The 47,865-nt window shown below is 69.4% G+C and carries 30 protein-coding genes (1 of these 30 running past the window's edge); 11 read left to right on the top strand and 19 right to left on the bottom strand.

The window, feature by feature from the left end; translation table 11 throughout:
- Nucleotides 1–159: 159 nt before the first annotated feature.
- The 8 genes from pdxR to ACTWP6_RS16305 all read left to right on the top strand — a co-directional run bounded on the left by pdxR (nt 160) and on the right by ACTWP6_RS16305 (nt 16,031).
- Nucleotides 160–1,584, top strand: a complete 1,425-nt coding sequence (gene pdxR, locus ACTWP6_RS16340; RefSeq protein WP_443188238.1) for a MocR-like pyridoxine biosynthesis transcription factor PdxR — start codon at nt 160–162, stop codon at nt 1,582–1,584.
- Nucleotides 1,585–1,690: 106 nt separating this feature from the next.
- Nucleotides 1,691–2,092, top strand: a complete 402-nt coding sequence (locus ACTWP6_RS16335) for a GtrA family protein (protein WP_260757849.1) — start codon at nt 1,691–1,693, stop codon at nt 2,090–2,092.
- A 61-nt stretch (nt 2,093–2,153) separates the two neighbouring features.
- Nucleotides 2,154–3,536: an FAD-binding protein gene (locus tag ACTWP6_RS16330; RefSeq protein WP_443188237.1), complete on the top strand. Its 1,383-nt coding sequence runs from the start codon at nt 2,154–2,156 to the stop codon at nt 3,534–3,536.
- Nucleotides 3,537–4,319, top strand: coding sequence for a decaprenylphospho-beta-D-erythro-pentofuranosid-2-ulose 2-reductase (locus ACTWP6_RS16325; RefSeq protein WP_260755800.1), 783 nt, complete (start codon nt 3,537–3,539; stop codon nt 4,317–4,319). It begins immediately after the preceding gene.
- Nucleotides 4,320–4,380: 61 nt separating this feature from the next.
- Nucleotides 4,381–6,231: a galactan 5-O-arabinofuranosyltransferase gene (locus ACTWP6_RS16320; RefSeq protein WP_443188236.1), complete on the top strand. Its 1,851-nt coding sequence runs from the start codon at nt 4,381–4,383 to the stop codon at nt 6,229–6,231.
- 4 nt (nt 6,232–6,235) lie between these two features.
- Nucleotides 6,236–9,490 (top strand): arabinosyltransferase domain-containing protein, encoded by a 3,255-nt coding sequence (locus ACTWP6_RS16315; RefSeq protein WP_443188235.1) that lies wholly within the window; start codon nt 6,236–6,238, stop codon nt 9,488–9,490.
- Nucleotides 9,491–9,606: 116 nt separating this feature from the next.
- A complete protein-coding gene (locus ACTWP6_RS16310) occupies nt 9,607–12,822 on the top strand; it encodes an arabinosyltransferase domain-containing protein (RefSeq protein WP_443188240.1) in 3,216 nt (1,071 codons plus the stop codon).
- A gap of 23 nt (nt 12,823–12,845) precedes the next feature.
- A complete protein-coding gene (locus ACTWP6_RS16305) occupies nt 12,846–16,031 on the top strand; it encodes an arabinosyltransferase domain-containing protein (RefSeq protein ID WP_260755803.1) in 3,186 nt (1,061 codons plus the stop codon).
- Nucleotides 16,032–16,104: 73 nt separating this feature from the next.
- Here ACTWP6_RS16305 and ACTWP6_RS16300 read toward each other — a convergent pair whose 3' ends face one another.
- The 15 genes from ACTWP6_RS16300 to glf form a co-directional block, all read right to left on the bottom strand.
- On the bottom strand, nt 16,105–17,490 hold the full coding sequence (locus ACTWP6_RS16300; protein ID WP_443188234.1) for a serine/threonine-protein kinase: 1,386 nt from the start codon (nt 17,488–17,490) through the stop codon (nt 16,105–16,107).
- Between the two features lie 33 nt (nt 17,491–17,523).
- Nucleotides 17,524–17,898 (bottom strand): hypothetical protein, encoded by a 375-nt coding sequence (locus ACTWP6_RS16295; RefSeq protein ID WP_260755805.1) that lies wholly within the window; start codon nt 17,896–17,898, stop codon nt 17,524–17,526.
- Between the two features lie 4 nt (nt 17,899–17,902).
- Nucleotides 17,903–18,811 (bottom strand): DUF4331 family protein, encoded by a 909-nt coding sequence (locus tag ACTWP6_RS16290; protein WP_443188233.1) that lies wholly within the window; start codon nt 18,809–18,811, stop codon nt 17,903–17,905.
- 57 nt (nt 18,812–18,868) lie between these two features.
- Nucleotides 18,869–20,443, bottom strand: a complete 1,575-nt coding sequence (locus ACTWP6_RS16285; protein WP_443188232.1) for an acyl-CoA carboxylase subunit beta — start codon at nt 20,441–20,443, stop codon at nt 18,869–18,871.
- The gene (gene pks13, locus ACTWP6_RS16280) at nt 20,440–25,848 is read right to left on the bottom strand and encodes a polyketide synthase Pks13 (RefSeq protein WP_443188231.1); all 5,409 of its coding nucleotides are present in this window, start codon (nt 25,846–25,848) and stop codon (nt 20,440–20,442) included. The genes ACTWP6_RS16285 and pks13 overlap by 4 nt, the downstream gene beginning before the upstream one ends.
- Nucleotides 25,849–25,906: 58 nt before the next feature.
- Nucleotides 25,907–27,802 (bottom strand): long-chain-fatty-acid--AMP ligase FadD32, encoded by a 1,896-nt coding sequence (gene fadD32, locus ACTWP6_RS16275; protein WP_443188230.1) that lies wholly within the window; start codon nt 27,800–27,802, stop codon nt 25,907–25,909.
- A 177-nt stretch (nt 27,803–27,979) separates the two neighbouring features.
- Nucleotides 27,980–28,999: a carboxylesterase Culp6 gene (culp6, locus tag ACTWP6_RS16270; protein WP_260755810.1), complete on the bottom strand. Its 1,020-nt coding sequence runs from the start codon at nt 28,997–28,999 to the stop codon at nt 27,980–27,982.
- A gap of 47 nt (nt 29,000–29,046) precedes the next feature.
- The gene (locus tag ACTWP6_RS16265; RefSeq protein WP_260757851.1) at nt 29,047–29,502 is read right to left on the bottom strand and encodes a DUF732 domain-containing protein; all 456 of its coding nucleotides are present in this window, start codon (nt 29,500–29,502) and stop codon (nt 29,047–29,049) included.
- A gap of 69 nt (nt 29,503–29,571) precedes the next feature.
- A complete protein-coding gene (locus tag ACTWP6_RS16260; RefSeq protein ID WP_260755811.1) occupies nt 29,572–30,459 on the bottom strand; it encodes an alpha/beta hydrolase-fold protein in 888 nt (295 codons plus the stop codon).
- 146 nt (nt 30,460–30,605) lie between these two features.
- The gene (locus tag ACTWP6_RS16255) at nt 30,606–31,646 is read right to left on the bottom strand and encodes an esterase family protein (RefSeq protein ID WP_260755812.1); all 1,041 of its coding nucleotides are present in this window, start codon (nt 31,644–31,646) and stop codon (nt 30,606–30,608) included.
- Nucleotides 31,647–31,892: 246 nt separating this feature from the next.
- Complete coding sequence (zomB, locus tag ACTWP6_RS16250) at nt 31,893–33,884, bottom strand: flagellar motor control protein ZomB (RefSeq protein WP_396884692.1); 1,992 nt, start codon at nt 33,882–33,884, stop codon at nt 31,893–31,895.
- Nucleotides 33,862–34,809 (bottom strand): decaprenyl-phosphate phosphoribosyltransferase, encoded by a 948-nt coding sequence (locus tag ACTWP6_RS16245; protein ID WP_260755813.1) that lies wholly within the window; start codon nt 34,807–34,809, stop codon nt 33,862–33,864. Before ACTWP6_RS16245 ends, zomB begins: the two co-directional genes overlap by 23 nt.
- Nucleotides 34,806–35,348: a phosphatase PAP2 family protein gene (locus tag ACTWP6_RS16240; protein WP_260755814.1), complete on the bottom strand. Its 543-nt coding sequence runs from the start codon at nt 35,346–35,348 to the stop codon at nt 34,806–34,808. The genes ACTWP6_RS16245 and ACTWP6_RS16240 overlap by 4 nt, the downstream gene beginning before the upstream one ends.
- On the bottom strand, nt 35,341–37,278 hold the full coding sequence (locus tag ACTWP6_RS16235) for a glycosyltransferase (RefSeq protein WP_260755815.1): 1,938 nt from the start codon (nt 37,276–37,278) through the stop codon (nt 35,341–35,343). The genes ACTWP6_RS16240 and ACTWP6_RS16235 overlap by 8 nt, the downstream gene beginning before the upstream one ends.
- Complete coding sequence (gene glf / locus ACTWP6_RS16230) at nt 37,275–38,516, bottom strand: UDP-galactopyranose mutase (RefSeq protein ID WP_443188229.1); 1,242 nt, start codon at nt 38,514–38,516, stop codon at nt 37,275–37,277. Before glf ends, ACTWP6_RS16235 begins: the two co-directional genes overlap by 4 nt.
- 172 nt (nt 38,517–38,688) lie before the next feature.
- Here glf and ACTWP6_RS16225 point away from each other — a divergent pair, with 172 nt between their 5' ends.
- Nucleotides 38,689–39,657 (top strand): hypothetical protein, encoded by a 969-nt coding sequence (locus ACTWP6_RS16225; protein WP_443188228.1) that lies wholly within the window; start codon nt 38,689–38,691, stop codon nt 39,655–39,657.
- Between the two features lie 119 nt (nt 39,658–39,776).
- Nucleotides 39,777–41,405: an N-acetylmuramoyl-L-alanine amidase gene (locus tag ACTWP6_RS16220; protein ID WP_260755818.1), complete on the top strand. Its 1,629-nt coding sequence runs from the start codon at nt 39,777–39,779 to the stop codon at nt 41,403–41,405.
- Between the two features lie 9 nt (nt 41,406–41,414).
- On the opposite strand, the gene ACTWP6_RS16215 is transcribed toward ACTWP6_RS16220, so the two are convergent.
- The 4 genes from ACTWP6_RS16215 to ACTWP6_RS16200 all read right to left on the bottom strand — a co-directional run bounded on the left by ACTWP6_RS16215 (nt 41,415) and on the right by ACTWP6_RS16200 (nt 46,572).
- Entirely contained in the window at nt 41,415–44,153 is a 2,739-nt protein-coding gene (locus ACTWP6_RS16215; protein WP_443188239.1) for an AAA family ATPase, read from the bottom strand.
- A gap of 70 nt (nt 44,154–44,223) precedes the next feature.
- Nucleotides 44,224–45,036, bottom strand: coding sequence for an HAD family hydrolase (locus ACTWP6_RS16210; protein WP_260755819.1), 813 nt, complete (start codon nt 45,034–45,036; stop codon nt 44,224–44,226).
- Nucleotides 45,033–45,782 carry a lysophospholipid acyltransferase family protein gene (locus ACTWP6_RS16205; protein ID WP_443188227.1) on the bottom strand — a complete coding sequence of 250 codons (750 nt, stop codon included), beginning with the start codon at nt 45,780–45,782 and terminating at the stop codon, nt 45,033–45,035. Before ACTWP6_RS16205 ends, ACTWP6_RS16210 begins: the two co-directional genes overlap by 4 nt.
- A gap of 4 nt (nt 45,783–45,786) precedes the next feature.
- Nucleotides 45,787–46,572 (bottom strand): lysophospholipid acyltransferase family protein, encoded by a 786-nt coding sequence (locus ACTWP6_RS16200; protein ID WP_443188226.1) that lies wholly within the window; start codon nt 46,570–46,572, stop codon nt 45,787–45,789.
- 168 nt (nt 46,573–46,740) lie between these two features.
- On the opposite strand from ACTWP6_RS16200, the gene ACTWP6_RS16195 reads away from it, so the two are divergent.
- Nucleotides 46,741–47,865, top strand: the 5' portion of a protein-coding gene (locus ACTWP6_RS16195; RefSeq protein WP_443188225.1) for a Rieske 2Fe-2S domain-containing protein. It continues 438 nt past the right edge of the window; 1,125 of the gene's 1,563 nt are visible here — the first part of the coding sequence; the start codon lies at nt 46,741–46,743; its stop codon lies beyond the right edge, outside the window.

The following is a 47,865-nucleotide window of genomic DNA, read 5'->3' as shown; positions in this document are numbered from 1 at the left end:
CCGGAAGTGCCTTTCTGACCTGGACTGATTAGTGCGTAGAGAACACCAATCTTCCCAGTTCAAAGGGCACTTTCCTCATTCCGACACCCTGCGACCAGCCGATACATCGGTGGATCGAGGCTAAGGCCGAATGGACTACGAAGATGGTTCAATTCAGGCATGAGTTCGTGGGCCAATCGTGGCAGTCGGGATCTCCACCTGGACCTGCGCGAGGCCCTGGTCCCCGGAGCCCGAGGCGCCAGGGATGCGCTCACCACCGCCCTGCGCGACGCGGCCCGCTCGGGCCGATTGGCACCGGCCACGAGGCTGCCGCCGTCGCGGGCTTTGGCCGCCGACCTGGGCCTGTCGCGCAACACCGTCGCCGAGGCCTACGCCGACCTGGTCGCCGAGGGGTGGCTGGCCTCACGCCAGGGGGCGGGGACGTGGGTCATCGACCACCCCCACACCCACACCCACACCCCCGCGGCGCCGCCGACCCGGCCCCGCGGCGCACCGGTGGCCCCGACGCACAACCTGATGCCCGGTTCGCCTGACGTCGCGCAGTTTCCCCGCAGCCAGTGGCTGGCCAGCACGCGCCGGGCGCTGACCGCCGCCCCGTCCGAGGCCCTACGCATGGGAGACCCGCGCGGCAGGCCCGAATTACGTTCGGCGCTGGCCGAATACCTCACCCGTGCCCGCGGGGTGCGCACCACCGCGGAGTCCATCGTGATCTGCGCGGGCGTCCGCCACGGTGTGGAACTGCTGGTCCGCGTGCTGGGCGGCCCGCTCGCGGTCGAGGGCTACGGCCTGCACCTGTTCCGGGACGCCATCGAGGCCGCCGGCGCCGCCACGGTCCCCATCGGCGTCGACGAAAAGGGCGCTGTTGTGGGGGAACTCGACACTCTCAGGGTCCCCGCGGTGCTGCTGACCCCCGCCCACCACAATCCGCTGGGAATGTCGCTGCACGCCACCCGGCGCACCTCCGTCGTCGAATGGGCACAGCGCACAGGGGGATTCGTCCTCGACGACGACTACGACGGCGAGTTCCGCTACGACCGGCAGCCCGTCGGAGCGCTGCAGGCGTTGCGCCCCGACCGGGTGGCTTACCTCGGGTCGACGAGCAAAAGCCTGTCCCAGGCCCTGCGGCTGGGATGGATGGCGTTGCCCGACGGACTCGTCGACGCCACGGTGGCCGCCGGGGGCGGCCAGCAGTTCTACGTCGACGCGATCAACCAGCTGACCCTCGCCGACTTCATCGCGCGGGGCTGCTACGACCGGCACATCCGGCGCATGCGGATGCGCTACCGGCGCCGCCGTGACGCGCTGGTCTCGGCTCTGGCACCGTTGCACGTCGAGGTCGGCGGACTGGCCGCCGGAGTGAATCTGCTCGTGACGCTGCCCGACGGCGCCGAGCCGGAAGTTCTCCGCCGCGCCGGTGATGCGGGTATCGCGGTGTCGGGGCTGTCGCTCATGCGCCATCCGCTGGCCGGGCCCGGGTTGCGGGAACGCGACGGGTTGGTCGTCGGCTTCGCCGCCCCGGCCGACCATGCGTTTCCGGCGGCGGTCGAGGCGCTGTGCGAGGTGCTGCGCGCCGCCGGGCTGTAGCCCGCACGCGCCGAGATTGCGCGCAGCGCGGAAACTCCGGGAGAACGGCCGCGTGGAATGCGAGTTCGCCGGGTGGTCGTAAGCTGCCCGGGTGGCCGAGCCCCCGATGTCACCTCAGCTGAGCCTGAAGACGCAGATCTGGCGATTTCTCGTGACCGGCGGGTTGTCGGCGGTCGTGGACTTCGGCCTGTACGTGGCGCTGCTGGCCGCCGGGCTGCACGTGAACATCGCCAAGACCCTCAGTTTCATCGCAGGCACCACCACCGCGTACCTGATCAACCGGCGCTGGACGTTCCAGGCGCCGCCCAGCAAGGCTCGGTTCATCGCGGTGTGCGTGCTCTACGCCCTCACCTACGCCGTGCAGGTCGGCATCAACTACGTCTTCTACATGGAGTTCGAGGATCAGCCCTGGCGGGTTCCGGTCGCGTTCGTCATCGCCCAGGGCACGGCGACGGTGATCAACTTCATCGTGCAGCGCGCCGTGATCTTCCGGTTGGCAGGGGCCTAGCGACCGGGGAAACCCTCGCGCTGCGCGGACCATCGCGGCCGTCGCGGTACCCTCTGTGACGATGTTGAGCACGGAGTTTCCGACCACCGCCAAGCGGTTGACCGGCTGGGGCCGCACCGCCCCGTCGGTGGCCCAGGTGCTGTCGACACCGGATCCCGAGGTGATCGCCAAGGCCGTCGCGCGCGCCGCCGAGCACCCCGGCAGGGGCGTGCTGGCCCGCGGGCTGGGCCGGTCCTACGGCGACAACGCCCAGAACGGCGGCGGGCTCGTCATCGACATGAACGCGCTCAACCGGATCCACTCCATGGATGCCGACAGCCACCTCGTCGACGTGGACGCCGGGGTGAACCTCGACCAGTTGATGCGCGCCGCGCTGCCGCTCGGGCTGTGGGTGCCGGTGCTGCCCGGCACCCGGCAGGTCACCGTCGGCGGCGCCATCGCCTGCGACATCCACGGCAAGAACCACCACAGCGCCGGCAGCTTCGGCAACCACGTGCGCTCGATGGACCTGCTGACCGCCGACGGTCAGGTCCGCACCGTGACCCCGGACGGGCCGCACGCCGATGTGTTCTGGGCCACGGTCGGCGGCAACGGGCTGACCGGAATCATCCTGCGCGCCACCATCGCGATGACGCCCACCGAGACGGCCTACTTCATCGCCGACGGCGACGTCACCCACAGCCTCGACGAGACCATCGCGTTCCACAGCGACGGCACCGAGGCCAACTACACCTACTCCAGCGCATGGTTCGACGCGATCAGCCCGCCGCCGAAGCTGGGCCGCGCCGCGATCTCGCGCGGATCCCTGGCCACCCTCGACCAGCTGCCGAAAAAACTGCAGAAGAACCCGCTGAAGTTCGATGCGCCGCAACTGCTGACGCTTCCCGACCTGTTTCCCAACGGGCTGGCCAACAAGTACACGTTCGTGCCGATCGGTGAACTCTGGTACCGCAAGTCGGGCACCTACCGGGGCAAGGTGCAGAACCTGACGCAGTTCTACCACCCGCTCGACATGTTCGGAGAGTGGAACCGGGCTTACGGCCCTTCGGGTTTCGCGCAGTACCAGTTCGTGGTACCCACCGACGCCGTCGAGGAGTTCAAGGCGATCCTGGTAGACATCCAGCGCTCCGGGTTCCACTCGTTCCTCAACGTGTTCAAGCTCTTCGGCCCGGGAAACCAAGCGCCGCTGAGTTTCCCGATTCCCGGCTGGAACGTGTGCGTCGACTTCCCGATCACCGCCGGCCTCAACGAGTTCCTCAACGGGCTCGACCGGCGGGTGCTCGAGTTCGGCGGCCGGCTCTATACCGCCAAGGACTCTCGCACCACCGCCGAGATTTTCCACGCCATGTATCCCCGCATCGACGAGTGGATCGCCTTGCGCCGCAAGGTCGATCCCGACGGGGTGTTCGCCTCCGACATGGCCCGACGACTGGAGCTCCTCTAGATGGTTTTCGATGCGACCGGCAACCCGCAGACGATCCTGCTTCTGGGTGGCACGTCCGAGATCGCCCTGGCGATCGGCGAGCGGTATCTGCGCAACGCCCCGGCGCGGGTGATCCTGGCCGACCTGCCCGGCCACCCGCGCAGGGACGTCGCCATCGCAGCGCTGCGGGCCGCGGGTGCCAGGGCCGTCGACTGGATCGACTTCGACGCGCTGGACACCGACAGCCACCCCGCGGTGATCGACGCCGCCTTCGCCGACGGTGATGTCGATGTCGCCGTCGTCGCGTTCGGCCTGCTCGGTGACGCCGAGGAGCTCTGGCAGAACCAGCGCAAGGCCGTGCAGATCGCCGGGATCAACTACACCGCCGCGGTATCGGTCGGGGTGCTGCTCGGCGAGAAGATGCGCGCACAGGGGTCCGGACGCATCATCGCGATGAGCTCGGCGGCCGGGGAACGCGTCCGCCGCTCCAACTTCGTGTACGGCTCCACCAAGGCCGGCCTGGACGGGTTCTACCTCGGTCTCGGAGAGGCGTTGCGCGAGTACGGAGTCCGCGTCCTGGTGATCCGGCCTGGGCAGGTGCGCACGACGACGACGATCGAGCACTGGAAGGCCACCGGCGCCAAGGAGGCCCCCTTCACCGTCGACAAGGAGGACGTGGCCGAGCTGGCGGTCACGGCGTCGAACAGGGGCAAGGATCTGATCTGGGCGCCCGGGGTGTTCCGCTACGTGATGATGGTGCTGCGCCACATCCCGCGCCCGGTCTTCCGCAAGCTTCCCCTCTGATCCGGTGGCCAGGAGCGAAGCGACCCCGGATACGAACGCAGGTGTCCTCTCGGCCGCGCCGATGAGAACGGCCGCCCAGATGGTGATCGCCACCGGCGTCGCCGTCGTGGTCGCGGTCGTCAGTCTGGTCGCCATCGCGCGTGTCGAATGGCCCGCCTACAACTCGTCGAACCAGCTGCACGCGCTCACCACCGTCGGGCAGGTCGGCTGCCTGGTCGGCCTGTTCGCCGCCGGGCTGCTGTGGCGCCGCGGCCGGCACACCGTGGCCCGGCTCGCCGCGGTGGTGTTCCTAGCCGCGTTCTCGGTGGTGACCTTGGCCATGCCACTGGGCGCCACCAGGCTGTACCTGTTCGGCATCAGCGTCGACCAGCAGTTCCGCACCGAGTATCTGACCCGCTTCGCCGACCAGGCGGCACTGAACGACATGACCTACATCGGGCTGCCGCCGTTTTACCCGCCCGGCTGGTTCTGGCTCGGCGGCCGGCTGGCGGCGCTGACCGGGACGCCGGCGTGGGAGATGTTCAAACCTTGGTCGATCATCTCGATCACCGTCGCGATCGTGCTCGCGCTGGTGCTGTGGGCGGCGATGGTGCGGTTCGAGTACGCGCTCGTCGTCTCCACCGCGACGGCCGCGGCGGCACTGGCCTATTCACCGGCCGAGCCCTACGCCGCGATCGTCGCTGTTCTGCTGCCACCGGTGTTCGTGCTGGCCTGGTCCGGCCTGAGAGGCCGGACACGCAACGGGGGTTGGGCCGCCGTCGTCGGAACCGGAATCTTCCTGGGCGTGACCGGGCTGTTCTACACGCTGCTGCTGGCCTACGCGGCGTTCACGCTGACGGTGATGGCGGTGCTGTTGGCCGTCACTCGCCGGCACTGGGATCCGCTGCTACGACTGCTCGTGATCGCGGTGATCTCCGGTCTGATCGCGCTCATCGGCTGGGGCCCCTACCTTCTGGCGGCCGCCCGCGGCACCCCGGCCGAGACCGGCACCGCGCAGCACTACCTGCCCAAGGACGGCGCCGAGCTGTCCTTCCCGATGCTGCAGTTCACCCTGCTGGGTGCGCTGTGCCTGCTCGGCACGGTGTGGCTGGTGATCCGCGCGCGGACCTCGACTCGGGGAGGTGCGCTGGCCATCGCCGTGCTGACCGTCTACGCCTGGTCTCTGCTGTCGATGCTGACCACCCTGCTGGGCACCACGCTGCTGTCGTTCCGGCTGCAGCCGGCACTGACGATCCTGCTGGCCGCCGCCGGGGCGTTCGGGTTCCTGGAGATGACCCGCGCCGCGGCGGCCCGAGTCCGGCCGGGCAACGCGCCCAGGGTGGTGGCCGTCGCCACCGCCGTCGGCGCCCTCGGCGCGGTGACGTTCAGCCAGGACATCCCCGACGTGCTGCGCCCTGACATCGTCGTCGCCTACACCGACACCGACGGCTACGGCGAGCGTGCCGATCGCCGTCCGCCCGGCGCCGAGCAGTACTACCGGGAGGTCGACGCCCGCATCCTGGAGGTGACCGGCAGGCCCCGCAACGAGACCGTGGTGCTGACCGCCGACTACAGCTTCCTGTCCTACTACCCCTACTACGGCTTCCAGGCGTTGACGTCGCACTACGCCAACCCGCTGGCGCAGTTCGACCAGCGCGCCGGCGCGATCGAGGGCTGGAGAATGCTGACCGACGCCGACCAGTTCGTCGACGCGCTCGACAGCATGCCGTGGGAACCGCCGTCGGTGTTTCTGATGCGCCGCGGCGCCAACGACACCTACACGCTGCGGCTGGCCGAGGACGTCTACCCCAACCAGCCGAACGTGCGGCGCTATCACGTCGCCCTCGACGACGCGCTGTTCGACGATCCGCGCTTCGACGTGTCCACCGTCGGGCCGTTTGTGCTGGCCATCCGCAAGCCCTCTACGATCTAGCCCCGTGGTGCCACAGCCAGTTCGGTCGGCAGAGCCGACGCAGCAGGCGCCGGTACGTAACCACCGCACCGCGCGCCTCGTTGCGATCGTGGCGGGCCTGCTGGGCACGCTGCTCGCCGTCGTCACCCCGCTGCTTCCGGTCAACCAGACCATCGCGCAGCTCAACTGGCCGCAGAACGGCGTGGTGCAGAGCGTCAACGCCCCGCTGATCGGCTACGTCGCCACCGACTTGGAGATCACCGTCCCGTGCAGCGCCGCGGCGGGGCTGGACCGACCCGGCCGCAACGTGCTGCTGTCCACGGTTCCCAAGCAGGCGCCCAACGCCGTTGACCGCGGTCTGCTCATCGAGCGCGTCAACAACGACCTCCTCGTCATCGTCCGCAACACGCCCGTGGTCAGCGCGCCGTTGGACCAGGTGCTCAGCCCAGACTGTCAGGAGCTGCGTTTCACCGCGCACGCCGACAAGGTCACCGGGGAGTTCGTAGGCCTGCAGGCCGAACCCGACCCGGCCGCCCCGGCCGAGCCCGCCCAACCACTGCGCGGCGAGCGCGGCGGCTATGACTTCCGTCCGCAGATCGTCGGCGTGTTCACCGACCTGTCCGGTCCCGCCCCGCCCGGCCTGCAGTTCTCCGCGACCGTCGACACCCGCTACAGCACCTCACCGACGCTGCTGAAGCTGCTCGCGATGATCATCGGGGTGGCGATGACCGTGGTGTCCCTGGGCGCGTTGCACGTGCTCGACAGCGCCGACGGCCGCAGGCACAAGCGGTTCCTGCCGCCGCGCTGGTGGTCGATGTCCCCGCTGGACGGGTTGGTCGCGGCCGTGTTGGTGTGGTGGCATTTCGTCGGCGCCAACACCGCCGACGACGGCTACATCCTGACGATGGCCCGCGTCTCAGAGGACGCCGGCTACATGGCCAACTACTACCGGTGGTTCGGCACCCCCGAGGCGCCGTTCGGCTGGTACTACGACCTGCTCGCGCTGTGGGCGCATGTGTCCACCGCCAGCGTGTGGATGCGGTTGCCGACCCTGCTGATCGCGCTGGCGTGCTGGTGGGTGATCAGCCGTGAGGTCATCCCCCGACTCGGTTCGGCGGCCAAGCACAGCCGCGCCGCCGCGTGGACGGCCGCAGGCCTGTTCCTGGCGTTCTGGCTGCCGCTGAACAACGGCCTGCGCCCGGAGCCGATCATCGCGCTCGGGATTCTGCTGACCTGGTGCTCGGTCGAGCGGGGCGTGGCGACCAGCCGACTGCTGCCGGTGGCCGTCGCGATCATCATCGGCGCGCTGACCCTGTTCTCCGGCCCCACCGGCATCGCCGCGGTCGGCGCGCTTCTGGTCGCCATCGGTCCGCTGAAAACCATTGTGGCCGCGCATGTCTCGCGCTTCGGCTACTGGGCGCTGCTGGCCCCGATCGCGGCGGCCGGCTCGGTCACGATCTTCTTGATCTTCCGTGACCAGACCCTGGCCTCCGAACTTCAGGCCAGCAGCTTCAAGTCGGCTGTCGGCCCGAGCCTGGCCTGGTTCGACGAGCACATCCGCTACTCGCGGTTGTTCACCACCAGCCCCGACGGCTCGGTGGCGCGCCGCTTCGCGGTGCTCACGCTGCTGCTGGCGCTGGTGGTCGCCGTCGCGATGACGTTGCGCAAGGGCCGGATCCCGGGCACCGCGGCCGGGCCGAGCCGTCGCATCATCGGCATCACCGTGATCTCGTTCCTGGCCATGATGTTCACTCCCACCAAGTGGACCCACCACTTCGGGGTGTTCGCCGGGCTGGCCGGTTCGCTCGGAGCGCTGGCCGCGGTGGCGATCTCGGCCGCCGCGATGCGCTCGCCGCGCAACCGCGCGATCTTCACCGCCGCGGTGCTGTTCCTGACCGCACTGTCGTTCGCGACCGTCAACGGCTGGTGGTACGTCTCCAACTTCGGGGTGCCCTGGTCGAATGCGTTCCCGGAGTGGAAGTTCGGCTTCACCACGATTCTGCTGGGGCTGTCCGTGCTGGCACTGCTGGTCGCTGCCTGGCTGCACTTCTCGGGTCGCGACGTGCCACCTTCCGGCGCAACCCCGCCGCGCTGGAAGCGAATCGCCCAGGCGCCGTTGGCGATCGCCACCTGGGCGCTGGTCACCTTCGAGGTGATCTCTCTGACGGTGGCGATGCTGGGCCAGTACCCGGCGTGGACCGTGGGCCGATCCAACCTGCAGGCGCTGACAGGCAAGACCTGCGGCATGGCCGAGGACGTCCTGGTCGAAGAGGACGTCAACACCGGTTTGCTCGCGCCCATCGGCGTCCCGGTCGGCGACGCACTCGGCGAGGTGACCTCGGAGGGCTTCAGCCCCAACGGTGTTCCATCCGACCTGTCCGCCGACCCGGTCATGGAACAGCCCGGGGCGACCAACTTCGCCGACACCGACAACACCAGCGGCGACACCGGCAGCGAAGCCGGCACCGAGGGCGGCACCACCGCCGCCGCAGGCGTCAACGGCTCGCGCGCCCGGCTGCCGTTCGGTCTCGACCCCGCCCGCACCCCGGTGCTCGGCAGCTGGCGCAGCGGCACGCAGCAGCCCGCGTTCCTGCGCTCGGCCTGGTACCAGCTGCCGACCGGTTGGAGCGACCGGGACCGCTCCGACTCGCTGCTGGTGGTGGCCGCCGCGGGACGCTTTGACTCCGGCGAGGTCGTGGTGCAGTGGGCCGGCCCGGACGGCGAGCCCGGTGGCAGCATCGAGTTCGGCGACGTCGGGGCCGCCCCGGCTTGGCGCAACCTGCGCGCGCCACTGTCGGCGATCCCGGCCGAGGCCACCCAGATCCGGTTGGTGGCCAGTGACGACGACCTCAGCCCCGAGCACTGGATCGCGATCACCCCGCCGCGTATCCCCCAGCTGCGCACCCTGCAGGACGTGGTCGGCTCAAGCGACCCGGTGATGCTCGACTGGCTGGTGGGCCTGGCGTTCCCGTGCCAGCGCCCGTTCGGGCACCGCAACGGCGTCATCGAGGTCCCGAAGTGGCGGATCCTGCCCGACCGGTTCGGCGCCGAGGCCAACTCGCCGGTGATGGACTACCTCGGCGGTGGCCCGCTAGGCATCATCGAGCTGCTGGTGCGCCCGGTGACGGTCCCGACCTATCTGAAGTACGACTGGTTCCGCGACTGGGGCGCGCTGCAGCGACTGCTGCCTTTCTACCCGGACGCCGAGCCGGCCCGGCTTGACCTCGGGACAACCGAGCGCAGCGGGCTGTGGAGCCCGGCGCCGCTGCGTTTGAGCTGACGACTCGGCCGCCCCCCGGGCACGCCGACGTTCCGTGCACAAGAACTTCGCTACCATCGAGCCTCGTGCCTGCCCCGTCCGCCCGCGTCGTCGCCGTTCTTACGGGGCTTCTCGGAATGCTCCTGTGCGGGCTCACTCCGCTGCTGCCGGTGCAGCAGTCCACGGCGACGATCCTGTGGCCGCAGGCCGTCGACGCGGACGGCTTCGTCCGCGACGTCACCGCGCCCCTGGTGTCCGGCGCGCCGCGCGCACTGGAGGTCACCATCCCGTGCGCGGCGGTCGCGACCCTGCCCGAGGACGACGGCGTGGTGTTCTCCACGAACCCCGCCGGCGGCATCGACGCCGGCCGCAACGGGCTGTTCGTGCGCGCCAATCCCGACGTCGTCTACGTCGCCTTCCGCGACACCGTCGCCGCGGTCGCCCCGCGTGAGGCGGTGGACTCCGGCGCCTGCAGCGAGCTGCGCATCTGGGCGGACGTGGGTGCCGTCGGCGCCGATTTCGTCGGGATCCCGGGTGCGACGGGCACCCTGGCGCCGGACAAGCGACCCCAGGTCTCCGGCGTGTTCACCGACCTGGAAACGGGCCCGGATTCCGGCATCCGTGCCCGCATCGACGTCGACACCCGCTTCATCAGCACCCCGACGACTCTCAAGCTCGCCGTGATGGTGCTCGGGGTGCTGTGCGTGATCGCGTCGATCGTCGCGCTCGCGGTGCTGGACCGGACGTCGGGCCGGCGGATCCCGCGCGGGCTCGGCCGGCGCCGCCGCGCCGGGCTGTGGACCTGGCTCACCGACGCGGCCGTGATCGGCAGCCTGCTGATCTGGCACGTCGTGGGCGCACTGTCCTCCGATGACGGCTACAACACCACCATCGCCCGGGTGTCCGGGGAGGCCGGCTACATCACCAACTACTACCGGTACTTCGGCGCCTCGGAAGCCCCGTTCGACTGGTACCAGAGCGTGCTGGCCCAGCTGGCGTCGATCAGCACCGCCGGCGTGTGGTTACGGCTGCCGGCCACCGCCGCGGCGATCGGCACCTGGCTGATCGTCAGCCGCTGCGTGCTGCCGCGGCTCGGCCACCGGCTGGCCGCCAATCGGGTGGCGGTGCTCACCGCCGGCGCGGTGTTCCTGGCCGCGTGGCTGCCGTTCAACAACGGGTTGCGTCCCGAGCCGCTGATCGCGTTCGGCGTGGTCGCGATCTGGATGCTGACCGAGACGACGCTGGCGACGCGCCGGCTGTGGCCCTACGCGCTGGCGATCGTGGTCGCGGTGTTCTCGGTGACACTGGCCCCGCAAGGCCTGGTCGCGCTCGCGCCGCTGCTGGTCGGGGCCCGCGGGGTCACGCGCATCGTCGCCGCCCGACGCCCGGTCGACGGTCTGGCGGCCCAGCTGGCGCCGCTGGCCGGCGCTGCCTCGCTGATCTTCGTCGTCGTGTTCCGGGATCAGACCCTGGCCACCGTCGCCGAATCGGTGCGCATCAAGTACGTCGTCGGTCCCACACTGCCCTGGTACCAGGAGTTTCTGCGCTACTACTTCCTCACCGTCGAGGAAAGCGTCGACGGGTCGCTGACGCGCCGCTTCTCGGTACTGATCCTGCTGCTGTGCGTGGTCGGCCTGTTCGTGGTGCTGCTGCGGCGCGGCAGCCTGCCCGGCGCGGTCAACGCCCCGGTGTGGCGGCTGACCGGCACCACCGCGATCGGCCTGCTGCTGCTGACGCTGACGCCGACGAAGTGGGCGGTGCAGTTCGGTGTGTTCGCCGGTCTGGCCGGCGCGCTCGGCGCGGTCACCGCGTTCGCGTTGGCCCGGGTCGGCCTGCACAGCCGCCGCAATCTGGCGCTGTACGTGACCGCGCTGCTGTTCGTGCTGGCATGGGCGACCTCCGGGATCAACGGCTGGTTCTATGTCGGCAACTACGGGGTGCCGTGGTTCGACAAGCAGCCGGTGATCGTCGGCTACCCGGTGACGACGATCTTTCTGGTGCTGGCCATCGCCGGCGGACTGCTGGCGGCCTGGCTGCACTTCCGGATCGACTACGCCGGGCACACCCAGGTCGCCGACACCGGCCGCAACCGGGCGCTGGCGTCGTCGCCGCTGCTGGTGGTCGCGGTGATCATGGTGATCCTCGAATTGGGCTCGATGGTCAAGGCCACCGTGGGCCGCTATCCCGTCTACACCACCGGAGCGGCCAACATCTCGGCGTTGCGGTCGGGCCTGAGCGACGCCTCCTGCGCCATGGCCGACGACGTCCTGGTCGAGGCCGACACGAACGCGGGCATGCTCGAGCCGGTGCCGGGCCAGCGGTTCGGCGAGTACGGCCCGCTCGGCGGCGAGGACCCGGTGGCCTTCACCCCCAACGGCGTCAGCGACACTCTCGAGCCGGCCGAACCTGTCGCGGCCAACCCCGGCACGGTCAACTCGGACGGTCCCGTCGACAAACCCAACATCGGGGTGGGCTACGCGGCCGGCACCGGAGGCGGCTACGGGCCCGAGGGCGTCAACGGATCCCGGGTGTTCCTGCCGTTCGGGCTCGACCCGGCCACCACCCCGGTCATGGGCAGTTTCGCCGAGCCCGGCTCAGATCAGGCCGGGGTGGCGGCGAAGGCCACCTCGGCGTGGTACCAGCTGCCGCCCCGTACGCCGGACCGGCCGCTGGTGAGCGTCGCCGCGGCGGGCGCGATCTGGTACTACAACGAGGACGGCTCGTTCAACTACGGGCAGTCGCTGAAGCTCCAGTGGGGCGTGCACCGGCCCGACGGCTCCTACCAGGAGCTCGGCGAGGTGCAGCCGATCGACATCTTCGTCCAGAAGGCGTGGCGCAACCTGCGGTTCCCGCTGGAGTGGGCGCCGCCGGAGGCCAACGTGGCCCGCATCGTCGCCGACGACCCGAACCTGTCCGAGGACCAGTGGTTCGCGTTCACCCCGCCGCGGGTGCCGGTGCTGCAGACCGCGCAGGAGTTCCTGGGCCGCGACACCCCGGTGCTGATGGACATCGCCACCGCAGCGCACTTCCCGTGCCAGCGGCCGTTCGCCGAACGCCTCGGGGTCGCCGAACTGCCCGAGTACCGGATCATGCCCAACTTCAAGCAGATCATCGTGTCGTCCAACCAGTGGCAGGCCGCGCAGGACGGCGGTCCGTTCCTGTTCATCCAGGCGCTGCTGCGCACCGAAGCCATTCCGACCTACCTGCGTGGGGACTGGTATCGGGACTGGGGTTCGCTGGAGCGCTACCTGCGGGTGGTGCCGTCCGACGAGGCGCCCGACGCCGTGATCGAGGAGGGGTCGACGCGAGTGTTCGGCTGGAACCGTGGCGGACCGATCAGGGCGCTCCCGTGAGAGAGCCTGCGAACGAACCGACGATGAAGAACGATGTGAGGATCGCCCGCTGGGTCGCGACGATCGCCGGGCTGCTCGGCTTCGTGCTGGCCGTCTCGATCCCGCTGCTGCCGGTCACCCAGACCACCGCGACGCTGAACTGGCCACAGCAGGGGCAGCTCAGTAACGTCACCGCGCCGCTGATCTCGCAGGCGCCGGTCAGCCTGACCGCGACCGTGCCGTGCGACGTCATCCGCGACATGCCCGCCGACGGCGGTCTGGTGTTCGGCACCGCGCCCGCCGAGGGCCGCGACGCGGCGCTGAACGCGATGCTGGTCAGCGTCAGTGAGTCGCGGGTCGACGTGATCGTGCGCAACGTCGTGGTCGCCAGCGTGGACCGGGACCGGGTGACGGGATCGCCGGGCTGCTCGACGATCGAGATCACCTCGAACCTGGACGGCACCTACGCCGACTTCGTCGGGCTGACCCAGGTCTCCGGTGCCGACGCGGGCCAACCCCAGCGCACCGGCTACCCCGACCCCAACCTGCGTCCGGCGATCGTGGGCGTGTTCACCGACCTGACCGGTCCGGCGCCGCCGGGCCTGTCAGTCTCGGCCACCATCGACACCCGGTTCACCACGGAGCCGACCCCCGTGAAGCTCGCCGCGATCGTGCTGGCCATCGCCTGCACCGTGCTCGCGCTGCTGGCACTGTGGCGGCTGGACCGGCTCGACGGGCGCCGCATGCACCGCCTCATCCCGACGCGCTGGCGCACCGTCACCGCCGTGGACGGCGTCGTCGTCGGCGGCTTCGCGATCTGGTACGTGATCGGCGCGAACTCGTCGGACGACGGCTACATCCTGCAGATGGCCCGCGTCGCCGAACACGCCGGCTACATGTCGAACTACTTCCGCTGGTTCGGCAGCCCGGAGGACCCGTTCGGCTGGTACTACAACCTGCTGGCGTTGATGACGCAGGTGAGCACCGCCAGCATCTGGATTCGGCTGCCGGACCTGATCTGCGCGCTGGTGTGCTGGCTGCTGCTGTCGCGTGAGGTGCTGCCGCGCCTGGGGCCGGCGGTGTCGAGCAGCCGGGCCGCGCTGTGGGCCGCCGGGCTGGTGCTGATGGCGGCCTGGATGCCGTTCAACAACGGCCTGCGCCCCGAGGGGCAGATCGCCACCGGCGCGCTGATCACCTATGTGCTGATCGAACGTGCCGTGACGTCAGGCCGGCTCACCCCGGCCGCGCTGGCCATCACCTCCGCCGCGTTCACCCTCGGCATCCAGCCCACCGGGCTGATCGCGGTGGCCGCGCTGGTCGCCGGCGGGCGCCCGATCCTGCGCATCCTGATGCGGCGCCGCCAGAGCGTCGGGCTGTGGCCGCTGCTGGCGCCGCTGCTGGCGGCCGGCACGGTGGTGCTGGCGGTGGTGTTCGCCGACCAGACACTGGCGACGGTGCTGGAAGCCACCAAGATCCGCACCGCGATCGGGCCGAGCCAGGAGTGGTACACCGAGAACCTGCGCTACTACTACCTGATCCTGCCGACCGTCGACGGCGCGATCGCGCGCCGGGTGGCCTTCCTGTTCACCGCACTGTGCCTGTTCACGTCCCTGTTCATCATGTTGCGCCGCAAGCGGGTTCCCGGTGTCGCGCGCGGACCGGCCTGGCGGTTGATGGGCGTCATCTTCGCCACCATCTTCTTCCTGATGTTCACCCCCACCAAGTGGATCCACCACTTCGGGTTGTTCGCCGCGGTGGGGGGCGCGATGGCCGCGCTGGCGACAGTGCTGGTGTCGCCGGTGGTACTGCGCTCGGCGCGCAACCGGATGGCGTTCCTGGCCGGTGTGCTGTTCATCCTGGCGCTGTGCTTCGCGTCCACCAACGGCTGGTGGTATGTGTCGAATTTCGGTGTGCCGTACAATACTTCGGTGCCGCAGCTGGGCGGGGTGACGGCCAGCACAGTGTTCTTCGTGCTGTTCGGCGTCGCGGCGCTGTGGGCGTTCTGGCTGCACGTCGGCAACAGGCAGGAGTCGCGGGTGATCGACGCGCTCACCGCGGCGCCGATCCCGATCGCCGCCGGCTTCATGGTGGTGTTCATGGTGGCCTCGCTGGCGACCGGCGTGGTACGGCAGTACCCGACCTATTCCAACGGCTGGGCCAACATCCGCGCGTTCGCCGGGGGTTGCGGACTGGCCGACGACGTGCTGGTCGAGCCGGACTCCAACGACGGCTTCCTGCAACCGATCCCGGGCCGATACGGCCCGCTGGGCCCGCTCGGCGGCACCGACCCGGCAGGCTTCTCCCCCAACGGTGTCCCGGACCGGATCATCGCCGAGGCGATCCGGCTGAACAACCCGCAGCCGGGCACCGACTACGACTGGAACCGGCCCATCGAGCTGTCCCGGCCCGGTGTCAACGGCTCCAGGGTGCCGCTGCCGTACGGTCTGGACCCGGCACGGGTTCCGGTCGCCGGCACGTATTCGACCGGGCCGCAACAGGAAAGCCGCCTCGCGTCGGCGTGGTATGCGCTTCCGCCGGCCGACGACGCGCACCCGCTGGTGGTGATCACCGCCGCCGGAACGATCTCGGGCACCAGCGTCGCGAACGCGTTCACCTCCGGTCAGACCGTCGACCTGGAATACGCCACCGCCGGGCCCGACGGGGTACCGGTGCCTGCCGGACGGGTCAGCCCGTACGACATCGGTCCGACCCCGTCGTGGCGCAATCTGCGCTACCCGCGGGCCCAGATCCCGGCCGACGCCGTCGCGGTCCGGGTCGTCGCCGAGGATCTGTCGCTGGGCCAGGGCGACTGGGTGGCGGTGACACCGCCGCGGGTGCCCGAGGTCCGCTCGGTGCAGGAGTACATCGGTTCCGAGCAACCGGTGCTGATGGACTGGGCGGTCGGGCTGGCGTTCCCGTGCCAGCAGCCGATGCTGCACGCCAACGGCGTCACCGAGATCCCCAAGTTCCGCATCTCGCCGGACTACTCCGCGAAGCTGCAGAGCACCGACACCTGGCAGGACGGCATCAACGGCGGTCTGCTCGGCATCACCGACCTGTTGCTGCGCGCGTCGGTGATGTCGACGTACCTGTCGAACGACTGGGGCCAGGACTGGGGTTCGCTGCGCCGGTTCGACACCATCGTCGACGCCGAGCCCGCCGCGATCGACCTGGGATCGTCCACGCACTCCGGATTGTGGTCGCCGGGACCGATGCGCTTCCAACCCTGACCTCGCCGAAATCGCATTCCACGCGGCGAAAGTCGCGAGAAGTCAACGTGGAATGCGATTTCGGCGGGGACGGTCAGCTGTCGTTGGCAGTCGGGTCGCTGTTCTCCTGCAGAATGTCGTCGTGGCAGTCCACCTGACTCTTGCCGGTCTGCTGCATGCACACCAGCACCGGGGTGTCTGGATTCGACTCTCCCGGACCGGCCACCGACGTCGCTGTGGGATGCGGGATCTCACCGGGATACAGCGACCAGAGCGGTGCCCCCGATGACGCCAGCCGGGCACAGTAGGCCGGCTCGCCGCCCTCGGTGACACCGGCGGCGCCGAGCGTCGCGCAGTCCGCCCCTACCACGATCACCGGCAGCGTGACACCCGACGGGGCGCTCCGCGGCGCGCCGGCCGACGTCGTGGGCCCGGCCTCGCCGCGGCCTTCCTGTCGCTCGTACTGGGCCAGGAACACCACCGCGGCAACCGCGAGCAGCACGAGCAGCAGCCCCGCACCGGCCAGCAGGTATCGCCGCCGTGAGTTCGGCGCCGCGCCGGGTCTGGCGTGGCGCGGTCCGGCCGTGGCCGCGGCGAGCATCGTCGCGTCCGGGTCGAGCGCCACCCCCGGGGCGCCCGCCGCGCTGCGGCCGGCCAGCGCGCGGGCGAAGTCCACGCAGCGATCGAACCGGTCTGCCGGCGACTTGGCCAGCGCCTTGTCGAAAGCCGTTCCGAGGGATGACAATTCGGGACGGTGCACCGAGATCGGCGGAGGCTGCGCGGTCAGGTGCGCGCTGATGACGACCGCGGGGTTGGTGTGCCGGAACGGCGGCGTCCCGGTCAGCAGTTGATATGCGGTGGCCGCCAGCGCGTACTGGTCGGCGCGGCCGTCGATGCCGGTGTCGGCGGTCAGCTGCTCGGGCGCCGAATAGGCCACCGTGCCGACGGTCATGTTCGTTCCGGTGAGGTTGCTGGCCTCACCGACGCGGCGCGCGATCCCGAAATCGGCGAGCATGATGCGTTCCCGCTCCGTCTCCGGGTCGGCGATCAGGATGTTGGCCGGTTTCACGTCACGGTGCAGCAGGCCGCGCTGGTGCGCGTAGTCGAGCGCCTCCCCGACCGCGGTGACGATCCGGATGACCAGATCGGGTGGCATCCCATCGGGATAGCGGTCGGCCAGCAGGGCGGCGGCGTCAGTCCCCTCCACGTGGTCCATCGAGATCCACAGCCGGCCGTCGAAGTCGCCGCGGTCGTGTACGGCCACGATATGCGGATGCCACAGCGTGGCCGCGATGTCGGCCTCGCGGTCAAACCGCTGCCGGTACTCGTCGTCGGTGCTCACCGATGCCGACAGCACCTTCAGCGCGTCGTGGCGCGGCAACCGCCGATGCCTGGCCAGATAAACCTCACCCATGCCGCCCGAACCCAACAGCCGCACGATCGTGTACCCCGAGATCAACTCGCCGTCGCTCAGCGGCATGCGCGGAATCCTATGTCCAATCGTGTGGCGGCGTCAGGAACGGTCACGGAAACGGGATCGGCGGCCGCGCATCCGGTCCACGAACCCGGCCAGCGTGTCGGGGTCGACGGTGGGGAGCGCGGTGGACTCCCGGATGATGGCCCGCAGGTCCACACCGTCGATGACCTTGTCGGCCAGCGCCACCACGTCGATCCGCGCGATGACCGCGTCGACGGTCTCGGCGGTGATCCGCTCCCGCACCATCTCGTCGAGGTCGAGTTCGTCGACCACCGCGGCGACGACCACCGACAGCACCGCGTGCGCCTCCTGCCGGCCCCGGGTGAACAGACCGCCCACCAGAGGCAACGCCTCACACGTCCGATACGCGGAGATCAGCAGGGATGGTGGCGCTGCAGTGTCGTCGTCCATGATCTCAGCGGGGGGCGCCGAGGTAGGGGAACTCCGGGAGCAGCTCGGTCGGCGCGCTCAGGCCGGTGAAGCCCTTCTGCCCGTTGGTCAGAAATCTCGACCGGTAGTCGGCGACGTCGTCGGTGAGCCTGCGCCCGTTCGGGTACCCGGGCGGGTCCGACGGCTTGTAGGTCAGCACGTCGGGCAGCGTCCCCTCGGCCTCGATCGCGCTGATCGCGTCGTCACGGCTGTAGCCGCCGGTGTCGGCCATCAACTCGATCAGATGGCCCATCCAGCGCGCCCGGTCCTGGTTCGGCTCTCCCGCGCTGTACTCGGCGAGCTCGTCGTCGGCGGCGAAGAAGCCGCTCACCCACGGATGCGCGACCCGGTCGGCGTGCACCCAGCCGTCGTCCCCCAGCACGCTGCAGCGGGCCCAGATCCGCACATCGGGTTCGGCACCCAGATAGGCCGTCGGCAGTTCCACCGCCATCACGATCACATTGGTGTCGGCGAACCACGCGTCGCCGCGGACACCCGCGAAGAACGAGTAGGACCCCGACTGCCACATGTGTGGGGTCTCGTCGAACGACACCTCCACGTCGCCGAAGATCCGCGACCCGGCCGCCGCGTCCACTCGGGCGTCCGCCTGCAACGCCAGATACACGTCCACCCACTGACGTTGACCGGACGGGCCCGCGGAAGGCTCGCTGAAGACGAAGTTGAACGCGATGTCGTTGCGCAGATCGCCGTCGTTGTCGATGGCGATGCGGTAGACGGCGCCGGGATGCATCGTGTCCGCGTCCGGGTTCGCGGTCAGGATCAGCGCGGTGCGCGAAGGATCCTTCGGCGACGGAAACACGAACAGATCGCACAGGTCCAGCCGGGCATCGCCGAGCGGCGCGCCCCTCCTGAGCCCGGTGAAGTCAGTCGACACGGCAATACTCCTCGCGCAAGCGCTCGTCGGTGGCTCCATCCAACAGCACCCGCCGGTCTAGATCGGCGTCAGGCCATGCTTGCGCTGCACACGGTTGATCTGCTTGTCACGCAGCAGATGCATGCACTTGCGCAGCAGCAGGCGGGTCTCGTGGGGCTCGATGACGCCGTCGATGAAGCCGCGCTCGGCCGCGATCCACGGCGTGGCCAGGCTGGTGTTGTAGCCCTCGATGAAATCGGCCCGGATCTTCTGCACCTCGGGTGCGGTCGGATCGGGGAATCGCTTGACCAGCAGCTGGGCCGCGCCCTCGGCGCCGATCACCGCGATGCGGGCGGTCGGCCAGGCGAAGTTGAAGTCCGAGGTCAGCTGCTTGGAGCCCATCACCGCGTACGCCCCGCCGTAGGACTTGCGGATCGTGATCGTGACCTTCGGGACATCGGCCTCCACCACCGCGTTCAGGAAGCGCCCGCCCCGCTTGATGATGCCGCCCTTCTCCTGCGCCACACCGGGCAGGAATCCTGGCGTGTCGACCACGAAGACCAGCGGGGTGTTGAACGAGTCGCAGAACCGCACGAACCGGGCCGCCTTGTCGGAGGCCTCGTTGTCGATGGCGCCCGACAGGTACATCGGCTGGTTGGCGATCACACCGACCGGGCGGCCGTCGACCCGCGCGAACGCGGTGATGATCGCCGGGCCCGCGTTCTCGCCCACCTGGAACACGTCGCCGTCGTCGAAGATCCGCAGCAGGATCTCCATCATGTCGTAGGCCTGGTTGTCGGCGTCCGGCACGATCGTGTCCAGCTCAAGGTCGTGCGGGGTGACCTCCGGTTCCAGACCGGGGTTGACGATCGGCGCGTCGTCGAACGTGTTGGCCGGAAGGAAGCTCAGGTAGTCGCGGACGTACTGGAACGCCGCGGCCTCCGATTCGACGACCTGGTGGATGTTGCCGTACCGGGCCTGGGCGTCGGCGCCGCCGAGCTCGTCGAGGGTGACGTCCTCACCGGTGACGTCCTTGATGACGTCGGGGCCGGTGACGAACATGTAGCCCTGGTCGCGGACCGCGACGATCAGATCGGTCTGGATCGGCGAGTACACCGCACCGCCGGCGCACTTGCCGAAGATCAGCGAGATCTCGGGCACCAGGCCGCGCAGCAGCTCGTGCCGGCGGCCCAGTTCGGCGTACCAGGCCAGCGACGTCGCGGTGTCCTGGATGCGGGCGCCGGCGGAGTCGTTGATGCCGATGATCGGGCAGCCGACCATGGCCACCCACTCCATCAGCCGGGCCACCTTGCGGCCGAACATCTCGCCGACCGAACCCTGGAACACCGTCTGGTCGTGGCTGAACACGCCGACCGGACGGCCGTTGATGGTGCCGTGGCCGGTGACCACGCCGTCGCCGTAGAGCGCGTCGGGGTCGCCGGGCGTCTTGGCCAGCGCGCCGATCTCCAGGAAACTGCCGGGGTCGAGCAGCGCGTGGATCCGGGCCCGGGCGCTGGGGATGCCCTTCTTCTCCCGTTTGGCGACGGCCTTCTCGCCACCGGGTTCCTTGGCCAGCTCCAGCTTCTCGCGGAGTTCGGCCAGGAGTTCGGCGGTGGTTTTCGGGTGGTGGGTGGGAGAAACCTCGGTGGTCACTTGCTCTCGCTCTCAGCCTGAATAGCGTTGATCGCTTCACTCATGTGCGCGCCGACCTTTGCAATGTACGGCTCGTCGATCGCCTGGATATGCTCGCCTCCGATCGGCACGACCTCCAGGTCGGCGACGAATTCACCCCAGCCGCCGTCGGGTTGGCGGACCGCGTAGCGCGGCTCGAACATGATCGCGTCGTCGTGGTAGCGGTCGGCCATGTACAAGGTGACGTGGCCGTCGTAGTTCTCGATCACCGCGGTGTCGAGCGCCCGGTTGTCCAGGTAGGACGTGCGCTGGTGCTCGATGATGCCGCCGGGGATGTCGACGCCGCTCTCCTTGACCGCGTCCAGGACGAACTTCACCTGGCCCTCGTCGTCGAGCTCCTCGAGCTGCTCGTAGGGGATGGCCGGGATCTCGACGTTGAAGGTGCGCTGCGCAAAAAGCGCGTAGCGGTCCCAGCGGGCCCGGATCTCCTCCTTGGTCTGCGGCACCTCCTCGCCGGCGCGCACCGTGTCGATCAGCCCGACGAACCTCACGTCGGCTCCCTGGCTCTTCAGCCCGACCGCGCATGCGTAGGCCAGCGCCCCACCCAGCGACCAGCCGGCCAGGATGTAGGGGCCGTTGCCCTGGATCTCCATCAGCTTCGGCACGTACTCGCGGGCCCGCTCCTCGATGGAGCCCTCGACCCGCTCGATGCCGTACACCGGGGTGTCGGCCGGCAGCCGCTTCATCAGTGGCTCGTAGACGACGGTCGAACCGCCCGCCGGGTGGAACACGAACACCGGGACCCGGGTGGACCCTTCCGGCCGTGCCCGCAGGGTGCGGACGAACCCGTCGAGTTCACCGGAGTCCATCTCGTCGCGCACCGCGGTGGAGAGGTCCTGGATGGTGCGGGCCGAGGTGACCTGCTCGACGGTGATCGTGCCCTCGGCGCGCTCGGAGAGCCGCTGGGCGATCTTCTCGGCGACGTCGTCGGCGATCGACGGCAGCTCGTTGAAGATGCCGCCCGGCGACTTGCCGGTGACGATCGCCCAGGTGGCGAACGTGACCCGCTCGGCGGCGTCACGCGGCGGCACGTCGGCGCCGAGCGCCTCGGTGACGGCTTCCTGGGTGAGGACCTTGGCGGCCAGGCCTGCGGCGGAAGGTTTGTCGCCGGTAGCCGTTTCGCCCACGGGTCCCGACGGGTCGCTCGGTGGAGCCGGGATGGACGGACCCGAGGGGTCGGTCGGCGGAGCCGGCACCTGGGCCTCGACGGCGTCGGTGGCGATCGCCGCGGCGTTCACCTCGGCCGCGATGGGATGGCCCGCCTCGGCCAGCTTGGCCTCGAGCTCGGCAACCGTGGTCGCCCCGCCCATCAACTCGGCCTGGGCCGCGGCGATCTCCTCGGCGCTCTGCCCCTTCTGCGTCTCGGCGAGCTCCTCGACCTGATCGCGGTTCTCGACCGCGTACGCGATCAGCTTCTCGACCGCGTACAGGTTGGCGTCGCGGACCGCGGTCAACTGAATCGGCGGCAGGTCGAAGTCGTACTCGACGCGGTTCTTGATGCGCACCGCCATCAGCGAATCCAGCCCGAGCTCGATCAGCGGCACCTCCCACGGCAGGTCCTCGGGCTCGTAGCCCATCGCCGCACCGACGATGGTGCCGAGCCGCTCGCCGATGGTCTCCCCGGAATCCGGCGACCACTTCGCGAAGCCGGCGGCCAGGCCGGCACCGGCGGTGAGGTTGTCCTGCAGGATGGCTGCATCATCCTCGGGCTCCGGCTCTGCCGGTGCGGCAGAGGCGATCTCGGCGACGGTGCCCGCGCCGACGGCCGTCGGCAGCGCGGTCTGGGCGCCGCCGCGGGTCACGATGGCGTCGTAGACGAGAGTGAAGGATTCTTCGATTCGGGCGTGTACCTGCACGCTGGCTCCGCCGGGATGCCGGGTCAGCGTGGTGACCAGCCGCGACCCCTCACCCGGGACCGCGCGCTGCTCGGAGGCGGTCAACTTGGCATCCGGAAGGACTACTGCCGCAGCGGCTTTCACCAACGCGGCCAGATCGGTCTGACCCTTCGGCAAGTACTCCCACACGTGCCTGCCGTCCGGGGTGGCGACGTGGTTGCCCGGCATCACGGCCGAGCTGTCACCGGTGAAGTGCGCCTCCAGCCAGTGCGGCTTGCGCTTGAACCGCGTCGGCGGGATGTCGGCGTAGTCGACCGCCGGATCCACCGGCCGATCCGTCGGCAGCGGGAACAGCGTGCGCATGTCCAGGTCGTGGCCGTGCACGTACAGGTGCGCCATGGCCGTGGTCATCGAGTCGACCTCGTCCTGCTTGCGCGCCAGCGTCGGGATCAGTTGGGCGTCATGCAGTCCGGCGGTGGCAGTGGTCAACCCGACCTGCATCAGCGCGACCGGGTTGGGAGCCAACTCCAGGAACGTGGTGTGACCGTTGTCAACGGCGTTGCGGATGCCGTGCGTGAAGTACACGCTGTGCCGCAGGCCCTTCTTCCAGTAATCCACATCGTGGATCGGGTCCGAGCCCGCGCGGATCAGGTTGCCCTCGTGCACCGTCGAGTAGTACGGCACCTGCACCGGATGCGCTTGAATGCCTTGCAGTTCCGCGGCGAGCTCACCGAGCAGCGGATCCATCTGCGAGGTGTGGCTGGCACCCTTGGTCTGGAACTTGCGTGCGAACTTGCCCTCGGATTCGGCGCGGGCGATGATCGCGTCGACCTGGTCGGGCGGGCCGCCGATCACCGTCTGGGTCGGTGCGGCGTACACGCAGACCTCGAGGTTCTTGAAGTCTGAAAAAACAGTCTCGATCTCCTCGGCCGAGTACTCCACCAGCGCCATCAGCCGGATGTACTCGCCGAACAGCATCGCCTCGCCCTCACCCATCAGGTGGGCGCGCGAGCAGATGGTGCGGGTCGCGTCCTCCAGCGACAGACCACCGGAGAAGTACGCCGCCGCTGCCTCGCCCAGCGACTGGCCGATCAGCGCGCCGGGTTTCGCGCCGTGCGCCTTGAGCAGCTCGCCGAGCGCGACCTGAATGCCGAAGATGACCAGCTGCACCTTCTCGATCGGGAGCTCGGTGGTCTCGTCGGTGTAATCGACCGCGTCGTCGAGGATGAGCTCGAGGATCGAGTGTCCGCGCTCGTCCTGGATCAGCGCGTCGACCTTGTTGATCCACTCGGCGAAGATCTCGTCGCGCAGGTACAGGCTCTTGGCCATCTTGCGATGCTGCGCACCGAAACCGGCGAGCACCCAGACCGGGCCGTTGGTGACCGGGCCGTCGGCGCTGATCACGATCGGGTTGGGCTTGCCCTCGGCGATCGAGCGCAGCCCCTTGACGGCCTCATCGTGGTCGTGGGCCAGCACCACCGCGCGGGACCGGCCGTGGTTGCGCCGCGACAGCGACCGGCCGATCGACTCCAGCGAAGCCGCGCGGCCCTCAGGACTGTCGATCCAGTCGGCGAGCTCGGCGGCGGTGGCCCGCTTGCGCGAGGTCAGGAATCCCGAGACGGCAATGGGCACAATCGGAGTCGTGGGGTTCTCGGCCTCGGCCGCGGCGAGTTCCTCGCGCGCGACCTCCAGCAGGCGCAGCGCCTCATCGGTCAGCCCCGGAAGCTCGGGCTCCTCATCGGCTACCCGGCCGTAGAACTCGTCGTCACCGCGGTCGTCGTCGTCTTCATCGAGGAATTCACCGTACTCGTCCATCCGGACCCCGCCGACGTACACGGCCTTCGCCTCGTCGGTGGCCGGGGTCACCACCGCGACATCGGGCTCCGGCGCGGGCTCCACCAGGTCGGTGGGCAGCACCTCGCGCACCACCAGGTGCGCGTTCGCGCCGCCGAATCCGAAGCCCGACACACCGGCGACGGCGTGGCCGCTGTAGCGGGGCCAGTCGGTGAGCGTGTCGGTGACCTTCAGATGTTCTTTGTCGAAGTCGATGTACGGGTTCGGGCCCGCGTAGTTGATCGACGGCGGGATCTTGTCGTGGTGCAGCGCCAGCGCGACCTTGGCCAGGCTGGCCGCACCGGCGGCGGACTCCAGGTGTCCCACATTGGATTTGACCGCACCGAGCAGTGCGGGCCGGTCGGCGGCGCGGCCACGACCGATCACCCGGCCCAGCGCGTCGGCCTCGATCGGGTCACCCAGGATGGTGCCCGTGCCATGGGCCTCGACGTAATCGACACTGCGCGGGTTGATGCCGGCGTCTTTGTAGGCCTTGCGCAGCACGGCTTCCTGGGCGTCCGGGTTGGGCGCCAGCAGACCGTTGGATCGGCCGTCGTGGTTGACCGCACCGCCGGCGATCACAGCCAGGATCTGGTCGCCGTCGCGGCGTGCGTCGGCGAGGCGCTTGAGCACCAGCATGCCGCCGCCCTCGGAACGGGCGTAACCGTCGGCGTCCTTGGAGAACGACTTGATGCGGCCGTCCGGGGCCAGAACGCCGCCGACTTCGTCGAAACCGACTGTGACGAGCGGGGTTACGAGCGCGTTGACGCCACCGGCGAGTACGACGTCGGCGTCACCGGCGCGCAGCGCCTTGACGCCCTCGTGCACCGCCACCAGGGACGACGAGCAGGCGGTGTCGATGGCCATCGACGGACCGCGGAAGTCGTAGAAGTACGACACCCGGTTGGCGATGATCGAGCTCGCGGTGCCGGTGATCGCGTACGGATGCGCGGTGGACGGGTCGGCGATACCGAGGAAGCTGTAGTCGTTGGTAGAGCTGCCGACGTAGACGCCGACATTCTGGCCGCGCAGGCTCGATGCCGGAATCCGGGCGTGCTCCAACGCTTCCCACGTCAGCTCCAGCGCCATGCGCTGCTGCGGGTCGATGTTGTCGGCTTCCATCTTCGACAGCGCGAAGAACTCGGCGTCGAAGCCCTTGATGTCCGACAGGTAGCCGCCGCGGGTGCGGGCCTTGGCGACGCGTTCGGCGATGCGCGGCTCGGACAGAAACTCCGACCAGCGGCCCTCGGGCAGGTCGGTGATCGCGTCCCGGCCCTCCAGCAGCGCGTCCCACATCTCGCCCGGGGTGTTCATGTCGCCCGGGAAGCGCGTTCCCACACCGACTATCGCGATATTGAGCCGGCCTTCGTCGCCGTCGCGCGACCAGTCCTCGGCGTCGAGCGCCTCGGTGTCCTCTTCCGGCTCACCCTCGATGATCACCGTCGCCAACGACTCGATGGTCGGATGCCGGAACGCCACCGTCGCGGTGAGCGTCACCCCGGTCAGATCCTCGATGTCGCTGGCCATTGCCACCGCGTCGCGCGACGACAGACCGAGCTCCACCAAAGGTGCGGATTCGTTGATCGAGTCCGGAGCCTGGCCGGTGGCGTTACCCACCCAGTTGCGCAGCCACTCACGCATCTCGGCGACCGTCATGTCCGGCCCGGACTTACCCGAATCTTCTTGTGCTTGCGCCATGTCTACTCAACCTCACGATTGCGTTGCGACCGGCACGGCCGCCGAAAATATTTGAGCGTCAGTCCGATTCGTCCGGGAACGCGTTGGCCACCTTGCCGCTGCGCAGGCTGCCGTCGAGGTAGGCAGACCGGCACGCGCGGCGGCCGATCTTGCCGCTCGAGGTGCGCGGGATGGCACCGGCCGGGGTCAGCAGCACGTCGCGCACGGTCACCCCGTGCCGGACGGCGATCGCGGCGCGGATGTCGTCGGCGATGGGTCCCATGTCGAGCTTGTGCGCCCCCGGAGCGCGCTCGCCGACGATCACCAGCTGTTCGGAGGTGTCGTCGGGATCGCGCTTGAGTCCGGCGTGCGAGTCCTCGAACACCTCGTCGGGCAGCTGGTTGGCCGGCACCGAGAACGCCGCGACGAAACCGGTCCGCAGCGCCTTGGTGGCCTCCTGCGCGGAGTACTCCAGGTCCTGCGGGTAGTGGTTGCGGCCGTCGATGATCACCAGGTCCTTGGTGCGGCCGGTGATGTACAGCTCACCGTCGTGGTAGGCACCGAGGTCACCGGTGCGCACCCAGGTGGCGTCGTCGGCCGCGCCCTCGGCGTGCGTCGGAGTGGTGCGCGACTTGAGCGTGTTCTGGAACGTCGCGACGCTCTCCTCGGGCTTGTTCCAGTAACCGGTGCCCATGTTCTGGCCGCTGATCCACACCTCGCCGATCTGGCCGTCGGGCAGCTCGGAGGCCGACTCCGCGTCCACGATCACGGCCCACTCGGCGACACCGATCTTTCCGGCGCCGGCCTGGGCGACCGCCTTCGGCGAATCGGCGGGCACCTCGACGAAGCGGTGCCTGTTGAGCTCGTCGCGGTCGACATGGATGATCCGGGGCTCGGCGTGCATCGGGGTGGTCGACACGAACAGCGTGGCCTCGGCCAGGCCATAGGACGGCTTGATCGCCTCCGGCTTGAAGCCGAAGGGGCTGAACGCCTCGTTGAACCTGTGCACGGTCGCCGCCGAGATGGGCTCGCTGCCGTTGAGAATGCACTTGATGTTGGACAGGTCGAGCGGCTCGGCCTCCTCGTTGTCCTTGGGCACGCCGCGCGCGGCGGCGTGGTCGAAGGCGAAGTTGGGGGCCACCGAGATCGTGCCGCCGGTGTCTCCCGGCTTACGCGCCATCTCGCGGATCCATCGTCCGGGCCGGCGCACGAACGCCGCCGGGGTCATGAACGTGATGTTGTGGCCGAGCATCGGCGACAGCAGCACCGTGATCAGGCCCATGTCGTGGAAGAACGGCAACCACGAGACGCCGCGGTCACCCTCCTGGCCGTCGAGCGCCTCGATGACCTGCACGACGTTGGTGGCGAGGTTGAGATGGGTGATCTGCACACCGGTGGGGATGCGGGTGGAACCTGAGGTGTACTGCAGGTAGGCGATGGTGTCGTGCTGGACGTCGATCGGTTCCCAGGTGGCGCCGACCTCGGTGGGCACCGCGTCGACGGCGATCACGCGCGGGCGTTGGTTGGCCGGGCGGGTGCGGAAGAACTTGCGCACCCCTTCGGCGGCGGCCGTCGTGGTCAGGATCGCCGACGGGGTGCAGTCATCGAGGACGGCATGCAGGCGGCCGACGTGTCCGGGCTCGTTGGGGTCGAACAGCGGCACCGCGATGCGGCCGGAGTACAGGGTGCCGAAGAACGCCACCAGGTACTCCAGGTTCTGCGGGCACAGGATCGCGACACGGTCGCCGGGCTGGGTGACCTGCTGCAGCCGGGCGCCGACCGCGCGGTTGCGGGCACCGAAGTCGGCCCAGTTCAGGTCGCGGGCCACCCCGTCGCGTTCGGTGGAGAAGTCGAGGAAGCGGTAGGCCAGCTTGTCGCCACGCACCTTCGCCCATCGCTCGACGTGTTTGACCAGGCTCCCGCTGTCGGGGAATTTGATCAATCCGTCCTTGATGAACGGGTTGTGGAAGGCCATTCGTTACTCCAATCAAGCGGGCTCTCTGTCCCGAAAAACCCCGTGCATCCTACCGGGAAGGGGGCTGCCCACCCATCAGCCGCCAGCATCCGCTCTTAGATTTTCCTTAAACTCAGATAATGCTAGGCGACCTGCGTGGCCCTGGCCAAATTCGATGAGAATCGATCAGGTCACAGGTCAGCCATGTTTCGGCTGCGGGGCGTTGTTCACCAGATTCTGCGCCCAGTCCAGCGTCCATTCGGTCGCCGGCCGGCCGTCGAGGTTCCAGAACTGCGGGGTGGCGTACATCGCGTGCACCGGCTGTCCCGCGCCGCCGGAGAGCACCTCCAGCGTCTTGGGCAGCGCGGTGATGTTGAACGCCGATTCCGGGGCCGCGCAGATCAGGTCGCCGCGCGCGCAGATCTCGTTGGTCCGGTCGTTGAGCGCCCCGAAGCCGCCGGGGCGCGGGCCGCTCATCGTCAGCCCCAGAGCTGACAGCGTGGGCACCTCGTGCAGCGTGATCTCCGCGCCCTGGCCGGGCGGGTTGGGGCCGACGTCCTGGCCGACGCCGGGCTGGCGACGGCCGTCGGCGATCAGCGTCACCCCGAGCACCAGGTCCTGGTCCACCGGACCGCGGCCGTTGCCGATGTCGGAGGCGATGTCACCGGCGATGACGGCGCCCTGCGAGAACCCGACCAGCACGTAGCTGGTCAGCGGGCACCGGTTGTTCATGTCCGTCATCGCCTGGACCGCGGCGCGGGTGCCCTCGGCGCGGCTGTCGTTGTAGGACATCTGCCGGTCCGCCGACAACGGATTGTGGAACTGCGCGGTGTAGGGGACGGTGAATACCTCGAGGCGGTCGCCACCGAACTGGCCCCGGATCGGGTTGGTCACGTTCAGCAGCAGCGCGGCCGGGAACTGCACGGGGTTGAACGGGTCGAGCTGTACCGACGACTCCCAGGTGCCCGGGATCGAGATCAGTTGCACGTCCGGGCAGCTGGCGTCCTGGAACTCCGGGCGCGGCTTCGACGTGGGCGGCGCCGCCGTCGGGGGCACCGCGGTCGGCGGAACCGCGGTGGGCGGTGTGTCCGGCCTGCGCAGCACCACGATCACGATCGCGATGATCAGCACCACGACGAGGCCCACCGCTGCGGCGGCGAACATCGCCAGCAGGCGGTGGCGTTTTCGCTGGTTGGTCGACCGGTTGGTCTTGGCCATGCGTCAGGTGCTCCTGTGGTCCGTGAGTGCGCGGGGCGGGCTGGTGCTCAGCACAGTCGCTCGGTGGCGATCCGAATGTAGTCGGCGGTGGTGGTGTCGACGTCGTGCGCCGCCGGCGTCTGCGGGTGCGCGTTGACGGCATCCTCGGCGTCATCGACGTCGTTGCGCACCAGTGGGGCGACGAAGTCCCAGACCGCCTGCTCGTCCTGCCGGGCCGCGCGGGCCTGGCACACGTACGTCCCGATGCTCAGCGCGGACAGATCGCTGGACGGGGTCACCCCGGCGCCGTGCAGCGCGTCCAGGTACTCACGCTGGCGCGGGGTGACGACGAGCGCATTGGAGGCGGCGGCGTGATCACCGGGGCCCGGCGGCGCGGCGGTCGACCGGCCGTGCGGCGGCGCCGTCTCGATCTCCGATCCCATACCGGCGATCATGCCGCTGTCCAGCGAACACCCGGTCAGGCACGCGATCGGCAGTGCGAGCAGGGCGGACAGCCCGGCCATTCCCGCCTTCGCCGCGCGTGAACCGTGTTGCACGACTCCCAAGGTACCGGGCTCGAAGACGACTTATGGTCAGCGAACCGTCGCGACGAGTTCGCCGGACATGGCGGCCAGCTGGGCGCTCCACGAACCCCAGTCGTGATTGCCCGAGGTCGGGAAGTCGAAGTGGCCGTTGCCGCCGCCGACAGCCCGATAGTGCTGGTAGAACGTGCGATTGCTGCCCTGGGCCTGGTCGCAGTACCCGATCATCGCGGGCACGTCGGTGCAGGTCGTCGTCGCCGGGCTGTAGACCCACAGCCGGGTGTTGTTGTTCACCAGCAGCTGCACGTGCACGTCCGGGTCGTGCCACTTCCAGCGCCCGAGCTGTGGCAATCCCCACATGTTGCGGGTGTCCACCCCACCGAACCGCGCGAGGCCCGCGGTGATGGCGCCGTTGAGCGCGGTCGCCGACGGCGTCAGGAAACCCGACAGGGACCCTGCGAAACGGTAGCGGTCCGGGTGGAACGCGGCCATCGTCATGGCTCCGGTCCCGCCCTGGGCGGCGCCGACGATCGCGTGCCCGTTCGGGGCCAGACCCTTGTTCGCCGCGAGCCAGTTCGGCAGCTCGTCGGCGAGGAAGGTCTCCCACTGCTTGCTGCCGTCCTGCTCCCAGTTGGTGTACATGCTCCACGCCCCGCCGGCCGGCGCGGCGACCGAGAGGCCCGTACCGGACAGCGTGTTCATCGCGTTGCCCGCGGTGACCCAGTTGCTGACGTCGGGGGCGGCGTTGAACGCGTCGAGCAGCACCACCGCGTGCGGTCCGCCGCCCTGGAACGCGACCGGAATCGCCCGGCCCATCGCCGCCGACGGCACCATGAGCATCTCGACGCCCTGGGCGTTGGCGGCCGGTGCGCTCACGCCCCCGAAGATCGCCGCCGCGGCCAGCACTGCCGCCCCGATCGCTCGAAACACCGCGTGCATCTGCCACCTCATCTTTCGCGCGCCGCCGCCGGATCCCGCCCCTGCTCCGCAGTAGTGAATCACATCACCGGCGACCGCCGGTGCCCAATACGACCGACGGCGGTGACCCTCTTTCGAGGATCACCGCCGTCGCATGCGTGAAGTTGCTAGCCGCCCGAGACCGGCTCGGCGACCGGCTCGGCCGGGGCCGAGGGCTGCGGCACAGCGCCGAGCACCCGCTGGATGTCGGGCTTCATCTGCTGCAGCTGTTGACCCCAGTACCCCCAGCTGTGGGTACCGCTGGACGGGAAGTTGAACACGCCGTTCTTACCGCCCGCGGCGATGTACTCCTCCTGGAACGTCTTGTTGGTGCGCAACGTGAAGCCCTCGAGGAACTTGGCGTTGAACAGGTTGCCCGAGGTGGCGCCGGCATCGAGCTCCGACGGCTTGCCGTTGCCGCAGAAGATCCAGATGCGGGTGTTGTTGGCCACCAGCTTGGACATGTTGACCATCGGGTCGTTGCGCTTCCAGGCCGGGTCACTGGAGGGACCCCACATGTCCTCGGCCTTGTAGCCGCCGGCGTCGCCCATCGAGATGCCGACCAGCATCGGCCACCAGCCCTCGGACAGGTTCAGGAAGCCCGACAGCGAGCTCGCGTACTGGAACTGCTGGGGGTAGTGGATCGCCAGCGTCAGCGCCGCCGAACCGGCCATCGACAGCCCGACCGCGGCGTTGCGGTTGGGGTTCACACCCTTGTTCGCCGCCAGGTAGGCGGGCAGCTCCTGGGTGAGGAACGTCTCCCACTTGTAGGTGCTGCAGCCGGCCTTGCCGCAGGCGGGCTTGTACCAGTCGCTGTAGAAGCTGGACTGACCGCCGACGGGCATGATCACCGCCAGGCCGGAGTCGACGTACCACTCGAACGCGGCGGTGTTGATGTCCCAGCCGTTGAAATCATCCTGGGCGCGCAGACCGTCCAGCAGGTACACGCCGGGGGCGTTCGGGCCTCCGCTCTGGAACTGGATCTTGATGTCGCGCCCCATCCCGGCGGACGGCACCATCAGGTACTCCACCGGCAGACCGGGGCGCGAAAACGCACCGGCGGTCGCCGACCCACCCACCGCGCTGATCAGGCCGGGCAGCACAATCGCCGCGAGCGCAGCCACCGTGAGCCGGCGACCTACCTCGCGCAGCTTCCCAACGAGCTTCATGCTTGTCTATTTCCCATCTGTCGTAAGCAGCAACGGGCCGCCCGTCCGGAACGGACGGTCGTAGAAACCGGCCACTTTGCCCGTGTAGTCAACCACACCTTTGTGGTGATCTCTCTTTCCGCGAGCGCGGGCGCTGCGGAGGTGTGAGGCCCTCACGGACCCCTTCACATGCCATATCTGACCGACATGGCTTCAGCGTTACCTAAAGCGTTACGTAAGCAGAAACCCCTCGCCGCCAACAAATCGCTACGGTCCGGTCGCAGGCAGCCCGGTATAGGGCGGATTCACCGGCTCCGGCACCGGCAGCCCGCACCGCTGCAACTCATAGCGCGGCACCCGGTCGATGCGGTACCTCGTGTACTCCACCGCATGCATCAGATTGGACAGAAATCGCCTCGGACTCATCGGCGCCCGGATCGCGTTCAGCACGGCCTCGGTCTCCGGACACTTCAACGCCGCCTCGGCCTGGCGGATCCAGTCCTCGTCCAGATAGGCCGGGATGTATGGAGGTTCTTTGAGGAACGGCCCTTCGGCGACCGCCCAGTCGGGAAACAGGTTTTTGTCGTGGCCGATTCGACCGTCCTCGATCCGCGCGGTATGCGCCGCAAGAGGATTCGCCAGGCCGATCTGGTCGATCACCCGCACGTCGAGGCCCACGTTCATGCCGAGCATCCCGAGATTGGTGAAGAACACCGTCTGCGGACCGCGGTAATCCGGCGGCGCGTCGGGCGGCGGCGGGTAGGCCGGCACCACGTCCCACATGTCGTAGTTGCCCGACGGCAACCACAGGGCGCCGTCGGGGGTGTTCCGGATCGCGGTGAGCACCGCGCGCATCCGCGGGTAGTCCAGATAATCCGCCGCGGTCAGTGGATGGGCATTCCCGGTGGCCTGCGAGTAGAACCGGCGTTCATCGACGATGCCGGTGTAGGTGACCCGGGTGGCGTCGGCGCCCATCCCCGGGCTGTGAGCCGCCCACAGTGACCATCCGGCGACCGCCACCCACAGCACAGCGGTAGCGCCCGCGTACAGATAGCTTGCGCCCCTGGCCATCCGGCGGCTGTCGGGAAGCATCAGCGGGATCACCGCAACCGGAGCCAAAAGACAGAACAGCGGCGTCAGCAACACCCGGCCGTGCATGAAGTCGCCGCCCTGGCGGATCCAGTAGATGCCCTGCAGCAGTCCGCTCACAAGCATGAAAAGCACCACCGCCGAAGGGCTCTGCACCATGCGCGCCACCCAGCCGGAATCGGCGGGGGCACGCCTGTCGGCCCCGGGCCGCCTTCCGCACAGCAGCATCACCATGATCGCCAGACCGATCAGCAGCACCGCCGGCGCCCACAACAGGTAGGGCTGGTTGAAGTTCGCCAGATAGACGAACCCCTGCTGCCACTTGGCACCCGAAGCGTCCTTGGCCAGTGCGGTGCCGGGAAAGATCAGGCCGTAGTAGCCCATCCGGAAGATCTGGTAGGACACCGGAAGCAGGCCGCCCGCGACGATGATCAGCCCCCGCGCGCGCCAGTCCTTGGCGGCGATCAGCATCATGAGCAGGGCGAGCCCACCGATCAGGGCGAGCTCTGGACGCACCAGCACCGACAGGCCGGCCAGGAACGCCAGCGCCAGGTCGAACGGGCGCGAGGTGGCCGTCTTGCGCTCCGGCCGGCGCTCGCGCGTCCCGCGCAGTGCCTGCGCCCAGACCACCATCATCCACCACAGCAACCCGAGATAGGCCAGCACCAGCCCGTTCTCGAGTCCGGAGGTCGCGAAGTCGCGCGCCGGCGGCACCGCGATGTAGACCAGGATCCCGGCCGGCAGCAGGATCGCCCGGCGTCCCTTGAGCGTCGGCCGGTACAGCCTGGCGGTGCCCAGTATCACGAACACCGCCCCCAGCACACTGAGCAGCAGAGCCAGCACCAGCGCCACATACTCAAGGCGGGCAGGGCCGGCCACCAGGCCGCCGAGGTACATCAGGTAAGACCACACCGTGGACGTGTTGGCCTCCACGCGCTCCCCGGCGTTGAACACGGGGCCGTTGCCGGCCAACAGGTTCCGGACCGTGCGCAACACGATCAGGCCGTCGTCGGCGATCCAGCGGCGCTGCCATGCGCCCCAGCCGAACAGGACGGCGACCAGCGTGACCGAGAGCCACAGGCTCACCCGCAGCGGCAGATCGGACGGGATCGCGGGCCGGCGGACGGCCGCCGGGACGATCAGCGTCTCAACTGAGGATGACTGCGGCACCGACGGTTCCAATCCACGCCAGCGCCAGCAGCTGGAGCACCCGGTCCTTCAGGGCGATCTCCTCGGGCTCACCGGCAAGGCCGCCGTCGACGTCGACGGCATAGCGCAAGATGGCGATCGTGAACGGGACCATGGAGACCACGAACCAGGAGGTGCCTCCGGTCGCGTCACGCTCGAAGGACCACAGGCCGTAACACAGCACGAGCGCGGTGGCCGACAGGGTCCACACGAACCGCAGGTACGAACTGGTGTAGCTCTCCAGCGACTTGCGGATCTTGGCGCCGGTGCGCTCGGCCAGTTGCAGTTCCGCGTACCGCTTTCCGGCCGCCATGAACAGCGACCCGAATGCCATGGTCAGCAGGAACCACTGGGACAGTGGCACATCGGCGGCGACACCGCCCGCGATGGCGCGGATCAAGAAGCCCGACGACACGATGCAGATGTCGATGACGGGCTGGTGTTTGAGACCGAAACAGTAGGCCAGCTGGACGGTGATGTACACCGCCATCACCAGCGCGAGGTTCGGGGTGACCAGCCACGAGACCACCAGCGAGATCGCGGCGAGGATCGCGGCGAGCACGTAGGCGAACGTCTCGGGGACCACCCCGGCGGCGATGGGCCGGAACCGCTTGGTCGGGTGGGCGCGGTCGGCCTCGACATCTCGAGCGTCGTTGACCAGGTACACGCTGGAGGCCGCCAGGCTGAAGACCACGAACGCGATCACGACGGGCAGCAGCACCGACAGCGGGTCCTCGCGCAGCCGGTCGACGAAGCTGGCATCGGCCAGCGCAGCCACCGGCGCCGCGAACACCAGCACGTTCTTGACCCACTGGCGCGGGCGGAGCGCCTTGACGACGCCGGCGGCGAAGTTCCGCGGCGGACCCTGGGTCGGACCGGTCTCCTGGCCCACCTCGGACGTGCTCATCGCGGTGCCCTCCTACGCTCCCGGTCGGCGACCGTGTCCGCCAGCTTGCCGACTGCTTTTCCGACGACCGCCCCGACCGCCACCCCGGTGAGCACGTCACTGGGATAGTGCACGCCGACCACCAGTCGCGACAGCGCCATCGGCGGTACCAGCACAGCCGGCAGCGGCAGCCCTGTCGGGCGCGCGAGCAGGACGGCCGCCGCGGTCGTCGACGTGGCATGCGCGGACGGGAAGCTCAGCCGGCTCGGGGTCCCGACGTTGACCGCGATCGCCGGGTGGTGCGGCCGCTGCCGGCGCACCACCCGCTTGATCACGACGGCCGCGGCGTGCGCCGCGAAGGCCCCGGCCGCCGCGGCGAGGTAGTCCCGGCGCCGGCGCGGGGACAGCAGCGCGCCGAGCGCGGCGATGCCGATCCAGCCCAGGCTGTGCTCGCCGAAATGCGACAGCCCGCGCGCCGCGGGAAGCACTCCGGGCCGTTCGGCCAGCGCATGCTGAACGGCGACCAGCACGGCGTCTTCGCCGCGCGCAGCGTCAGTCATCACCGAACTCGTTGAGCAGCACGCTCTCCCACTTCTGCTTACTCGTCAGCGTGGGCAGCGCGGCGCGGTAGGCCTTGCGCATCCGGTGGAACTTGCGGGCCAGCAGCGCCTGCCGCTTCAACGACTCCCGTAGAAGCTCGAACATCTTCTCGCGGTCACGCTGCCGGTAGACCACACCGCGCCCGTCGGCGGTGGTGACGGTGACACCGTCGACCTTGCACAGCGAGAACCAGCGGGCGTCCTGGGTGGCGACGTTGATCTGCGGGCGGCGGTGATGCTCGGGGTCGTGCGCCTTGAGCTGGTGCAGCACCCCGCGCGTGAGCCGCAGCGAGATCGCCGCCGGCCCGACCGGGATCTGCACCTTCTTGCGCCACTTCGTGTCCGACGGTGTCGGCAGCACCGTCGCGCTCGGCAGCACCACCGCGTCGGGGAACTGCTGGCGCATCTTGCGCACGTCGGGCAGCGCGGACTCCAGGATCGCGAACAGGTTCTCCGGGCCGGCCAGGAAATCGTCCATCGCCTTGTTCTGGATGGCGACCGTCGAATATTCAAGGCACAGAAGGTGTTTGAGCGTCGCCTTGAGGTGGCTGGTCAGCAGGCCACGGATGTTGCCGTCCCAGTGCAGCGCGGCGACCACCAACCGGTTACGCAGGTGGAAGTACGCCTGCCAGTCGATCGCGTCGTCCTTGTCGCTCCACGCCATGTGCCAGATCGCCGCCCCGGGAAGCGTCACCGTGGGGTAACCGTGCTCCCCGGCGCGCAGCCCGTAGTCGGCGTCGTCCCACTTGATGAACAGCGGCAACGGCTGGCCGAGTTCCTCGGCGACCTGCCGCGGGATCATGCACATCCACCAGCCGTTGTAGTCGACGTCGATGCGGCGGTGCAGCAGCCGGCTGCGCTCGCTCTCCTCGTCGCTGAGCGGGTACTTCGCGAAGTTGTGGTCGTACTCGGTGTTGACCGCGTTGGTCCACATGAAGTTCGCCGAGTCGACCATCTCGCCCATGACGTGCAGGTGCGACGGCTCCTGCAGATTGAGCATCTGACCGCCGACGAGTGTGGGCCGCTTGGCGAACCGGTTCAGCGCGAGCGCGCGCAGGATGGAGTCCGGTTCGATGCGAATGTCGTCGTCCATGAACAGGATCTGCTCACAGTCGGTGTTCTTCAGCGCTTCGTACATCACCCGGCTGTAGCCGCCGGAGCCGCCGAGGTTGGGCTGGTTGTGGATCGCCAGCCGGTCGCCGAGCGCGGCGGCCGCCTCCGCGAAGCCCGGGTGGTCCTTGGCCTTGCTGGTGCCCTGGTCGGACACGATGACCGCGCCGATCACCTCGTCGACACGCGGATCGGAGGTCAGCGCGGCCAGCGCGTTGACGCAGTCGGCGGGTCGGTTGAACGTCGGGATGCCGACCGCGACGTTGGCGCGCCCGGGGGCGTCGATCGGCGCGTACCAGGCCGCGTGGTGCAGCGTGGACTTGGCGTCGGTGGTGATGTCGAACCAGATCCAGCCGCCGTCCTCGAACGGGGTGAGCTCGATCTCGAACTCGAGCACCGCGGGCGGTCCGTCCTCGGGGCCGGCGATCGGGGCGCCGCCGACGGTGATCCGGGCGCCGGTCGCCTTGGACCGGTAGACGTCGACACGGGCGCTGCCGGTGAGCTCCACCCGCAGCACCACGGACTCCAGAATCGACCACCGCCGCCAGTAGCTGGCCGGGAACGCGTTGAAGTAGGTGGCGAAGGACACCTCGGATTCGGCGCCGATCTCCAGTGTGGTGCGGGTCGGTGCGTGCGCACGCCGGGCGTTGGTGTCCGATTCCTCTATATAGAGCTTGCGGACGTCGAGCGGCTCGCCCGGCCGCGGCAGGATGATCCGGGCCAGGGGGCTGACCGCCCGTGACTGCTCGGTGTCGAGCGCACCGGACGGGATGTCACTCATGCTCCACTGCTTTCTGTCTCGGGATCCGCCAGCGGCGCACCGTCGCGCAGGTGGGGCGCGAGCGTGTTGTCGTACATGTTCAGCGCGCTGGCGATCGCCATGTGCATGTCCAGGTATTGGTAGGTGCCGAGGCGGCCGCCGAAGAGAACCTTCGACGACGCCGTCTCCGCCCTGGCCCGCGCCCGGTAGGCGGCCAGCACCGCGCGGTCGGCATCGGTGTTGATCGGATAGTAGGGCTCGTCGTCGTTCTCGGCGAACCGCGAGTACTCCCGCATGATCACCGTCTTGTCGGTCGGATAGGACCGCTCGGGGTGGAAGTGCCGGAACTCGTGGATGCGGGTGTAGGGCACGTCGGCGTCGTTGTAGTTCATCACCGGGGTGCCCTGGAAATCTCCGGTCGGCAGCACTTCGACCTCGAAGTCCAGCGTGCGCCACCCCAGCCGGCCCTCCGAATAGCCGAAGTAACGATCCAGCGGGCCGGTGTAGACCACCGGGGCGTCCGGGTTCGCGGCGCGGAGCCCGTCACGCACATCGAACCAGTCGGTGTCCAGCCGCACCTCGATGCGCTCGTCGGCGGCCATGTTCTCCAGCCACCGGGTGTAACCGTCGACCGGCAGGCCCTCGTAGGTGTCGTTGAAGTATCGGTTGTCGAACGTGTAGCGCACCGGCAACCGGGTGATGTTGCTCGCCGGCAGCTGCTTGGGGTCGGTCTGCCACTGTTTGGCCGTGTAGTGCTTGACGAACGCCTCGTAGAGCGGGCGGCCGATCAGCGAGATGGCCTTCTCTTCGAGGTTCTGCGCGTCGGCGGTGTGGATCTCGGCGGCCTGCTCGGCGATCAGCGCCCTGGCCTCGTCGGGGGTGAAGTACCTGCCGAAGAACTGGCTGACCAGGCCCAGGCCCATCGGGAACTGGTAGGCCTGCCCGTTGTGCAGCGCGAACACGCGGTGCTGGTAATTGGTGAAGTCCGTGAACTGGCGCACGTAGTCCCAGACCCGCTTGTTGCTGGTGTGGAACAGGTGGGCGCCGTACTTGTGGACCTCGATGCCGGTCTGCGACTCGGCCTCCGAATAGGCGTTGCCGCCGATGTGCGGACGGCGTTCGATCACGAGGACACGCTTGCCCAGTTGCGTCGCCGCCCGTTCGGCGATGGTGAGGCCGAAGAAGCCGGAACCGACGACGAAGAGGTCGAATCCGTCGGCCTGCGGGCGCGCTGCGGCCCGGGGATCAGGAGAGATCATCGGCAGCAAGGGTATCCGACCGGGGCTGCCCGACCCGAAACGACCGAGCCGTGCAGGTCGCGATTCGCTCACGATTCAGTCTCGTCACTCTAGACACTCCAGTCACGTCAGTAACATCGACCGCGTACCCCAGTACGTGATCCGAGCTTTTTCATATTTGAGAGGACATTCCGTGCCGAACCGACGTCGCCGCCGGCTCTCGACAGCCATGAGCACAGTCGCGGCTCTGGCAGTCGCGAGTCCAGTAGCAGTTCTTGCCGTTTCCGAATTGTCCGCGCCACCGTCAGGTGACGGCGCGCCTGAGCACCGTGAGTTCGTCCAGGCCGCGTCCATCGCCGACCTGCCCGGCGAGTTGATCTCCGCGCTCTCGCAGGGCCTCTCCCAGTTCGGCATCAACCTGCCGCCGATGCCGACGAGTCTGCTCACCGGGACCGGAGCCTCGTCCCCGACCACCTACGCACCGGGTCTGGGCACACCCAGCCTGGCCTCCCCCGGGCTGACCATGCCGGGCCTGACCGCTCCGGCGTTGACGGATCCGGGGCTGGCCAATCCGGCCCTGACCAATCCTGCGCTGACCAGCCCGACCGGGGCGACCCCGGGTCTGACCACCCCGTCGCTGGCCGACCCCGGCCTGGCCACCCCGAGCCTGACCGACCCGGCACTGGCCTCCCCCGGCCTGACCACGCCGTCGCTTGCCGACACCGGCCTGGCGACCCCGGGGCTGTCGACGCCGGGCTTGTCCACCCCGCCGGCGCTGACCGATCCGGCGCTCGGGGCGCTGCCCATCTCGACGTCGGGCTTGCCCGCCACCGGTGAGATTCCGATCTCCGCGCCGGTCGGCCTGGATCCCGCCCTCGGGTCCTACCCGATCCTCGGCGATCCGTCGCTGGCCGCGACCCAGCCGGTCGCCTCCAGCAGCGGCGGACTGCTCGGGGATCTGACCAGCGCGGCGAACTCCCTGGGCGCCGGGGAAGCGATCGACCTCCTCAAGGGCGTGCTGATGCCGGCGATCATGTCGGCGGTCAAGCCGCCGGTCGCCCCGCCCGCCGCTCCGGTCGCGCAGGCCGCGGGTGAAGCGGGCGCCGAGGCCGAGGCCGCCCCGCTGGGGGCCGCCGAGGCCGCGATCGAACCGGGCGCGTAGCACCGCCCGGCCGCAGTCCTGTCGCGGAACGGCACCGCAGAAGCGCCTGAGCGCTCTGCGGTGCCGTTGCGCGCGTGTCGCAACACAAGCAACATACGGCACATAAGTAACATCAGTCCGTGCTGTATCGGCGTCCCGCACCTTCGATACTGTTTTCCGCGCTCGCGGCGACAGTGGTGCTGCTGCCGTTGGCGATCGCCGGAGTCCCCGACTCCGGCGATTCCCCGTCGACGGCCGCACCGCAGGTGGTCGAGCAACCGCTGGCCGACCTCGGAGGCGGCGAGACGATCCGCGAAGTCCACCAGGACACCCCGTTCTCGATGGTGGCCCTGACCTCGCAGGACTTCGGCGGCACGACCGTGCGGTTGCGCGCCAGAAAGGACGACGGCTCGTGGGGGCCGTGGTATGACGCCGAACCCCTCGAGGGTGTCGGCGCCGACCAGCCCGCACCGGGCGGGGTCCGAGGCACCGACCCGATCTTCGTCGGGCGCACCACAACCGTGCAGATCGCGGTGACCCGCCCCGCCGACGCGCCCGCGACCGGGCCGGCCGCGCCCGGGCAGCCACCCGCCGGCCCCGAACTCGGCTACATCCCGGCCAACGTCGAGCAACCGCTGCCGCAGAACATCACCGCGGTGTTGATCAGCCCGCCGCAGGCGCCGCCGGACCTGGTGCCGATGCCCAACGCCGCGACGCCCGCAGGTCAGCCGCCGCGCATCATCAACCGGGCCGAATGGGGCGCCGACGAAGGCATGCGGTGCGGCGAACCGCGCTACGACAGCAGGGTCCGTGCCGGCGTGGTGCACCACACCGCGGGGAGTAACGACTACACCCCGCAGGACTCGGCGGGGATCATCAGATCGATCTACGAGTACCACACCCGGACCCTGGGCTGGTGCGACATCGCCTACAACGCGATGGTCGACAAGTACGGCCAGGTCTTCGAAGGACGTGCGGGCGGCATGAACCGACCCGTCGAGGGTGCGCATACCGGCGGCTTCAACCACAACACGTGGGGCGTGGCGATGCTGGGCAACTTCGACGTCGTCCCCCCGACACCGATCCAATTGCGCAACACCGCAAGGCTTCTGGGGTGGGTGCTGGGCCAGTCCGGGGTCGATCCGCTCGGCACGGTGGTGCTGCCGTCCGAGGGCGGCTCGTTCACCAAGTTCCCGTTCGGCTCGTCGCCGACGCTGCCGGCGATCTTCACCCACCGCGACGTCGGCGCCACCGAGTGCCCGGGCAACGCGGCCTACGCTCTGATGGGCCAGATCCGCGACATCGCAGCCCGATTCAACGATCCTCCCGGCCCCGAGCAGCTCGCCGAGACGCTGCGTGGCGGCGCCATCCATGCCAAGTGGGAATCCCTGGGCGGCATGAACAGTTTCCTCGGCCGGCCGACCTCACCCGAGGCGTCCGGCGAAGGCGCCACCCGCTATGTGACCTTCGAGCGCGGCGCGGTGTACTGGTCCCCCGAGAGCGGCGCCGAGCCCGTGACCGGAGAGCTGTACAAGGCCTGGGGCGCACTCGGATTCGAGCGCGGCGCGTTGGGCCTGCCGACCAGTGCCGAAATCGCCGAACCGCTGTGGATCGTGCAGAACTTCCAGCACGGCACCCTGAACTTCGACCGGGAGAAGGGCACCGTCACCCGCGTGATCGACGGTGTTCCCGTCGAATTGCCGCCCGACACCGGCGATTCGGAGCCGGTGCAGTTGGAGCGGTTCACCCCGCCGAGCAACCCCGTCTAGACCGGCCGGCTACGTCAGCCGGGTGCCGAGCTGAGACCGGGAGCGGATCCCCAGTTTCCGGTACACCCGGGTGAGGTTGGTCTCCACCGTCTTGACGCTCACGTACAGCGTGTCGGCGACCTCCTTGTTGCTCATGCCGGAGGCCACGAGTTCGGCGATCCGGCGTTCGGAATCGGTCAGCTCGGCGCCGCTGCGGTCTCCGGCGTCGATGCGCGCCAGTTCCGTGCGGGCCCGCTCGGCCCACAGCGGCGTGCCGAGCTGTTCGAACTGGCGCAGCGCGCCGCGTACCGTGCCGGCCGCCGTGTCCCGGCGGCGCAGGCTGCGCTGGATACCACCCATCACCAGCTGGGTGCGGGCCCGCTCGAACGGCATCGGCAACCGATCGTGCTGGACCATCGCCCGCCCGACCGCGGCAAGAGCGCCGTCCAGGTCACCCTGCGCCGCGCACAGCATTGCCCGGCAACGGTTTCCGACAGCCAGCAGCCACGCCCGGTCCAGCGCCGCGCCGTTGCGCTCGAACGCAGCGATCATCGGCTCGGCCTCACCGTGCCGGCCGAGCGCGATCAGCGCCTCCACGGCGTCGGGCACGAACCAGCATCCGATCAGCTCGGTCCCCCTGAACGGCCGGTACAGCTCGATCAGCGGTTCGGCCATCGCCGCCGAGCGGGAGTGGTCACCGCGCGACACGTGCAGAAACGACAGCGCCGCACGCGCCCAGACCGTCAGCGCCGCGTACCCGGCGCCCCGCTCGAGTGCGCTGTGCGCCAGTTCCCGCGCATGGGCCTCGCGGCCGCGGTAGGCGGCCGCCACCGCGCAGATGCTGGTCGGGATCACCATCGACCCACCGACCTGCCGGGCTCGCTCCAGAAGGTCCGCGGCATGCCGGTCCGCCTCGTCGTATCGGCCGCGCCAGATCGCCACCAGCGTGCGGTACCCCGTCACAGCCATCACGTCGTGTTCGGCGCCGCGCTGCACACACCGCTCGGCGATGTCGGTGAGCTGCCGGTCGGCCTCGTCGAGACGACCGGTGATGGCCAGGGTGAGGCCGCGGGTCGCGCTGGCCCGGAACGGGACCGGGATCGCTGCGTCGACGTCCTCCAGGTCGACCGCACGCTGCAGCGCGGCTTCGTCGAGTCCGTCCCCGGCCTGGCACCGGACATACACCGACGTTGCCAGCGCCTGGCTGGTCAACGCCGGCATCCGGGTGCGTTCGGCGATCTCGACGGCCAGGTCCACCGACGCGATCTGACGGTCGAACGCCCCGGTCATCCCTTGGGCGAACCCCAGCATCAGCAGCGCAGACACGTGCACGGCGTCGTGACCCTCGGCGTCCACGCAGGCGCGCTCCAGCAGGGCGACGGCCGCGCCGTAGTCGTCCTCGAAAATCCGCACGCCGGCAAGCAGATTCAGCGCGATCGCGCGCAGCACGCCTGAGCCCAGTTCACCGATCATGCCGTCGAGCAGGGTGGCTGCCCGCGGCATGTCGCCGGCGGCGTAGTGGTGTTCGGCCGCACGGATCCGCCGGGACACGCTGTCGCCGCCGAGCCGGATCGCCAGTTCCATGAACTCGGCGGCTGCCGCGGGCGCCCCACGGTGACGCGCCGAGTCGGCCGCCGCGTCGAGCGCCGCCAGCGTGGCGTCGTCGGCGACGGTGGCCGACATCGCCAGGTGCCGCGCGCGCAGTTCGGGGTGCTGCTTGAGGTCGGCCAGTCGACGATGCAGCTCGCGCCGCCGGGCCGGCGGCGCGCTGTCGTAGATGCCACTGGCCAGCAGCGGGTGGGTGAAGCGGACCCGGTTGCCCTCGATGACGACAACGCCGGAGACCTCCGCGGCTTCCAGCATCGTGGTCACCTGATCTGCGCTGCGCTCAACGGCTTCGGCGATCAGGTCCACCGTCGGTGCGGTCGCCGACGCGGCGGCCAGCAGCATGTCGCGCACCTGCAGGTCGAGTCGGTCCACCCGCAACCGGACCAGCTCTGCCAACGTCGCGGGCAACCGCACCGCCGGCCCCCACGACTCGCCGTCCATCACCCGTGCCAGCTCGAGCGCGTAGAGCGGGTTGCCGCCCGACACCTCGGCGATCCGCACGATCGCAGGCCGTGAGAACCTGCGCCCCAGGCGAGCCGACAGCATGGCGTGCAGCGCGCCCAGGCTCATCGGCGTGACCTGCACCCGGGTCAGCGCACCGGTGCCGACCTGCAGCCAGGAGGCGGCAGGCTCCCCGACCTGCGCGCCGGTCCGTTCGGTGACGACGACACCGGCGGGTCCTCTGAGCCTGCGGGCCACGAACGCCAGCACCGCGCGACTGGACGGGTCGAGCCACTGCACGTCGTCCACGGCGATCAGCACCGGGGCCTGCGCCCCCAGAATCTGCACGGTGCTCAACAGTGCTGCGGCGGTGACCCTTTCGTCGGTCTGCCGGCCGGAGGTGTTCTTGCGCAGCAGGACACGGTCGGCGGCCAGCCGCTGCATGCCGGGCAGCGCCGCCAGCACGTCCTGGTCGACGGTGCTCAACAGATCGGCGACGGCGGCGTGCGCCAGCCCACTCTCGGCCTCGCCGGTGCGCGCCGAGAGCACCACGAATCCGGCCTCGGCGGCGCGCGCGAGCGCACCGGCCCACAGCGTGGTCTTACCGATGCCCGCCTCACCCTCGATCAGCATCCCGACCGGCTGCCGGCGGGCTGCTGCGAGGAAATCCCCCACGGCGGTCGACGCCGCGGGGCCATACCCACCCCCCACACCGGACATCATGCCAGGAGCAAACCCGGGCACACACCGGAAGGTGAGAGTGTCCTGCAAGATCCCAGTGGTCTATCGACTACAGCCACCACCGCTCGAGGACGCGGGCGACGCCGTCCTCCGCGTTGGTGGCGGTCACCTCGTCCGCGGCCGCGACGGCGTCGGGGTGAGCGTTGCCCATCGCGACGCCGAGCCCGGCCCAGTCCAGCATGGGCACGTCGTTGGGCATGTCGCCGAAGGTCACCACGTCGGCCGCGTCGATCCCCTGAGGCCGGGCCAGTTCCTCGATACCCGCGGCCTTGCTGATGCCCAGTGGCATCACCTCGATGAGCCCGTTGTTCGTGGAGTAGGTGATGTCGCCCTCGACCCCGATGTGCGGGGCCAGCGCGGCGGCCATGTCGGCGCTGCGCGCCCCGGCCTTGCGGATCAACAGCTTGACCGCCGGTGCGCTCAGCAGATCCTCGATCGAGACCTCGGTGTTGTCCGGGTTCAGCCAGGCGTGCTCGTATCCCGGCGAGCTGACGAACTGCGGAGTGGCGGCGTCGTGCGCGCTGTTCCCGACCCGCTCCACCGCCAGCCCGGCGCCCGGGATGATCCGGGTGGCGATCTCGGCGAGCCGGGCCAGCGCGTCGGTGGCCAACGTCCGCGCCGAGACGATCCGATCGGTCGCCGGGTCGTAGATCACCGCGCCGTTGGCGCACACCGCCATCGGGGCGAACCCGAGTTGGTCCACGATCGGCGGCACCCACCGCGGCGGCCGGCCCGTCGCGAGCACGAACTGTGCGCCGCCGTCGACCACGGCACGCACCACCGAACGGGTTCTCGGACTGACGTTCTCGTCGTCGTCGAGCAGTGTGCCGTCCACGTCGGTGGCGATCAGCAACGGCTTCACCGGTTTTCGGCCCGTCTACGCGCCCGCTCCGCCAACTCGGCCTCCTCCAGACGTCTGGCTTCCTGCGGCGTCGGCGCTCCGCCGCCCAGCCGGCGCGGCACCCAGAACGCACCGCTGGGTCGCGGGTAGCCTTCCTGCGCCTCGTGCAGCAGATCGGTCATCTTCGCGCGCAATTCCCGGTCCAGACCGGCGGCATCGCCGCCGTCCGGCCGGATCGGTTCACCAACCGCGACGGTGACCGGAATCTTGTTGCGTCCCAACGCCCTCGGATGATCCTTGGTCCACATCCGGTGGGCGCCCCAGACGATCAGCGGCACGATCGGCACCTGCGCCTCCCTGGCCATGCGCACCGCGCCGGACTTGAACTCCTTGAGTTCGAAGCTGCGGCTGATGGTCGCCTCGGGATACACCCCGACCAGCTCACCGCCGCGAAGCGCCTGGACCGCGGCGGCGTAGGCACCCGAACCGGCGCGGCGATCCACCGGGATGGTCCCGGTGTGGCGGATGAGCCACGCGATGATCCGCACGTCCTGCATCTCGGCCTTGATCATGAACCGCATCCGCCGCTTGCGCCTGCTGGCCGCCAGCGCAGCCGGCAGCCAGTCGACGTACCCGGTGTGGTTGATGGCCACCACGGCGCCCCCGACGGCGGGCAAGTTGTCCTCCCCGCGAAAGGTGATCCGTGTTCCGGTGGCTCTGACCGCCAGGTGTGCCGTGATCTCCAGGGTGCGGAAGACCGGTTCCATCGGCCTACCCCGGCGTCTCGGCGGTTCCGGTGTCCAGCCCCGGTGTGCCGCGCTTGGCGGCCTTGGCCGCCGCCTCCTCGGCATCCATCCGGTTGGCCTCGGCCAGCGTCGGCGCCCCGCCACCCAACCGGTGCGGCACCCAGAACTCGCCCGCCGGGTGCGGCCCGTAGGCGTCCTGCACCTGCTCGAGCAGGTGCTGCATCCGTGAGTGCAGCACCGTGGTCAGCTCGGCCGCGGGCAGCGTGGGCTCGATCGGCTTGCCGACCGCGATGGAGATCGGCACCTTCGGCCGCCACAGGTTCTTCGGCTGCCCCTTGGTCCAGATGCGCTGAGCGCCCCACACGATGTGCGGCACGATCGGCACCCCCGCCGCGATCGCCATCCGCGCCGCGCCCGACTTGAAGGCTTTGATCTCGAAGCTGCGGCTGATCGTCGCCTCGGGATAGACCCCGACGAACTCGCCCTCCCGCAGCTTGCGGCAGGCCTCCTCGAACGATGCGGCGCCGCTGTCGCGGTCGACCTCGATATGACGCAGGCTGCGCATGATCGGGCCGGTGACCTTGTGGTCGAAGACTTCTTTCTTCGCCATGAACCGCACCTTGCGCCCGAGGCCCTGCCGGTAGGCCGGCAGGCCGGCAAAGGTGAAGTCGAAGTAGCTGGTGTGGTTGATCGCGATCACCGCGCCGCCGGTCTTCGGCAGGTTCTCCACCCCGGTCACCGTGAATTTCAGGCCCTGGACCCGCCAGGCCAGGCGCGCGAGCTGGATGACAGTGCCGTATACCGGTTCCACAGCCGCCAGCGTAGTGCGCTGCCAATCCGCGACACACGAGGGACATCCAGGCCGTGAGTGCCCCCACCGAACCGCGTCCGGGGCCTCACTGGAACGACGAGCCCCTCTCACCCGGCTAAGCTGCAGGGCGGACCAACAGCACCCGATCCGGGTGCAGAAGGGGTATCTGTGCAGGTCACCAGCGTCGGCCACGCCGGCTTCCGTATCGACACGAAGGCCGGGAGCATCCTGTGCGATCCGTGGGTGAACCCCGCGTACTTCGCGTCGTGGTTCCCGTTCCCGGACAACAGCGAGCTGGACTGGGCGGCCCTCGGTGACGTCGACTACCTGTACGTGTCGCATCTGCACAAGGACCATTTCGACCCGCAAAATCTCCGCGAGCACGTCAACAAGGACGCCGTGGTGCTACTGCCCGATTTCCCGGTGCCGGATCTGCGCCGGGAGCTGGAGAAGCTCGGCTTCCATACGTTCTTCGAGACCACCGACTCGGTGAAGCACCGGGTCAGCGGCCCGAAGGGCGATCTGGACGTGATGATCATCGCGCTGCGCGCCCCGGCCGACGGACCGATCGGTGACTCCGGCCTGGTAATCGACGACGGCGAGACCGTCGCGTTCAACATGAACGACGCCCGCCCGGTCGATCTGGACGTGCTGCACACCGACTTCGGCCAGGTCGACGTCCACATGCTCCAGTACTCCGGAGCGATCTGGTATCCGATGGTCTACGACATGCCGGCACGCGCCAAGGAGGCGTTCGGGACCCAGAAGCGGCAGCGCCAGATGGACCGGTGCCGCCAGTACATCGCGCAGGTCGGCGCGACGTGGGTGGTGCCGTCGGCCGGGCCGCCGTGCTTCCTGGATCCCGCGCTGCGCAGCCTCAACGACGACCACGCCGATCCGGCCAACATCTTCCCCGACCAGGTTGTGTTCCTCGACCAGATGCGCAGCCACGGTCACGACGGCGGACTGCTGATGATCCCCGGGTCGACGGCCGATCTCACCGGGTCGCAACTGAACTCGCTGACCCACCCGATCCCCGACGACGACGTACTGGCGATCTTCACCACAGGCAAGGCCCAGTACATCGCCGACTACGCCGAGCGGATGGCGCCGGTGCTGGCGGCGCAGAAGGCGGGGTGGGCCCCGGCGGCCGGGCCGCCGCTGCTGGACCCGCTGCGCGAGCTGTTCGAGCCGATCATGCTGGCCTCCGACCAGATCTGCGACGGCATCGGCTATCCGGTCGAACTGCGCCTGTCCGGTCCGGGCCACGACGAGACGGTGGTCATCGACTTT

Source organism: Mycobacterium sp. 4D054 (assembly GCF_052245755.1).
GTDB lineage: Bacteria > Actinomycetota > Actinomycetes > Mycobacteriales > Mycobacteriaceae > Mycobacterium.
Note: the sequence above shows the minus strand (reverse complement) of the source record. Positions and strands in the feature narration are given on the sequence as shown.

What these genes read in the sequence shown, in the direction of transcription:
- ACTWP6_RS16300 (WP_443188234.1), bottom strand. Translation starts at nt 17,490, where the DNA reads ATGCCGCTGAGCGACGGCGAGTTGATCTCGGGGTACACGATCGTGCGG.
- ACTWP6_RS16295 (WP_260755805.1), bottom strand. Translation starts at nt 17,898, where the DNA reads ATGGACGACGACACTGCAGCGCCACCATCCCTGCTGATCTCCGCGTAT.
- ACTWP6_RS16260 (WP_260755811.1), bottom strand. Translation starts at nt 30,459, where the DNA reads ATGCACGCGGTGTTTCGAGCGATCGGGGCGGCAGTGCTGGCCGCGGCG.
- culp6 (WP_260755810.1), bottom strand. Translation starts at nt 28,999, where the DNA reads ATGGCCAAGACCAACCGGTCGACCAACCAGCGAAAACGCCACCGCCTG.
- ACTWP6_RS16335 (WP_260757849.1), top strand. Translation starts at nt 1,691, where the DNA reads ATGTCACCTCAGCTGAGCCTGAAGACGCAGATCTGGCGATTTCTCGTG.
- ACTWP6_RS16325 (WP_260755800.1), top strand. Translation starts at nt 3,537, where the DNA reads ATGGTTTTCGATGCGACCGGCAACCCGCAGACGATCCTGCTTCTGGGT.
- ACTWP6_RS16255 (WP_260755812.1), bottom strand. Translation starts at nt 31,646, where the DNA reads ATGAAGCTCGTTGGGAAGCTGCGCGAGGTAGGTCGCCGGCTCACGGTG.
- fadD32 (WP_443188230.1), bottom strand. Translation starts at nt 27,802, where the DNA reads ATGGCCTTCCACAACCCGTTCATCAAGGACGGATTGATCAAATTCCCC.
- ACTWP6_RS16320 (WP_443188236.1), top strand. Translation starts at nt 4,381, where the DNA reads ATGAGAACGGCCGCCCAGATGGTGATCGCCACCGGCGTCGCCGTCGTG.
- ACTWP6_RS16215 (WP_443188239.1), bottom strand. Translation starts at nt 44,153, where the DNA reads ATGTCCGGTGTGGGGGGTGGGTATGGCCCCGCGGCGTCGACCGCCGTG.
- ACTWP6_RS16240 (WP_260755814.1), bottom strand. Translation starts at nt 35,348, where the DNA reads ATGACTGACGCTGCGCGCGGCGAAGACGCCGTGCTGGTCGCCGTTCAG.
- ACTWP6_RS16305 (WP_260755803.1), top strand. Translation starts at nt 12,846, where the DNA reads ATGAAGAACGATGTGAGGATCGCCCGCTGGGTCGCGACGATCGCCGGG.
- pks13 (WP_443188231.1), bottom strand. Translation starts at nt 25,848, where the DNA reads ATGGCGCAAGCACAAGAAGATTCGGGTAAGTCCGGGCCGGACATGACG.
- ACTWP6_RS16245 (WP_260755813.1), bottom strand. Translation starts at nt 34,809, where the DNA reads ATGAGCACGTCCGAGGTGGGCCAGGAGACCGGTCCGACCCAGGGTCCG.
- ACTWP6_RS16265 (WP_260757851.1), bottom strand. Translation starts at nt 29,502, where the DNA reads ATGGCCGGGCTGTCCGCCCTGCTCGCACTGCCGATCGCGTGCCTGACC.
- glf (WP_443188229.1), bottom strand. Translation starts at nt 38,516, where the DNA reads ATGATCTCTCCTGATCCCCGGGCCGCAGCGCGCCCGCAGGCCGACGGA.
- ACTWP6_RS16235 (WP_260755815.1), bottom strand. Translation starts at nt 37,278, where the DNA reads ATGAGTGACATCCCGTCCGGTGCGCTCGACACCGAGCAGTCACGGGCG.
- ACTWP6_RS16310 (WP_443188240.1), top strand. Translation starts at nt 9,607, where the DNA reads ATGCTCCTGTGCGGGCTCACTCCGCTGCTGCCGGTGCAGCAGTCCACG.
- ACTWP6_RS16330 (WP_443188237.1), top strand. Translation starts at nt 2,154, where the DNA reads ATGTTGAGCACGGAGTTTCCGACCACCGCCAAGCGGTTGACCGGCTGG.
- pdxR (WP_443188238.1), top strand. Translation starts at nt 160, where the DNA reads ATGAGTTCGTGGGCCAATCGTGGCAGTCGGGATCTCCACCTGGACCTG.
- ACTWP6_RS16205 (WP_443188227.1), bottom strand. Translation starts at nt 45,782, where the DNA reads ATGGAACCGGTCTTCCGCACCCTGGAGATCACGGCACACCTGGCGGTC.